Annotated in this window: 49 protein-coding genes and 3 pseudogenes; 12 read left to right on the top strand and 40 right to left on the bottom strand. The window is 62.8% G+C overall.

Annotated elements, in window-relative coordinates:
* Both JOZ06_RS10240 and JOZ06_RS10245 read left to right on the top strand, forming a co-directional pair.
* Window positions 1–394 (top strand): annotated as a pseudogene (locus tag JOZ06_RS10240) (phosphoketolase); the annotation flags it as partial.
* Between the two features lie 327 nt (window positions 395–721).
* The gene (locus tag JOZ06_RS10245; RefSeq protein WP_293232070.1) at window positions 722–1,030 is read left to right on the top strand and encodes a hypothetical protein; all 309 of its coding nucleotides are present in this window, start codon (window positions 722–724) and stop codon (window positions 1,028–1,030) included.
* A gap of 539 nt (window positions 1,031–1,569) precedes the next feature.
* Here the strand turns inward: JOZ06_RS10245 and JOZ06_RS10250 are convergent.
* From JOZ06_RS10250 to secA, 22 genes are all read right to left on the bottom strand, one after another.
* Window positions 1,570–3,591 carry an NADPH-dependent 2,4-dienoyl-CoA reductase gene (locus JOZ06_RS10250; RefSeq protein WP_293232072.1) on the bottom strand — a complete coding sequence of 674 codons (2,022 nt, stop codon included), beginning with the start codon at window positions 3,589–3,591 and terminating at the stop codon, window positions 1,570–1,572.
* A 200-nt stretch (window positions 3,592–3,791) separates the two neighbouring features.
* Window positions 3,792–4,112, bottom strand: a complete 321-nt coding sequence (locus JOZ06_RS10255; RefSeq protein WP_293232074.1) for a hypothetical protein — start codon at window positions 4,110–4,112, stop codon at window positions 3,792–3,794.
* Window positions 4,113–4,140: 28 nt separating this feature from the next.
* Window positions 4,141–5,106, bottom strand: coding sequence for an alpha/beta hydrolase (locus JOZ06_RS10260; RefSeq protein ID WP_293232076.1), 966 nt, complete (start codon window positions 5,104–5,106; stop codon window positions 4,141–4,143).
* 30 nt (window positions 5,107–5,136) lie between these two features.
* A complete protein-coding gene (locus tag JOZ06_RS10265) occupies window positions 5,137–5,712 on the bottom strand; it encodes a GNAT family N-acetyltransferase (RefSeq protein WP_293232078.1) in 576 nt (191 codons plus the stop codon).
* 65 nt (window positions 5,713–5,777) lie between these two features.
* Complete coding sequence (locus JOZ06_RS10270; RefSeq protein ID WP_293232080.1) at window positions 5,778–6,656, bottom strand: phosphoribosylaminoimidazolesuccinocarboxamide synthase; 879 nt, start codon at window positions 6,654–6,656, stop codon at window positions 5,778–5,780.
* 32 nt (window positions 6,657–6,688) lie between these two features.
* The gene (locus tag JOZ06_RS10275; RefSeq protein ID WP_293232082.1) at window positions 6,689–7,816 is read right to left on the bottom strand and encodes a 5-(carboxyamino)imidazole ribonucleotide synthase; all 1,128 of its coding nucleotides are present in this window, start codon (window positions 7,814–7,816) and stop codon (window positions 6,689–6,691) included.
* Window positions 7,817–7,819: 3 nt separating this feature from the next.
* Complete coding sequence (purE, locus tag JOZ06_RS10280; RefSeq protein ID WP_293232084.1) at window positions 7,820–8,308, bottom strand: 5-(carboxyamino)imidazole ribonucleotide mutase; 489 nt, start codon at window positions 8,306–8,308, stop codon at window positions 7,820–7,822.
* A 122-nt stretch (window positions 8,309–8,430) separates the two neighbouring features.
* On the bottom strand, window positions 8,431–9,180 hold the full coding sequence (gene ybgF / locus JOZ06_RS10285; RefSeq protein WP_293232086.1) for a tol-pal system protein YbgF: 750 nt from the start codon (window positions 9,178–9,180) through the stop codon (window positions 8,431–8,433).
* 79 nt (window positions 9,181–9,259) lie between these two features.
* Window positions 9,260–9,787 carry a peptidoglycan-associated lipoprotein Pal gene (gene pal / locus JOZ06_RS10290; RefSeq protein ID WP_293232088.1) on the bottom strand — a complete coding sequence of 176 codons (528 nt, stop codon included), beginning with the start codon at window positions 9,785–9,787 and terminating at the stop codon, window positions 9,260–9,262.
* A gap of 21 nt (window positions 9,788–9,808) precedes the next feature.
* On the bottom strand, window positions 9,809–11,101 hold the full coding sequence (tolB, locus tag JOZ06_RS10295; RefSeq protein WP_293232090.1) for a Tol-Pal system beta propeller repeat protein TolB: 1,293 nt from the start codon (window positions 11,099–11,101) through the stop codon (window positions 9,809–9,811).
* 41 nt (window positions 11,102–11,142) lie between these two features.
* Window positions 11,143–11,958 (bottom strand): cell envelope integrity protein TolA, encoded by an 816-nt coding sequence (gene tolA / locus JOZ06_RS10300; RefSeq protein WP_293232092.1) that lies wholly within the window; start codon window positions 11,956–11,958, stop codon window positions 11,143–11,145.
* Complete coding sequence (locus JOZ06_RS10305; protein WP_293232094.1) at window positions 11,955–12,359, bottom strand: biopolymer transporter ExbD; 405 nt, start codon at window positions 12,357–12,359, stop codon at window positions 11,955–11,957. Before JOZ06_RS10305 ends, tolA begins: the two co-directional genes overlap by 4 nt.
* Window positions 12,360–12,450: 91 nt before the next feature.
* Window positions 12,451–13,116: a class I SAM-dependent methyltransferase gene (locus JOZ06_RS10310; RefSeq protein ID WP_293232096.1), complete on the bottom strand. Its 666-nt coding sequence runs from the start codon at window positions 13,114–13,116 to the stop codon at window positions 12,451–12,453.
* A gap of 70 nt (window positions 13,117–13,186) precedes the next feature.
* Entirely contained in the window at window positions 13,187–13,366 is a 180-nt protein-coding gene (locus JOZ06_RS10315) for a DUF3460 family protein (RefSeq protein ID WP_293232097.1), read from the bottom strand.
* Window positions 13,367–13,434: 68 nt separating this feature from the next.
* Window positions 13,435–14,724 (bottom strand): GGDEF domain-containing protein, encoded by a 1,290-nt coding sequence (locus JOZ06_RS10320; protein WP_293232099.1) that lies wholly within the window; start codon window positions 14,722–14,724, stop codon window positions 13,435–13,437.
* Between the two features lie 141 nt (window positions 14,725–14,865).
* Complete coding sequence (locus JOZ06_RS10325) at window positions 14,866–16,590, bottom strand: tetratricopeptide repeat-containing response regulator (protein ID WP_293232101.1); 1,725 nt, start codon at window positions 16,588–16,590, stop codon at window positions 14,866–14,868.
* Window positions 16,591–16,615: 25 nt separating this feature from the next.
* Window positions 16,616–18,760, bottom strand: coding sequence for a UvrD-helicase domain-containing protein (locus JOZ06_RS10330; protein WP_293232103.1), 2,145 nt, complete (start codon window positions 18,758–18,760; stop codon window positions 16,616–16,618).
* Window positions 18,761–18,820: 60 nt separating this feature from the next.
* Window positions 18,821–19,603: a serine O-acetyltransferase gene (gene cysE, locus JOZ06_RS10335; RefSeq protein WP_293232104.1), complete on the bottom strand. Its 783-nt coding sequence runs from the start codon at window positions 19,601–19,603 to the stop codon at window positions 18,821–18,823.
* Window positions 19,604–19,651: 48 nt separating this feature from the next.
* The gene (gene rng, locus JOZ06_RS10340) at window positions 19,652–21,145 is read right to left on the bottom strand and encodes a ribonuclease G (protein ID WP_293232105.1); all 1,494 of its coding nucleotides are present in this window, start codon (window positions 21,143–21,145) and stop codon (window positions 19,652–19,654) included.
* Between the two features lie 11 nt (window positions 21,146–21,156).
* Entirely contained in the window at window positions 21,157–21,750 is a 594-nt protein-coding gene (locus JOZ06_RS10345; RefSeq protein WP_293232106.1) for a Maf family protein, read from the bottom strand.
* 105 nt (window positions 21,751–21,855) lie between these two features.
* Window positions 21,856–22,611 (bottom strand): M15 family metallopeptidase, encoded by a 756-nt coding sequence (locus JOZ06_RS10350; RefSeq protein WP_293232107.1) that lies wholly within the window; start codon window positions 22,609–22,611, stop codon window positions 21,856–21,858.
* A gap of 158 nt (window positions 22,612–22,769) precedes the next feature.
* Window positions 22,770–25,469: a preprotein translocase subunit SecA gene (secA, locus tag JOZ06_RS10355; protein ID WP_293232108.1), complete on the bottom strand. Its 2,700-nt coding sequence runs from the start codon at window positions 25,467–25,469 to the stop codon at window positions 22,770–22,772.
* A 180-nt stretch (window positions 25,470–25,649) separates the two neighbouring features.
* On the opposite strand from secA, the gene JOZ06_RS10360 reads away from it, so the two are divergent.
* A complete protein-coding gene (locus JOZ06_RS10360) occupies window positions 25,650–26,075 on the top strand; it encodes a DciA family protein (protein WP_293232110.1) in 426 nt (141 codons plus the stop codon).
* 13 nt (window positions 26,076–26,088) lie between these two features.
* Here the strand turns inward: JOZ06_RS10360 and JOZ06_RS10365 are convergent, their stop codons facing one another.
* The 6 genes from JOZ06_RS10365 to JOZ06_RS10390 all read right to left on the bottom strand — a co-directional run bounded on the left by JOZ06_RS10365 (window position 26,089) and on the right by JOZ06_RS10390 (window position 31,100).
* Complete coding sequence (locus JOZ06_RS10365; RefSeq protein WP_293232112.1) at window positions 26,089–27,153, bottom strand: sulfate ABC transporter ATP-binding protein; 1,065 nt, start codon at window positions 27,151–27,153, stop codon at window positions 26,089–26,091.
* Window positions 27,150–28,052, bottom strand: a complete 903-nt coding sequence (cysW, locus tag JOZ06_RS10370; protein ID WP_293232114.1) for a sulfate ABC transporter permease subunit CysW — start codon at window positions 28,050–28,052, stop codon at window positions 27,150–27,152. The genes JOZ06_RS10365 and cysW overlap by 4 nt, the downstream gene beginning before the upstream one ends.
* Window positions 28,053–28,061: 9 nt before the next feature.
* Window positions 28,062–28,901 carry a sulfate ABC transporter permease subunit CysT gene (gene cysT / locus JOZ06_RS10375; RefSeq protein WP_293232116.1) on the bottom strand — a complete coding sequence of 280 codons (840 nt, stop codon included), beginning with the start codon at window positions 28,899–28,901 and terminating at the stop codon, window positions 28,062–28,064.
* A 307-nt stretch (window positions 28,902–29,208) separates the two neighbouring features.
* Window positions 29,209–29,985, bottom strand: a complete 777-nt coding sequence (locus tag JOZ06_RS10380) for a DNA-binding domain-containing protein (protein ID WP_293232118.1) — start codon at window positions 29,983–29,985, stop codon at window positions 29,209–29,211.
* Complete coding sequence (locus JOZ06_RS10385; protein WP_293232120.1) at window positions 29,969–30,826, bottom strand: DUF692 domain-containing protein; 858 nt, start codon at window positions 30,824–30,826, stop codon at window positions 29,969–29,971. Before JOZ06_RS10385 ends, JOZ06_RS10380 begins: the two co-directional genes overlap by 17 nt.
* A 13-nt stretch (window positions 30,827–30,839) precedes the next feature.
* Complete coding sequence (locus JOZ06_RS10390) at window positions 30,840–31,100, bottom strand: DUF2282 domain-containing protein (protein ID WP_293232122.1); 261 nt, start codon at window positions 31,098–31,100, stop codon at window positions 30,840–30,842.
* A 221-nt stretch (window positions 31,101–31,321) separates the two neighbouring features.
* On the opposite strand from JOZ06_RS10390, the gene JOZ06_RS10395 reads away from it, so the two are divergent.
* Window positions 31,322–32,581: a glutamate-5-semialdehyde dehydrogenase gene (locus JOZ06_RS10395; RefSeq protein ID WP_293232124.1), complete on the top strand. Its 1,260-nt coding sequence runs from the start codon at window positions 31,322–31,324 to the stop codon at window positions 32,579–32,581.
* Between the two features lie 300 nt (window positions 32,582–32,881).
* Window positions 32,882–33,370, top strand: coding sequence for a universal stress protein (locus JOZ06_RS10400; protein WP_293232126.1), 489 nt, complete (start codon window positions 32,882–32,884; stop codon window positions 33,368–33,370).
* Window positions 33,371–33,383: 13 nt separating this feature from the next.
* Here JOZ06_RS10400 and JOZ06_RS10405 read toward each other — a convergent pair whose 3' ends face one another.
* Window positions 33,384–34,148, bottom strand: coding sequence for a TlyA family RNA methyltransferase (locus JOZ06_RS10405; protein ID WP_293232128.1), 765 nt, complete (start codon window positions 34,146–34,148; stop codon window positions 33,384–33,386).
* A gap of 116 nt (window positions 34,149–34,264) precedes the next feature.
* Here JOZ06_RS10405 and JOZ06_RS10410 point away from each other — a divergent pair, with 116 nt between their 5' ends.
* On the top strand, window positions 34,265–34,891 hold the full coding sequence (locus JOZ06_RS10410; protein ID WP_293232130.1) for a YceH family protein: 627 nt from the start codon (window positions 34,265–34,267) through the stop codon (window positions 34,889–34,891).
* A gap of 26 nt (window positions 34,892–34,917) precedes the next feature.
* Here the strand turns inward: JOZ06_RS10410 and JOZ06_RS10415 are convergent, their stop codons facing one another.
* From JOZ06_RS10415 to JOZ06_RS10425, 3 genes are all read right to left on the bottom strand, one after another.
* On the bottom strand, window positions 34,918–36,933 hold the full coding sequence (locus tag JOZ06_RS10415) for a prolyl oligopeptidase family serine peptidase (protein ID WP_293232132.1): 2,016 nt from the start codon (window positions 36,931–36,933) through the stop codon (window positions 34,918–34,920).
* 54 nt (window positions 36,934–36,987) lie between these two features.
* Window positions 36,988–38,019: a low-specificity L-threonine aldolase gene (ltaE, locus tag JOZ06_RS10420; protein ID WP_293232134.1), complete on the bottom strand. Its 1,032-nt coding sequence runs from the start codon at window positions 38,017–38,019 to the stop codon at window positions 36,988–36,990.
* 107 nt (window positions 38,020–38,126) lie between these two features.
* Window positions 38,127–38,351, bottom strand: coding sequence for a hypothetical protein (locus JOZ06_RS10425; protein WP_293232135.1), 225 nt, complete (start codon window positions 38,349–38,351; stop codon window positions 38,127–38,129).
* Between the two features lie 297 nt (window positions 38,352–38,648).
* Here JOZ06_RS10425 and JOZ06_RS10430 point away from each other — a divergent pair, with 297 nt between their 5' ends.
* From JOZ06_RS10430 to JOZ06_RS10445, 4 genes and pseudogenes are all read left to right on the top strand, one after another.
* The gene (locus tag JOZ06_RS10430) at window positions 38,649–39,419 is read left to right on the top strand and encodes a tRNA threonylcarbamoyladenosine dehydratase (RefSeq protein ID WP_293232137.1); all 771 of its coding nucleotides are present in this window, start codon (window positions 38,649–38,651) and stop codon (window positions 39,417–39,419) included.
* Between the two features lie 257 nt (window positions 39,420–39,676).
* Window positions 39,677–40,717, top strand: a pseudogene (locus JOZ06_RS10435) (FIST N-terminal domain-containing protein); the annotation flags it as partial.
* A gap of 273 nt (window positions 40,718–40,990) precedes the next feature.
* A pseudogene (locus tag JOZ06_RS10440) lies at window positions 40,991–41,530 on the top strand (methyl-accepting chemotaxis protein); the annotation flags it as partial.
* 128 nt (window positions 41,531–41,658) lie between these two features.
* Window positions 41,659–42,192 (top strand): hypothetical protein, encoded by a 534-nt coding sequence (locus tag JOZ06_RS10445; protein WP_293232139.1) that lies wholly within the window; start codon window positions 41,659–41,661, stop codon window positions 42,190–42,192.
* Window positions 42,193–42,278: 86 nt separating this feature from the next.
* On the opposite strand, the gene oppF is transcribed toward JOZ06_RS10445, so the two are convergent.
* The 8 genes from oppF to JOZ06_RS10485 form a co-directional block, all read right to left on the bottom strand.
* Window positions 42,279–43,271, bottom strand: coding sequence for a murein tripeptide/oligopeptide ABC transporter ATP binding protein OppF (oppF, locus tag JOZ06_RS10450; protein ID WP_293232141.1), 993 nt, complete (start codon window positions 43,269–43,271; stop codon window positions 42,279–42,281).
* A complete protein-coding gene (locus tag JOZ06_RS10455) occupies window positions 43,264–44,271 on the bottom strand; it encodes an oligopeptide/dipeptide ABC transporter ATP-binding protein (protein WP_293232143.1) in 1,008 nt (335 codons plus the stop codon). The genes oppF and JOZ06_RS10455 overlap by 8 nt, the downstream gene beginning before the upstream one ends.
* A 12-nt stretch (window positions 44,272–44,283) precedes the next feature.
* The gene (locus JOZ06_RS10460) at window positions 44,284–45,204 is read right to left on the bottom strand and encodes an ABC transporter permease subunit (RefSeq protein ID WP_293232145.1); all 921 of its coding nucleotides are present in this window, start codon (window positions 45,202–45,204) and stop codon (window positions 44,284–44,286) included.
* Window positions 45,205–45,220: 16 nt separating this feature from the next.
* Complete coding sequence (locus JOZ06_RS10465) at window positions 45,221–46,138, bottom strand: ABC transporter permease subunit (RefSeq protein WP_293232147.1); 918 nt, start codon at window positions 46,136–46,138, stop codon at window positions 45,221–45,223.
* A gap of 120 nt (window positions 46,139–46,258) precedes the next feature.
* Window positions 46,259–47,869 (bottom strand): peptide ABC transporter substrate-binding protein, encoded by a 1,611-nt coding sequence (locus tag JOZ06_RS10470; protein ID WP_293232149.1) that lies wholly within the window; start codon window positions 47,867–47,869, stop codon window positions 46,259–46,261.
* Window positions 47,870–48,382: 513 nt separating this feature from the next.
* Window positions 48,383–49,801, bottom strand: coding sequence for a pyruvate kinase (gene pyk, locus JOZ06_RS10475; protein ID WP_293232150.1), 1,419 nt, complete (start codon window positions 49,799–49,801; stop codon window positions 48,383–48,385).
* 8 nt (window positions 49,802–49,809) lie between these two features.
* On the bottom strand, window positions 49,810–50,865 hold the full coding sequence (gene pyrC / locus JOZ06_RS10480; RefSeq protein WP_293232152.1) for a dihydroorotase: 1,056 nt from the start codon (window positions 50,863–50,865) through the stop codon (window positions 49,810–49,812).
* A gap of 20 nt (window positions 50,866–50,885) precedes the next feature.
* The gene (locus JOZ06_RS10485) at window positions 50,886–51,116 is read right to left on the bottom strand and encodes a sulfurtransferase TusA family protein (RefSeq protein ID WP_293232154.1); all 231 of its coding nucleotides are present in this window, start codon (window positions 51,114–51,116) and stop codon (window positions 50,886–50,888) included.
* Between the two features lie 124 nt (window positions 51,117–51,240).
* On the opposite strand from JOZ06_RS10485, the gene JOZ06_RS10490 reads away from it, so the two are divergent.
* Window positions 51,241–52,017, top strand: coding sequence for an NRDE family protein (locus JOZ06_RS10490; protein WP_293232156.1), 777 nt, complete (start codon window positions 51,241–51,243; stop codon window positions 52,015–52,017).
* Window positions 52,018–52,027: 10 nt separating this feature from the next.
* Entirely contained in the window at window positions 52,028–52,561 is a 534-nt protein-coding gene (locus JOZ06_RS10495) for a CNP1-like family protein (protein ID WP_293232158.1), read from the top strand.
* The last annotated feature ends 419 nt before the right edge of the window (window positions 52,562–52,980 follow it).

The following is a 52,980-nucleotide window of genomic DNA, read 5'->3' on the forward strand; positions in this document are numbered from 1 at the left end:
GATGACGCTGCAACCGAAGAGCGAGCACCCGCACGGCCTGGACGACCACGAGTACGAGTCGATCTTCACCACCGACAAGCCGGTGGTGTTCGCCTTCCACGGCTACCCGTGGCTGATCCATCGCCTGACCTATCGCCGCCGCGGCCAAGAGAACATGCACGTGCGCGGCTACGTCGAGGAAGGCACCACCACCACGCCGTTCGACATGGTGGTGATGAACCGGGTCGACCGCTATACGCTGGCCATGGACGTCATCGACCGGGTGGAAAAGCTGACCCGCACCGGCGCCCACGTGCGCCAGGCGTTCGAGGACAAGCTGATCGAACACAAGTCGTACATCCATACCCATGGCGACGACATGCCGGAGATCAAGAACTGGGCGTGGCCGTACTGAGCGGCAAGCAATCGCAGGTAAACGAACGGCAACCCGAGGGTTGCCGTTTTTTACATCAGGATCGCCAATCCTAGCTATGCGAACATGGTGGAATACCCCAACCGCGCAAGTTGGACGATCATGGTGCGCGCCCTTAGGCTGACGATTCCTTTGAATCTACACAGTGACGTCCCCGGGCCAAGCACAGCTTGGCCGCGCGGCTGTTTTCACCGGGGGCTGCGAGGAATCCGCAAGGCCCTCGGACGCTTTTTCTCGTCACTGTGTAGAGCGTAAGGACAGCCCCCGCCCCTGCTTGGGCGGAAATCTCGATCTTGTTAGGAGATTCAGATGGCTTCCGAGCTCTACACCCTCCCGCTTGCCACCGTCCGTGCCCGTTTCGCACGCATGCGCCAATACAGTCCGGAGTTGCTGTTCGCCAGCGGCATCGACGAACTATTGCCGCTACTCGACCACTTGACCGACACCTTGCCGCCGCTGACGCGAGAATTGATGCGCGCCGAACGCAGTTTGCGGCTGATCCAGGCGCGGCTCAACAATCGCGGCGAGTCGCCGCCGGCCGCGCAGCTCTACGCCGAGTTGGACACGCCGCGTCTACGGGTGCAGGGCCAGACGGAGCGGCTGATCAGCCTGCTGTAACCGCCACGCGCAAAGCAAAACGGCAACCCGCGGGTTGCCGTTTCTGATCGTTGATAAAGTCTTTGGGGAAGGTTCGTCGTTGTCGCTTAAACGGCTTGCCGAATTCGCCGCCGCTCTTGCAAGGGAGAAGGTGTTGCCCGTGGCCGACGCCTTGCGGCAGCTCGAAGGAGGACACGGGTAACGCCTTCTCCCCGCTACGGAGGCCTGCTCCGATGCTCGGGCGACAGTCATACGGTCAGGTTCATCAACAGTGTTTCCAGACCATCAATGATAGGAAAAGCCTTTCATCCTTATCGATGGCACGAAGGTGGTTCAATATCAGCGCCGGCCTCCAATATCCGCAGCCAGTTATCCGTTTCTTCAAGCGTCAGATGTAAACCCGTGAACAGATAATCTTGCCAAGCTCTCTGCACATCGCCCCATACGCACGACTTGCTTTGTGCGCCCCCTCGTTCGAACATAGCAGCCATAGTGCTCCACCACTCAAGGAAAACCGGCCGATTCTAGTCTGCCCCCTGTGGTAGTGCGAGGTAACGCGGTTAGATCGCCGCCGCCAACAGCGTGCCCTGCTCGATGGCGCGGCGCGCGTCGAGCTCGGCGGCGACGTCGGCGCCGCCGATCACATGCACTGGCTTACCCAGCGCTTCGAGCGGCGCTTGCAGCTCGCGCAACGACTCCTGGCCGGCGCAGATCACCACGTTGTCGACCGGCAGCACTTGCGCCTGGCCCTTGATGGTGACGTGCAAACCCTCGTCGTCGATGCGCTCGTACTGCACGCCGCCCAACATTTCCACTTGCTTCATCTTCAGGCTCGCGCGGTGGATCCAGCCGGTGGTTTTGCCCAGCCCCTCGCCCGGCTTGGCCGGCTTGCGCTGCAACAACCAGATTTGGCGCGGGCTCGGTTCCGGGTGCGGGCCGGACGGTTTCAACCCGCCCGGCTCGGCCACCGTCATGTCCACGCCCCACTCGCGCATGAAGGCGGCAACGTCGAGCGACGGCGACGTGCCTTGGTGCGCCAAGTATTCGGCGACATCGAAGCCGATGCCGCCGGCGCCGATGATCGCCACGCGCGCGCCGACCGGCTTCTTGTCGCGCAGCACGTCAAGGTAGCTCAGTACCTTGGGATGATCGATACCGGCAATCGGCGGCTTGCGCGGGCTGATGCCGGTGGCCAGCACCACTTCGTCGAAGCCAGCCAGGTCGCCAGCCGCGACTCGTTGGCCCAAACGCAGCGTCACGCCGGTGGTTTGCAACCGGTGGCGGTAGTAACGCAAGGTCTCGTGGAACTCTTCCTTGCCGGGAATCTGCTTGGCGACGTTGAACTGGCCGCCGATCTCGCCCGCCGCATCGAACAGCGTTACCGCGTGGCCGCGCGCGGCGGCTTCGGTGGCGAAGGCAAGACCAGCCGGGCCGGCGCCGACCACCGCCAGCTTCTTGGTCTTTTGCGCCGGCTGGAACACCAGCTCGGTTTCGCGGCAGGCGCGCGGGTTGACCAGGCAGGAGGTCAGTTTGCCCTGGAAAATCTGGTCCAGGCAGGCCTGGTTGCAGCCGATACAGGTATTGATCTCGTCGCGGCGGCCAGCGGCGGCCTTGTTGACGAACTCGGCGTCCGCCAGGAACGGACGCGCCATCGACACCATGTCGGCGCAGCCGTCAGCCAGCACTTGCTCGGCCACTTCCGGCATATTGATGCGGTTGGTGGTAATCAGCGGAATCTTCACCTGCCCCATCAGTTTCTTGGTCACCCAGGCGAAGCCGGCGCGCGGCACCATGGTGGCAATGGTGGGGATGCGCGCCTCGTGCCAGCCGATACCGGTGTTGATGATCGTGGCGCCGGCCGCCTCGACTTCCTTGGCCAACGCCACCACTTCCTCCCAGCGGCTGCCCTCGTTGACCAAGTCGAGCATCGACAGCCGATAGATGATGATGAAGTTCGGCCCGACCGCCTGGCGTACCGCCTTGATCACTTCCAGCGGGAAGCGGATGCGGTTGGCGAAACTGCCTCCCCAGCCGTCGGTGCGCTTGTTGGTGGCGGCGGCAATGAACTGGTTGATCAAGTAGCCTTCCGACCCCATGATCTCGGCGCCATCATAGCCGGCTTGCTGTGCCAAGCGCGCGCAACGGGCAAAATCGCCGATGGTGCGCCAGATATCTTCCTCGGACAGTGCCTTCGGCTGGTAGAAATTGATCGGCGCCGTCAACGCCGACGGCGCCACGCAGCCCTCCTGAAAGCTGTAGCGGCCGCTATGCAGAATCTGCAGACAAATTTTGCCGCCGGCGGCATGCACCGCCTCGGTCACCACGCGGTGGTGCGCGGCCTCCTCGTCATTGGTCAGCTTGGCCGCGCCTTCGCCAACGCAGCCCTCGGCGTTCGGTCCGACGCCGCCGGTGACGATCAGGCCGACACCGCCGGCGGCGCGTTCGGCATAAAACGCAGCCATGCGCGCAAAGCCCCCCGGCGTTTCTTCCAATCCGGTATGCATCGAACCCATCAGGACACGGTTTTTCAGCGTGGTGAAGCCCAAATCGAGCGGGGCGAGCAGGTGCGGATAGGCAGTCATGTCATGGCCTCGGTGTGATCGGTTGGCGGGCGGGTATTGCCCAAATGTCATGGCAAAACACCATACTGACTAGTAAGTAAGTTGTCAATGGCATAGCATGCCAGCGTACAACCTTACCAGTCAGACTAAGCGGTGAATACGGAAGGGGGAGAGGCATCGCGCCGGGGCCACGGCGCGAACGGGCGTTCAAGAAGAGACGGCTAGTTGGCCAGCTTAAGCACCAGCCCTGTGATCAGCGCCATTTGCAAGACGCCGACAGACACGACCCAACGGACCAACTCGGACTTCACTTCGGCCGCGGCCTTGTCGACCTTGGCATCGATGGTTTTCAATTCGGCGCGCAAGCCAACCAGCTCGAGGCCGACATCGGCCTTGCCCGCATGGCGCTCGACCGAGCGCAGCGCCTCGGCGGCAATCACCTCGGCCAGCACAGCCGCCTGCACCCGCGCCTGCTCGGCCGGCATACCCGCTTGTTCAAGGCGGGCCACCACCTTTAGCGTATCGAAGGGAATCGACGTCATGCCCGTCTCCATGGTTGGCCTTGAGCCGTCAGTATGGCAGCAGCGGCGTCCTCGCCGCCAGGTCCGGCGGCACGGACAGCAAAGCGCCATGCGCTTCCAGCCACTGGAGCAACTCTGCCATGTAGGCATCGCGGTTGGTTTCGTTATGCATTTCGTGGCGGCCGCCCCGATAGACACGAACGTCGACCATCTCGAGTCCGGCGGCGCGATAACGTGCCGAGAGCTGGTTGAGACCGAAATAGCCTAGGCTGACGGGGTCTCGGCTGCCGGCAACGAGTAGCACCGGGCAATCGCGCGGCAGGTTGTTCGTCCGCCTCTCGGCGCGCTCCATGGCGGCGACGCCGCCAAACAGGTCTTGCCACAGCCCTGCGGTGGGAAAACCGGCGCACAGCGGATCGGCCAGATAGCGGTCCACCTCGTCGGCATCGCGCGACAGCCAGTCTGCCGGCGTGCGTTTAGGCCAAAACGTCAGATTGAAGCCGCCGAAGATCAGCCTGGCCAGGAATCGGCTCGGCACCTGATCGCCGACGACTTTACCCCAGCCTTGCGCAACACGGCGCATCACCCTTGCCAGCCCCCCTTGGCGGTAGCCCGTGGCGGAGAGCACGAGCGCAGCAAGCCCGGCGCCGTGCCGCAGGAAATAGCAACGTGCGACGAACGACCCCATGCTGTGGCCGAACAGTGTCAGCGGCAGTCCGGGATGGCGGTCGTTCAGATAGCAACGCACCGTATGGACGCGGTCGAGAACGCGCTGCCAGCCGTCGTGGGCCGCAAAGTAGCCAGGGATCTCGGCGAGCGGCCCATGGCCAGGGTGATCGAGCGCATAGACCACAAAGCCCGCCAATGCCAGCGCTCGCGCCATGCGGTCATAGCGTTGCCCATGTTCGGATAGACCGTGAGAAATCAGCATGACCCCTCGCGGCGAGCCCGCCGGTTGCCAGCAGTAGAGGGGGATCGCGGCGCCGTCGGGCGCGGTAAGCGGTAAAATATCCATGAACCTCCCGGCCTGCACGTTGCGCTGGCGCTAAAGCATGTTGGCGTCGTTGAAATGCGGATTGGTCAACGACGTCATGACGTGGTCACGCCATGCGCCGTTGAGAAACAGGTATTGATCGGCACGGCCCTCGATAACGAAGCCCAACCGCGCCAACAACGCGGCACTACGTTGGTTGTCAGGCTGATAGTTGGCCTGGAGCCGGTGCAGCCTCAAGCCATCGAAGGCGAATGCCACCACGGCCCGCAACGCCTCGTACATCACGCCCTGCCCCTGATACGCTTTGTCCAAGCCGTACCCCAGCATCGCATACTGTCCGACGCCACGCTGAATCTGCGACAGGGTCGCGGTGCCGATCACCAGCTGCGGCACCTGCTTGTCGGTAAGCAAAAAAGCGGCGCCACGGCCCTCTTGCCAATCCAGCGCGCGCTGCTTGCCGCGGCCGATCCAAAACGGCAAGGTGAAGAACTGCGGGCCAGGGGTGGGATCCCAGGGCGCCAAGTGCGCGCGGTTGCGGAGTTGATAATCCAGCATCGCTTGAGCGTGGGCCGGGCTCACCGGCACCACACGCAAGCGTGGCGTTTCAAGCGTCGGTTGCGACTGCATCGTTGTCATCCATGAAAAAGGCGCAATGCCCGCCGCATTGCGCCTCGATCGGATCGTCGTTCCGCTTAAGCCGTCAGACGGGTCAACGCCTCACGGTACTTGTCCGCGGTTTTCTGACGCACATCGAGCGGCACGGCGGGCGCCGGCGGGCGCTTGTTCCACCCGCTCGCCTCCAGCCAATCGCGCACGAACTGCTTGTCGAAGCTGGGCGGATTGCTGCCGGGGCGATATTGATCGGCCGGCCAGAAACGGCTGGAATCCGGGGTCAACACCTCATCCATCAACGTCAGCGTGCCGTTCTGATCGAGTCCAAATTCGAATTTGGTATCGCATATGATGATCCCACGACTTAATGCATATTGGCTAGCCGCGCGATACAGCGCGATGGCCGTGGCGCGCACCCGCTCCGCCAAATCTGTGCCGATCAGCTCGGCGCATTGGGCAAAGCTGATGCTCTCATCATGATCGCCGACGGCGGCCTTGGTCGACGGCGTGAAGATCGGCTCGGGCAATTGCTGCGCCTCCACGAGCCCGGCCGGCAGCGCGATACCGCTGACCTGGCCGGTCTTTTGGTAGTCTTTCCAGCCCGAACCGGCCAGATAGCCGCGCACGATGGCCTCGATCGGCACGGGCTTCAACCGCTTGACCACCACCGCGCGGCCTTCCACCTGGGGTAAATCCTCGGCGTCGACCACGTCCTCGACGCGATCGCCGGTGAAATGATTGGGCACCACGTCGGCGAGCTGCGCGAACCAGAAATTGGAAATCGCCGTCAGGATCTGCCCCTTGGCGGGAATCGGATCATCCAGGATGACGTCGAAAGCGGATAGGCGGTCGGTGGCCACCATCAGCATGCGCTGGTCGTCGATGGCGTACAGATCGCGGACCTTGCCGGAATAGATTTTCTGCAGACTTTTCAGATTGGTGGTGCTGATAACGCTCATCACTCGCTACCCTTGACTGGTAAATTCGGTTGCTACAGCGTGTCGTACAGCGCTTGCGCCTGGGCCAGGGCCTCGTCGGCGCTCACGTTCAACACGTTGAAGTGGCCCATCTTGCGCCCGGGGCGCGCCTCGGCCTTGCCGTACAGATGCAGGTGCGCATTGGGCGCCTCCATGAGCACGTCCCAGTTCGGCGTGCCGTCCTGGGGCCACAGATCGCCCAGCAAATTGACCATCGCCACCGGCGAGAGCAAGTCGGGCTTGCCCGGCAGCAGACCGCATAGCGTGCGGACTTGTTGCTGGAACTGGTCGGTAACGCAGGCATCCAGCGTGTAGTGGCCGGAGTTGTGCGGCCGCGGCGCGATCTCGTTGACCACCAGCGAGTCGTCCTCCAGCACAAAAAACTCCACCGCCATCACGCCGACGTAGTCGAGCGCGTCAGCCAGGCGACGCGCCATGTCGCGCGCGCTGTCCGCCAGCGTTGGCGCGATACGCGCCGGCACCAGGCTGATGTCGAGAATGCCGTCTTTGTGGCTATTCTCGGCGATTGGGAAGACGGCGGCCTGCGCTTGGCTCGTGCGCGCCACGATGGCCGACACCTCCAGCTTGAGCGCCAGCATTTTCTCCAGCACGCAGGCCTGCCCGCCAAGATCCGCGAATGCGGCGCGCGCCTCCTCGGCCGTGCGTACCCGCGCCTGCCCCTTGCCGTCGTAGCCGAGACGCGCGGTTTTCAAGATGCCCGGCAAATAAGGGGATAAGTCTGCCGCCAAATCCGAGGCGGCGGTGACCGCCAGCCATGCGGCGGTGGGCAGCCCCGCCTGGTTGATCCAGCGCTTTTCCGTCAGCCGATCCTGGGCGATCGCCACGCAGTCCCCAGAAGGCGCCACGCGCGTCAGTCTTGCCAGATGCCGCATCGATTCGGCATCCACGTTTTCGAATTCGGTGGTGATGGCGGCGCAGGTCTGGCCCATGCGCGTCAGCGCGTCGGCATCGTCGAACGGCGCACACAGATGGACATCCGCAAACGCAGCGGCCGGCGCCAAGGGGTCGGGGTCAAGCACGGTCACGCGATAGCCCATGGTGCGGGCGGCGGCGGCGAACATGCGGCCGAGTTGGCCGCCTCCCAGTATTCCCAGCATCGACGGCGGAAGAATCGCTTTCATTGCTTATTCCACCTTGGGCAACGTCATCGCCAACACGGTGTCGCGTTGACGGGCGCGAAACACGGCAAGCTCGGCCAAAAACGCGGGATGATCCGCCGCCAGCATGGCGATGGCGAACAACGCGGCATTGGCCGCACCCGCCTCGCCGATGGCGAACGTCGCCACCGGCACGCCCTTGGGCATTTGCACGATGGACAGCAACGAGTCTTCGCCGCGCAGGTATTTGGACGGCACCGGCACGCCGAGCACCGGCACCGTGGTCTTGGCGGCCAGCATGCCCGGCAGGTGGGCCGCGCCGCCGGCACCGGCGATAATCGCGCGCAGGCCACGCGGTCCCGCGGTTTCGGCATACTCGAACAGCAGATCCGGCGTGCGGTGCGCCGACACCACGCGCGTCTCGTAGCGGACACCGAAGTCATGCAGCACTTGCGCCGCATGTTGCATGATATCCCAATCACTGTTGCTGCCCATCACGATGCCGACTTCAATCATGTGTTTTCGCTGCTCGTTGCGTGGAAAAACAGGATTTTACCCGAGGAAGGCACAGGCCCGGCGAGTGTCTTTATCTGGAACGAATAAAACGGCGGGGCCGGCAGTCTCGGCCCCGCGTCCCACTAGAGCTTTTTAAGCATCAATTTGGCTTTGGCGGCGGCGGCGCTCTTCGGATACAACTTGATCAGTCGTTTGAGCGTGACCTTGGCCTCGTCGTTCTGCGACAGCTCGATCTGACAGCTGGCGATATTGCGCAACGCGTCCGGCGCCTTGGGGTGATTCGGATACTGATCGGCGAACTGGCGATGAATGGCGATCGCCGCGTCGTATTGCTTGAGCGCCGTATGCGCCACACCTTGCCAGAACAAGGCGTCGGCGGCCTGCGGATCCTTGGGGTTTTGTTTGACGTATTGATCGAGCGCGGTGATCGCCGCGGCAAAATCGCGCTGACGCAGCAAATTGAGCGCGCGATCGAAATCGGGCACGGCCTGCGCGCTGCCGCTGGCCGCCGGGCTGCTGGCCGCTGGCGCGCTGCTGGCCGTCGGCGCGTTGCCTGGCCCGCCTTCCAGCTTGGCCAAGCGCGCGTCCAGATCGGCGTACAAGTCGTTCTGCCGCTTCTGCGCGCTCTGCAGATTGTAGTTCAGCACCTCGACCTCGCCCGAAAGCTTATCCACTTTGGCGCGCAATTCATCGAGCTGGCTCACCATGTCCAGCAGCTTGTCGTTGGACAGTTTCGTCTCGATCTGCGTCAGACGCGCGCTCGCCTGCTGGTTGACCTGATCGATCTGCTGCCGTGTGTTTTCCAGATCGGCATTGGTGGCACAACCGGACACCAGCGCAAGAAGGGCACAGCCCATGGCAAGGCGTTTCATCGGGGGCTCCGTAAAAGGAAACAGCCGGATATCTTAGCGATACCCGGCCGGACTGTCATGACCGGCTTACACCCCGGTCTTATTGGCCATCATAGACGATATCGGCGCGGCGGTTCTGCGCATAATCGGCATCGCTGGTACCGGTAGCCTTAGGCTTTTCCTTGCCGAAGCTGACGGCTTCCAGCTGTTTATCGGGCACGCCCAGCACTTCCATCGACTTCTTCACGCTCTCGGCACGACGCTGGCCCAGCGCCAGGTTGTATTCGCGGCTGCCGCGCGCGTCGGTGTTGCCTTGGATCGTGATCTTGTGACTGTTGCCGTTGCTTGACTTCAAGAAGTCCGCATGCGCGCCGACCAGGCTCTTGTACTCGTCCTTCACCACCGACGAATCGAAATCGAAGTACACGCTGCGTTGTGCCAGCGGGCTGTTCGGATCGTGCAAGGGATCGAGCGCCGTTTGGTTCTGCTCGCCCGAGGAGACCGGTGCCACGGAAGTCGCGGCCGGCTGGCTCGCCGCCGGCGCGGCGGCCTCAGGCGGCTTGGTGCTCGAACACGCCGCCAGCAAAGAGGCCGCGGCGGTACCAATAAGCAGTTGTTTCCAGTTCATGTTTACTCCCTCTCTAACGGATCAATGGGTAAACGGCCCCCAGGCCGGATCCTGTACTTCACCATTCAATACGGCCAAACGCGCCTTGTTGCCGCCGTCCAGCGTGGCGGCATAGAGCACGCTCTGGCCGCCTTGCACACTGGCGTATAGCACCATTTGGCCATTGGGCGCGAAACTCGGGCGTTCATTGTAGGGATCGCTCGACAACACACGCACGTCACCGTTGGCGCGATCCTGCATCATCACGCGGAACGCTCCTGCCTGACGTTGGATAAACGCCAGCGTATTGCCGTCCGGCGACAGCCGCGGCGAGACGTTATAGCTGCCCTGCCAGGTCAACCGGGTGGCATCGCCCCCAGTGGCCGCCATGCTGTAAATCTGCGGTCCGCCCGCGCGATCGGAAACAAACACGATCTTCGCGCCGTCGGCCGACCAAGATGGCTCGGTGTCGATCGCATCGCTGTAGGTCAGGCGCCGCGCCGCGCCGCCGCCGGCCGCGTCGACCAGATAAATCTCCGAATTGCCGCTGAGGGTCAGCACCACCGCCAATTGTTTTCCATCCGGCGACCAGGCCGGACCGGAATTGCTGCCTTTGAAGTTAGCCGCCGCCCGCCGCCGGCCGGTAGCCAGATCCTGCACCCACACCACCGGCTTATGGGTTTCGAACGATACATAAGCCAAGTAACGGCCATCCGGCGACCAAGCGGGCGACATGATCGGCTCTTTGGAGCGCAAGATGGTCTGCGACCGGCCGCCATCCATATCCGCCACCTGCAATTGGTAGCTGGCCGCGCCCTGTTTGAGCACATAGACGATGCGCGTGCCGAAAATCCCCTGCTGCCCGGTAATCGCCTGATAGATCATGTCGGCGATCTTGTGCGCGACCTGACGCCCTTGGTCCGGCGACACGGTGAACTGCCCGCCGGTCAGCTGCTTCTTCTGCGCCGCATCCATGAGACTGAACGACACCGTCACCTGGCCGTTGCCGGCATCGCTCACCGTGCCGACCGCCACCGATTGCGCGCCGGCGCCTTGCCACTGGGCATAGTGGATCGAGGCTGGCGTAAAGGGCAGATCGCTCACCTTGCTCGTATCCAGCACACGGAACATGCCGGAGAGGTTCAAGTCGTTCTTCACCACCAGTGTCAGCGGGTCGGACAAGCGCGAGCTTTCGTCCTTGAACGGCACGACCGCGATGGCGTGTCGCGTCGAGCCGCCACCGACAATTTCAATTGTCATATCAGCTTTAGCTAAATTACAAGCAAAAGCTAAGACAATCAACATCATTCTGAACAGAGAGTTAGAGCTAAACATTAGTTCCCTCAGTCATACACTTTTTTGCAAATACGCTGCCCCTAGAAAGGCCGGAACTCCAGGGTCAGGCGCCGCACATCGTTAAACCGCGTGCCAGCCGGCAGCGCCGGGAAGGTGCCGGCTTCGCGAATCGCACGCTGTACCGCCTCGTCATACGCCGTATTGCCGCTCGATTGCAGCAACGTCACCCGCTGCACGTCCAATGTCGGAAGCAGCACCACCTGCACCACCGCCTTGGGATTGCCCTTCATCGCCGGTGGAACCTGTACCAATGGCAATATCTTGGCCCGCACCTTGGCGGCATAGTTGTCGCGCGCCTGCGCCGAACCATTCGGCACGCCACCGGCCACACCGCCCGGCGAACCGGCCTGATCGACGCGAGCGTTGGGCGCGCGCGTGGTGTTGCCGCTGCCGAGCTCGGCCAATAAGTCGTTGCTGTCGTCGTTGTAATGCTTAGCGGCCTGCTTGCCCTTGTTGGCGGGCTGAGGCAGCGGCTTAGGCTCGGCCTTGGCCTTCGCTTCCGGCTTGGGCTTCTCTTCAGCCTTCGGCTTGGCCTCCGGTTTGGGTTGAGAAGCCGCCTGCTTTTTCACTTCAGGCCTCTTACCCAGTTGGATATCCGCCTTGGGCACTTCCGGCGTGGGCGCCGGCTGGCTCTCGGGCTGTGGCGCGGGCGTGGCCGGCGCCGGCTTGACCGTCTCCGCCGGCGGTGGCGGCGCGGCGGACCACAGTTCCACCGAGACCGGCGCGGGCTCGGTCATCGCCGTCTGGCGCGCGGCGTAAAGCAACAACAGCAATAGCGCCACATGCAGCAGCATGGACAGCGCCATGCCGCGCCCAAACCGGGAGCGCCGACTCATCGGCTTTGCTTCACGGTCAACGCCACGCGTTGGATGCCGGCGCGGTGCAAGGCGTCGGCGACTTTGAGCACGTCTTCGTATTTCATGTCGCGCGCGGCGGAAATGGCGAACGGCCGGTCATGCTGCGGCAAGGAGGGGGCCGCGGCGGCCAATTCATCGACGTTGGCAAAGGTGCGCGTCGAGTCGGCGCTTTTCAGCGTGATCGCGCCGGACGCATCGAGCTCGACTTCCACCGGCTGGACATCCGGGGTCCGGGCTTGCGAGACGCTAGGCACGTCGATCACCCCGGGCGTGAACATCGGGGTGGTGATCATGAAAATCACCAGCAACACCAGCATGACGTCGATGTAGGGCACGACGTTCATCTGGTTGATCTGGCGTCGTGGGCGACGGGTCAACATAATCGGATCAATATCGAAAATCGGCGGTCATCATCATAGCATCTGCCATACCGCCTCTGGATGCCATCTGACATGCCCCCCTCGTGTTAGTTCACAATTTCATCGCTAATGTCATGCCATCCCCCATCGGCAACACGGAAAGCCGAATGCGAGGATCGGCGGCCAGGCCCGCGTTGAACGCATGCATCGTATGCACGCCGGGAGGATCGTTGTCTTGCGGCGCGATGACGCGCCCACCCAGGAAAATATTGTCTAGCACAATGACCCCGCCGGGCCGAACGAGCTGCAAGCAGGCTTCGAAATAAGCCGGCGTGCTGGGCTTGTCCGCATCGATAAAGGCCAGGTCGAAATCGTTGTGCCGGCCGGCGTCGAGCAGCGCCTGCAGCGTATAGAGCGCCGGCTGCAATGTCAGATGAATGCGCTCGGCCACGCCCGCCTTGTGCCAGTATTCACGCGCCACGCGGGTAAATTCGTCGCTAACGTCGCAGGCGACCACTTCGCCATCCTCGGGTAGCGCCAAGGCCACCGCCAGGGCGCTATAGCCGGTAAATACGCCAATTTCCAGATAGCGGCGCGCGCCGATCAGTCGCGCAAGCCACCCCATGAACTGCCCTTGCTCCGGCGCGATCTGCATCTTGGCCAGACGGTGGCCCGCGGTAAATTCGCGCAGCTCGCGCAGGACAGGATGCTCGGTAACGCCGATGGCGTGCAGATAGTCTGTCAGACTGTGATCAAGGGGAATCGATTGTCGGGTCATGGCGCGGCCTGCTAAAAAAACAAACAACGCCCCGCGGGGCGTTGCCTTGAAGAAACGACGGGAGGTGCCGTTAGTCCGGTTGGTAGACGTAGGGCTTTTGCGGAACGCGCGCGTCGCGCCAGCGGCGCTGGTCGTCCAGATCGACCTTGCGGTCCCACCAGGTCAGACGCAGCGCTTCGCGCTCGCCATCGACCTCTGGGTTCTGCTGCAGATACTCCCGCATGAATTGGGTAAATTCAGACTGATACATGCCAGCTCCTGAAACGGTATTTCTCAACATTGTACGGTAAATGAAAGTTGGCCGCATCCAGACCAGTGTCATACCGCCAATAACGGCTCGTTCTTCTCGCCATACATCTTGCGGTCGGCCACCGACAGCAACTCCTCGATCAACACCCCGTCTTCGGGATAATAGGCGACGCCGATGCTGACACCCAAGCGAATCGAATGTCCGTCCAGCTCATAGGCGCGCTCGATGGCGCGCTTGAGCCGTTCCACCACCAGGATGACTTCCTGCTTGGATTCGACCTCCTCGATCAGTACGGCGAATTCGTCGCCCCCTAGGCGCGCCACCGTATCCTCGGTGCGAAGCTCGGCTTTGAGCCGCGCGGCGATCACCTGCAGTACCCGATCCCCGGTGGCATGGCCGTAGGTATCGTTGACCGGTTTGAAGCGGTCCATATCAAGAAACAGCACGGCCAGGCTGCGGCCTTTCCGGTTCAAGCGCGAAATCGCGTGTTGCAGCCGGTCGTAGAACAAGTTGCGATTGGCCAGATTGGTCAGGCGGTCATGGTTGGCCAGGTAGAACAACCGCATCTCGCGTTCTTGGCTACCCTCCAGAAAACGGGCATAGCGGGCCAGGGCCAAAAACATGATCACGAACAGTCCGATAGAAATCACTGCGGCCAAGGCGCCATCGCGCAAGCGGACTTCAGGCCACCCCAGTTGCCACGACAATTGCAGCGTCATCGGCTGGGTCGTCCCGCCCAGCGGGTGCGTCGCGTTAAACGCGGGCAGCAACAATTGCTCCAGGAAATGGCGCGGTACGCTATGACGCTCCAGCAGCCGCTGATCCCCTTGTTCACCTTGCCAGAGCCATAAAGACCAGCCAGGCGGCATGGGTTGCTGCTCGGCCAGCAGCGCGGCCGCTTCGACCTGCATGACGACAATGCGGCGCATCGAGGGATCGATCGCGCGCGCCAGGAAAAAGCTTGGCGAGGAGGCGTGTCCGACATCGCGTTGCATGATGGTGCCGCCGTGTCGCGCGGCGACAGCCTGCTGCAACGTCATCAACCATGGGCGCTGCGCCATGTCGGCGGCATCAAAAGTAAACAAACGTTTGATTTGTTGATGATGCGCGACCAGATTATCGGCAAATGCCCGGGTTTCGGCATCCGTTCTGGCCGCCGATTGAAATGCCGCATAGCTATAGAGCACCACCTCGTTGGCTTCCAACTGCTGGCCGATCCGCTCCGCCAGGTGCTGCTCGAAAGCATCAAAATCCTCTTCCGCCCGCAATACCGAATGACTGACGAACGACAGCCCGATCAGGACGCTTATCACCAGCCACAGCAAAGTGCAGGTCAGGTAGACCAGTCTCATCCGCATGGCAATGCCATAATTCCGAGGAAAGAACAGAATATTGTAATTGAACTTGAGGGGAGTTTCAGCTCATTTAGATCGCAGAATGGCAGGAAAACCAACAAGCGTGACACATGAAACAACAATCCACCCGTACGGCCAGGTTTGTCATAAGCCCCAGTGTGGTTTTCCGAGCTTTTCCGTCAATAGACGCCACGATTGCAGCTGTTTCTGGAATTTATTGTTGGTAGGGGCGATGTCGCGCACTTTCATCAACAGCTCGCTAGCCCGCCGCATATAGCTTTCGTGCCAGCCATTGCGATGCACATACGCCATGGTGGCATTGACCAGGTTCAGCATGATCTGAATGTTGCTGGGCATTTCGGTCAACGCACGCGCGAAGCGCTCGATGGCGGCATCGTAGGCGCCGTTTTGCGCGTCCTTCACCGCCAAGTTGTTCATGTCGACCACCCCCTGCACGTTCTCGGCAATCAGCCGACGACCGACCTCGCCACGCCCCACTTCATCGAACAGATTGCCAAGCCGGATCAGCATGCGTTCGTCGTCGTGGTGGTTGCGCACCAGGCCGCGCATCACCTGATCGCCCAGATGGGTGTTGTGCTGGGTATAACAGGCGCGGGCGAATTCCATGTGTGCTTCCGGGTCCAGTTCACCTGCCAGTTGCTCGAAACGCTCCTGGGCATCCTTCAACACCTGTTCGGCGCGCATGCCATTGCCGCTATGCATCTGCACCTGGCTATCGATGACGTCGGCCATCCATTCGCCTCCCTGGTTATAGCGGAAGTCGCGTCGCAGCCGCCCCAGGGTGCGGCTCGCGTTGCCGGTTTCGCCCTGCGCCAGTTGCACGCGCGCCAGCATGGCGTAGTGGTTGGGGCTGCGGTGCCAGGTGTACTTGGCGATCTCCAAGGTTTCCGTACAGGCGGCCTCCGCCACCGCCAGGTCATTGTTCATGAAGGCGACCTCCGCCAGGTGTTTCTGGCGGCGGATCACCACCGGCGACAAGTCGGTGGCCTTTTGCAGCAATGCCTGCGCCTCGACGAGGTTGCCGCTGTCGCGATGGAGCCGCGCCAGCCAATCGTAGGCCTCCATGATACGGTCGTTATCGGCCAGCACTTCCTCGAAAAGCATGCGCGCCTGGTCATACGCCTTCAGACCGGTCAGCGCCTTCGCCAAGCCGAGCTTGGCCCAGGGCACGTCCTTGATGCGCAGCACATCCATGTAGAGGCTACGCGCCGTATCGAAGTCGCCGATGCGTAGCGACAACGTGCCCTTGATCTTCATGAAATCCAGCGTGAATTCGCCGCGCTCGGCGATCTTGCGGTTGCATATCTCGATGGCCGCCAAATACTCGTTGCGCATGATGGCCTCATCGATCGGCCGGAAGGCGGTGCGCTTGCGCACCGCCTTGGACAGGCGCTGCGACAGCTTTTCGCCGGAAAAGGGTTTGAGCAGGTAGTCGTCGGGCGCGAGTTCGGCGGCGGAAATCACCCGTTGCGCGCGCCGCTCGCCGGTCACGATCATGAACACGCAAGACTGTTTGATCAGGTTGCGCTCCTTGACCTCTTCAAACAGATACAAGCCATCGTAGCCATTGCCCAGGTCGTAGTCGCACAAGACGACGTCGAAGTCGTGGCGCCCCATCTTGGACAGCGCATCGCTCGCGCGATTGGCATATTCGACCTTTTCCGCGCCGAACGACGACAAGGTCATGCCCATGGCGCGCTGCATCTCCGGCACGCTGTCCACCACCAGAAACAGCCGGCCCTCGCCGAAGCTATTGCGATACGCTTCCTGGCGATTGCCGGGTTCGGTGGTGCCACCGAGCTGCGCAGGCTGAATCGCCGCCGTCCGGGATTCTGGATGGTCTACCATGGTTCGCTCACGTCCCCGTCAACGCTCAGGCCGGTTGCAGCTTTGCATAGCGCAAATCCAGCCATTTCATGCCATGTTCGGCAAAATTGATCTGCAGGCGCACATCGTTGCCGCCGCCTTCGGCATTCACCACCACGCCCAGGCCGAATTTAACGTGGCAGACCGATTGGCCGATGTGAAAACCGCCCGCCTGTTGCGCCGGCGGGCGATGGACCGCCACGCCAGGCCGTGCCGCCGCCATGCCCGGCGCGACGGACTGACTCTGGCTTGATAGCACGCGCACCAGCGGCGCCGGCACCTCATCGACGAAACGAGAGCGGATCGGATAACGACTTTGCCCATGCAACATGCGCGCCTGGGCACAGGTCATATACAACCGCTTGCGCGCTCGCGTGAGAGCAACGTACATCAGCCGCCGCTCTTCTTCCAGCCCCTTATCGTCATTTAGGCTATTTTCATGCGGAAAAAGCCCTTCCTCCAGGCCGGAAACAAAGACCGCGTCGAACTCCAGCCCCTTGGCGGCATGCACGGTCATCAGTTGCAGCGCGTCTTCGCCGGCCTCCGCTTGATGTTCGCCCGCCTCCAGCGCAGCCGAGGTCAGAAACTCGATCAGCGCCAGCGACGGCTCCTCGGCCACGAACGCGGCGGCGGCGTTGATCAGTTCGTCCAGGTTGGCCAGCCGCTCCTCGCTCTCTTTCTTGTCTTGCTCGTACATGGCGCGCAAGCCGCTGTCGTCGATCGCCAGACTGACCGTTTCCGCCAGCGTCAGCCCTTGCGCGCGTTCACGCATGGCATCGATCAACAGCACGAACTTGGCCAGACTCGCCGCGCTGCGGCCGCCACCGGCGCTACACGCGGCCTGCCATAGCGACACGCCCGCGGACAGGCTCGACGCTTGCAGATTCTCGATGCTGCGCGCGCCGATGCCGCGCGCGGGCAGATTGATCACCCGCAACAGCGCGTTGTCGTCGTCCGGGTTCGCCAACAGGCGCAGGTAGGCCAGCGCGTGTTTGATTTCCTGCCGTTCGAAAAAGCGCAGGCCGCCATACACGCGGTAGGGCAGGCGGCCATTGACCAGTGCGTGCTCCAGTGCGCGCGATTGCGCATTGGAGCGATACAGCACGGCGATATCAGACAGATTCAGGCCTTCACGCTTCAGCGCGCGCACTTCGTCGACGATGAATTCGGCCTCGTCGCCGTCAGACCAGGCCTCGTAGAAACGGATCGATTCGCCGTCGTCGGCCTCGGTCCATAGATTCTTGCCCAGCCGGCCATCGTTGTGCTCGATCAGCGCGTTGGCCGCCTTGAGAATGGTGCCCGCCGAGCGATAGTTTTGCTCCAGGCGGATGGCCTCGCCGATGCCGTAATCGCGCAACAGCGAACGCATGTTGCCCACTTCGGCGCCGCGGAAGGCATAGATCGACTGGTCATCGTCGCCGACGGCGAACAGCGCGTTGTCCGTACCGGCCAACAGGCGCAGCCAGGCATATTGCAAGCGGTTGGTATCCTGAAACTCGTCGACCAGAATGAAGCGGAAGCGGCTGCGGTAATGCAGGCACAACGCCTGATTGGCCGACAAGAGCTCAAAGCTTCGCAACAGCAGCTCGGCGAAATCCACGACGCCCTCTCGCCGGCACTGCGCGTCATAGGCCGCATACAGTTCGATCAGCTTCTGACCGTAGTAATCGTGCGCCGCCAGACGGTCGGCGCGGTTTCCCGCCTCTTTATTGCCATTGATGAAATGCTGCACCGACCGCGGCGGGAATTTTTCGTCCGACAGCTCCAGGCTTTTGAGCAAACGCTTGATGGCGGCCAGTTGATCTTGACTGTCGAGAATCTGAAAGGTCTGCGGCAAGCCGGCGTCACGGTAGTGCATGCGCAGCAGGCGATTGCACAGGCCGTGAAAGGTGCCGATCCACATGGCGCGCACGTTGACAGGAATCATGGCGCCGAGCCGGGCCTGCATCTCGCGCGACGCCTTGTTGGTAAAGGTGACCGCCAGCACGCCGGCCGGGCTGATTTGCCCGGTCTGGATCAACCAGGCGATACGCGTGGTCAGCACCCGGGTCTTGCCGCTGCCGGCGCCGGCCAGCACCAGCGCGCTTTGCGCCGGCCAGGTGACCGCACGCAACTGTTCCGGATTGAGTCCGGCCAGCAGATCTGACGACATGGGCATCTCGCAAACAGGAAAACGACGATTTTACACTAGCCGATGCCCGACCGGCGCCGGTTACACCCGCTGGTCCATCTCCAGCGCCGGCGTGCCGCCGATGCCTTGGCTGACCACCCGCGCCGGCACGCCGGCCACGGTACAGTGTGCCGGCACGTCGTCCAGCACCACGCTGCCCGCCCCCACCTTGGCGCATTCGCCGACGTGGATATTGCCCAGCACCGCGGCGCCGGCGCCCAGCATCACGCCATCGCCGATTTTCGGATGGCGGTCGCCTCGCTCCTTACCCGAGCCGCCCAGCGTCACGCCATGCAGAATCGAGACGTTGTTGCCGATCACCGCGGTCTCGCCCACCACCACACCGGTGCCATGATCGAGCAACAGCCCCTGCCCGAGCTGCGCCGCCGGATGAATGTCGGCGCCGGTGATCTCGGAAATACGGTTTTGCAGAAACAGCGCCAACGGCTGGCGGCCGTTCAGCCACAGCCAATGCGTGATGCGCTGGCACTGGATGGCATGAAACCCCTTGAAGTACAAAAGCGGCGTCGCGTAGCCGTCGCAGGCCGGATCGCGCTGAAAGCACGCCTCGATATCGGCGCGCACGCAGGCGATAATGCTCTCGTCGGCGGCAAACGCCTCGCGGAACAGCTCCATCAACGCGCGCGCGTCCATGACCGGACTGGCCAATTTACTCGACAGGTGAAACGCCAGCACATCCTGCAACGAACGGTGGCGCAGCACCGTCATGTGCAGAAAGCTCGCCAAGAGCGGCTCCGCTTCGGCAGCCGACTGCGTTTCCTGGACAATGGCCAGCCACAAATAATCGTCAGCTATCTCGGACATCGAAAAATTCTCGCATCTAATAGGGCGGACCGGCGCCGGCCCCGTGGGTTACAACAATACGACGTCAAACTGCTCCTGGGTATACGATCCCTCGACCGACAACGATACCGGTTTGCCGATGAAATCGACCAGCATCGCCAGGCTTTGCGACTCCTCGTCCAGGAACATATCGATGACCGGCTGCGCCGCCAGGATGCGGAAACCGCGCGCCTCGAACTGGCGCGCCTCGCGCACGATCTCGCGCTGGATCTCGTAGCACACGGTCTGCGCCGTCTTCACCTCGCCGCGCCCCTGACATTGCGGGCAGGTCTCGCAGAGCACATGCGCCAGGCTCTCGCGCGTGCGCTTGCGGGTAATTTCCACCAAACCCAGGCTGGTGAAGCCGTTGAGCGTCACGCGGGTCCGGTCGCGCGCCAGCGATTTGGCCAGCTCGTTGAGCACCGAGGTGCGGTGCTCTTCGTTATCCATATCGATGAAATCGACGATGATGATGCCGCCCAGATTGCGCAAGCGCAGTTGGCGTGCGATCGCCTGGGTCGCTTCCAGGTTCGTCTTGAAAATGGTTTCGTCGAAATTGCGGTTGCCGACGAAGCCCCCGGTATTGACGTCGATGGTGGTCATCGCCTCGGTCTGATCGATGATCAGATAGCCGCCGAACTTCAGATTGACCCGTCGCGCCAAGGCCTTGTCGATCTCGGCCTCGATGCCATGCAGCTCGAACAGCGGGCGCTCGCCGCTATAACGCTGAATCTTGTCCACCGCCAGCGTCACGTACTGCTCGGCAAACTCGGTCATCCGGCTGTAGTTCTCGGTCGAATCGACAATGACCTGCTCGGTCGAGTCGCTGACCATATCGCGCAGCACGCGCAGCGACAGAGGCAGATCCTCGTACAACAGGGATTGCGCCGGCAGGTTTTTCGACTTGTAGCGGATGTCCGACCACAGCTTGGACAGATAGGCGACGTCGGCGGCCAGCGCTTCGTCGTTGGCGGTTTCGGCACTGGTACGGATGATGAAGCCGTGCGGCATGTCCGCAGGCAACAGCTTCTCCAGCCGAGATTTCAGCGACAGCCGCTCCTCCTCGTTTTCGATCTTCTGCGAGATACCGATATGGGTTTCTTGCGGCAGATGCACCAAGAAGCGTCCGGCCAGGCTAATCTGCGTCGACAGGCGCGCGCCCTTGGTGCCGATCGGGTCCTTGATCACCTGAACCAGCACCGTCTGTCCTTCGAACAGCATCTTCTCGATGCGTTGCGGCTCGGTGGGGTGCTGGCGCTGCTCCAGCACGTCGGCGATATGGAGAAACGCCGCGCGCTCCAAACCGATCTCGATGAAGGCCGACTGCATGCCGGGCAGCACCCGTTTGACCTGGCCGAGGTAGATGTTGCCGACCAGACCGCGGCTCGCGGAGCGCTCGATGTGCAATTCCTGCACGATGGCGTCTTCCAAAACCGCGACACGCGTCTCTTGCGGCGTGATGTTGACGAGAATCTGCTCTTTCTGGCGGGGCAGATCGCGTGGCAAGGGGATCGTCTGATGCATCGCGCGCCCCCTCAAGGAAAAACAAAACCGAACTGCGATAGCAGCGCAGCGGTTTCGAACAAAGGCAGGCCGACCACACCGGTGAAGCTGCCGGCAATGTGTTCGACGAAGACCGCGGCCAGCCCTTGGATGCCGTAGGCGCCGGCCTTATCGGCGGCCTCTCCGCTGTCGAGATAGCGCTGAATGTCGTCCTCGCCGAGCGCGCGGAACGTCACGTCGGTCACTGATGTCGTCAATGCCACTTGATCGCCGCGGCGCACCGCCACCGCGGTAATCACCTGATGGGTGCGTCCGGAAAAAGCCAGCAGCATGCGCCGCGCATCGGCGGCATCGGCCGGTTTGCCGAAAATCTCGCCGTCCTGCACCACGGTCGTATCCGCGGCCAGCAATGCCCGCTGCGGCAAACCGCTGCGTTCCACCACCGCCCAACCGGCATCCGCCTTGGCGCGCGCCAGCCGTTCGGCGTAAGCGCGCGCCGCCTCTCCCGGCAAAACCGATTCGTCGATGTCGGCGTGGATCCGCTCGAAATGGAGACCGAGCTGCGTCAGCAGCTCACGCCGGCGCGGGCTGCCGGAGGCCAGATACAAAGTGTCGTTTTCAGTCATGTTGGCAAACACGGAGAATCATTTGCCGTAAGCCTACCAGACGATGACGGCAGCGGACTACCCGCTTTCTGACAAAATCAAGGCAGCCCCCCCATTACGGTCCTGTCATGGACGTACGGGGAAGTCAAAGTAAGAATCCGGGTAGGGCTCGTCTTTCAGGGTGAAGTGCCACCACTCGGTACTGAGTGGCGTGAATCCGGCCTGCATCATCAACTGCCGCAGCAGCAGCCGATTGGCCTTCACCTGCGGCGATAGGGCCTGGTAGTCGGGGTGCGAGACGGGGCTGAAACAATCATAGCCGGTGCCAAAGTCCAGACTGTTATCCGGTGCGCGCTCAGCCGCGGGGCCCGTACAATCGGCCTGCTGCAAGGCCGAAAAAGGGGGCGGCACCGCGCTGCCCAGCGGCACGATGGTCAGATCCACGGTACTGCCGCGGCTGTGGCCGGAACGGTGGGCGATATAACCGTCGCTGAACAGCCGCCGCTTATCCACCGTGGGATAAAACGCCGTGCGCATCGCGACATCGCCGGGGTCCTCGGCCCAGCGGGCGAAATGGTCGACTGCCCGTTGCGGACGGTAGCAATCGTAAACCTTCAACGCGAGCCCCATGGGCGCCAACTGCTGCGCCACCGCGTCAAGCGCGCCTGCGGCCCGGCGTGTCAGCAGGCACAACGGCGCGTCATAGCCGTCGATCTTTTTACCGACAAAATTAAAATCGGTCGCATAGCGCATATCGCGCTGCACATGAGGCATCGACTGCCCCAGGGAGATGAAGTCCGCCGGCCGCCGCGCGGCCGGTTGCCCGGCCGACGCCGTGGTTATCAACAACATCGCCAGGATAGAAACGTCACGCCACGCCATGGTCCCTCCTCCTTCGCTTTAGCCTCGGGCTCAAAAAGCCGAGTATGGCGAATGGCGCGGAGGGCAAGGGCCGGTGGCTTCCCAAGCGCTCAGTAAAAAAGCCCCGCGCGTTGAAGGACGCTTCAACGCGCGGGGCGGGTACGGCTCAGTAAAGCGGCTTACGCCAGCCTACCGTGGCATTGCTTGTATTTTTTGCCGCTGCCGCACGGGCAGGGATCGTTCCGGCCGATGCGCAGGCCGCGGTTGGCCAGCGCCTCCGGCGTCAGATCGTCATCGGACAAGCCAGCCGGATCGTCGTGCAACAGCGCGGTTTCGCGCGCCTCGCGCGCTTCCATCGCCTCGACTTCCTCGTGACTGCGGATCTGCACCGTCATCAACACGCCCACCACGCTGCGCTTGATCCGCTCCAGCATGTCGGCGAACAGTTCGAAAGCCTCGCGCTTATATTCCTGCTTCGGGTTCTTCTGCGCGTAACCGCGCAGGTGAATGCCTTGGCGCAGATGATCCATCGCCGACAGGTGCTCACGCCAATGGGTATCGAGCATCTGCAGCACGATCGAATGCTCGAACTTGCGCATGCCCTCGTCGCCCACCAGCTCGACCTTGGCCGCATAACTTTCCTCGGCCTGCTTCAAGATGCGTTCGCGAATGTCCGGTATATCCAGATTAGGCTCGCTTTGCAGCCATGCGCCCACGGGCGCCTCGAGCTGATACTCGCCGGCCAGCGCCTTCTCGAGCCCGGGCAGGTCCCACTGCTCGTCCATCGAACCCGGCGGAATATGCAGGTCGACCAGATCGCCCAACACCCCTTCGCGCATGTTGATCACCACGGCGCTGACATCCTCGTCCTCGAGGATTTCATTGCGCTGCTGGTAGATCACTTTACGCTGGTCATTGGCGACATCGTCATACTCAAGCAGTTGTTTGCGGATATCGAAGTTGCGTCCCTCGACCTTGCGTTGGGCGTTTTCGATCGAACGGCTGACCCAGGGATGCTCGATGGCCTCGCCGGCCGGCATCTTCAGGCGCTCCATGATCGCGGCGACGCGGTCGGAAGCGAAGATGCGCAACAGCGGATCCTCCAGCGACAAATAGAAGCGGGACGAGCCCGGGTCGCCCTGACGACCGGAACGGCCGCGCAGCTGGTTGTCGATCCGTCGCGATTCGTGGCGCTCGGTGCCGACGATGTGCAACCCGCCGGCTTCCAGCACGGCGTCGTGACGCTGCTGCCATTCGGCGCGCAAGGTTTCCACGCGCTGGCGCTTCTCGTCATCGCTCAGGCTGTCGTCGCCCTCGACGGCGAGAATATCGTTTTCCGGGTTGCCGCCGAGCACGATGTCGGTACCGCGGCCGGCCATGTTGGTCGCCACGGTGATCACGCCTGGCCGGCCCGCCTGCACGACGATATCCGCCTCGCGCGCGTGCTCCTTGGCGTTGAGCACGTTATGCGGCAGCTTGGCGCGGGTCAGGAGTTCGGAGATCAGCTCGGAGTTCTCGATCGAGGTGGTCCCCACCAGCGCCGGCTGACCACGCCGGTGGCAGTCGGTGATATCGTCGACGATCGCCTGGTATTTCTCGGCCGCGGTACGGTACACCTTGTCCTGCGCGTCCTTGCGGATCATCGGACGGTTGGTCGGAATCACCACGGTTTCCAGACCGTAAATTTCCTGGAATTCGTAGGCTTCGGTATCGGCGGTGCCGGTCATCCCGGACAGTTTGCCGTAAAGACGGAAGTAATTCTGGAAGGTGATCGAGGCCAGCGTCTGGTTCTCGCGGTTGATCTCGACGCGCTCCTTCGCTTCGACCGCCTGGTGCAGACCGTCGGACCAACGGCGGCCCGGCATCAGCCGGCCGGTGAATTCGTCGACGATGATCACCTCGCCGTCCTGCACCACATAATGCTGGTCGCGCAGAAACAGCGAATGGGCCTTGAGCGCCGCCATCAGGTGATGCATCAGCGAGATGTTGGTGGCCGAGTAGAGGCTGTCGCCCTCGCGCAGCATGCCCATCTTGGCCAACAACTGCTCGCAGCGCTCGTGGCCGGCTTCGGACAGCATCACGGTGTGGCCCTTCTCGTCCACCCAGTAATCGCCCTCGCCGTCTTCCTTGTCCTGACGGCGCAACTGGCCGGGGATCGCGTCCATGCGCGTATAGAGGTCGAGATTGTCCTCGGCCGGGCCGGAAATGATCAACGGCGTGCGCGCCTCGTCGATCAGAATCGAGTCCACTTCGTCGACCACGGCGAAAGACAGCAGACGCTGCACTTTTTCGCCCAGGCTGAACACCATGTTGTCGCGCAGATAATCGAAGCCGAACTCGTTGTTGGTGCCGTAAGTGATGTCGGAGGCATAGGCGGACTGTTTGGCGGTGTGATCCATTTGGCTCAGATTCACGCCGACAGACAGGCCGAGGAAGTTGTACAGGCGGCCCATGGTGCGGGCGTCGCGGCTGGCCAGATAGTCGTTGACCGTCACGACATGCACCCCCTTGCCGCTGAGCGCATTCAGGTAAACCGCCAGCGTAGCGACCAGCGTCTTGCCTTCGCCCGTACGCATTTCCGCGATTTTGCCGTCATGCAGCACCATGCCGCCAATCAGCTGCACGTCGAAATGGCGCATGCCCAGCACGCGGCGAGACGCTTCGCGGCACACGGCAAAGGCTTCGGGCAGCAGATCGTCGAGCGCGGCGCCACCGGCCAGACGCGAGCGGAATTCGGCGGTTTTGCCGGCCAGCGCTTCGTCCGACAGCGCGCGCATTCCTTCTTCAAGGGCATTGATGCGGACCACCACTTGACGGTACTGCTTCAGCAGCCGCTCGTTACGGCTGCCGAACACTTTCTTGAGTAACGAGGAAATCATCTATCGAATCCAGGGGGGAGCCTGCAAGGCCAAAAATGACGAAGAGTTTAGCACATTCAATGCACTGGATATCAGGGTATGATTGCTTTGCATCAAGAGCCGGCACGCAAAAACCCTGATGACGGGCCGCCGCGCGCGCCGCGCCATGCACTAAAATCCAGATAAACCTAAGGCCTGTCGATGAAAAGCCGTACCCCCTATCAGATCGCCAGCCGCGACCCGCGGCTCACGCAATTGACCGCCGAGGCACGGGCGCTCCTGAAAATGGACAAACAGTTCCGCCGGCTACTGCCGGACGCCGTCGCCGCCGGCTGCCAAGCCGTGCGCATCGAGGGAGGGGAATTGCTGCTGTTTGCCGATAACGGCTTGATTGCCGCCCGGTTGCGCCTGATCGCCCCCGGGCTGTTGCCGCGCCTGGCGGCGTTAGGCTACCCGGCCGATCGGGTCAAGGTGCGCGTCAGTCCGCGCCTGCCGCCGGTCAAGCGGCAAAAGCAATCGAACATCAGTGAAAAGGCGCTCGACGGCATCGAGGCAGCCGCCGACACCGTCAAGGATCCGCTGGTCGCCGACGCGCTGGCCAAGCTGATTGCACATCACCGCAGATGACCGCGGCGGGCCTTCAGATCGCATAGTCGGCACCGCCGGGAAACACGGCGAGTTTGCGCGGCTTGACGTACACCACATCGCCAGGCGTGATGCCCAGCTCACGATAGCGCTCCTTCGGCAGCGCCACTTCGATGGCCGCGCCGTCATCGCGCTGCAACTCCAGCCGCACCAGCGGACCGACCGCGTGAATGTGCGCCACCCGGCCTTGCGCCAGTGCGCCGTCCGCGACCCAGGTGATATCCAGATCGTGGGGACGCACATAGGCGACCGCGCGTTCGGCGTCGTCCAGACCATGGACCGCGTGGGCAAACGGACCGATGGTCAAGCTGCCGGCCTCGACGCGGCCGTGAAACAAATTCACGTCGCCGAGGAAGTGGGTGACGAACGGCGAGGCGGGGTTTTCATAAATGTCGTCCGGCGCGCCCACCTGTTCGATGCGGCCATGGTTCATCACCACCACGCGGTCGGACACCTCGAGCGCCTCCTCCTGGTCGTGCGTGACGAACACGCTGGTCAGATGGATCTGGTCGTGCAAATCGCGCAACCACCGGCGCAGGTCCTTGCGCACCTTGGCATCCAACGCGCCGAACGGCTCGTCCAGCAACAACACTTTCGGCTCCACCGCCAGCGAACGCGCCAAGGCGACGCGCTGGCGCTGACCGCCGGATAGTTGGGCCGGATAGGCGCCGGCCAGCCAATCCAGCTGCACCAATTTGAGCAGGCTCATCACCCGATCGCGGATTTCCGCCTTACCGGGACGCGTGGCGCGCGGCTTGACCGACAGCCCGAACGCCACGTTGTCGAACACGGTCATATGCCGGAACAACGCGTAGTGCTGGAAAACGAATCCCACCTGACGCTCGCTCACATGGCGCGTGGTGGCGTCTTGACCCGCGAACAGAATCTGCCCGGCATCAGGGCGGTCGAGCCCGGCAATCATGCGCAGCAACGTGGTCTTGCCGCACCCCGACGGGCCGAGCAGCGCCAACAGTTCGCCATCGTCCACCCGCAAATCGACCTGGTCGAGCGCGACAAAATCGCCGAAACGTTTGCTCAATTGACGGACTTCGATACTCATGCGGATTCCTGGTTCAGGTGGATCATGGCTTGGGTGCGGCGGTCTTGTGTCTCGTGGAGCGCGCGCGCCGCCGCGCGCGCCTGACGCCATTCGACCAGGGTTTTGGCCACCAGCGTCAAAAGCGCGAGCAGGGTCAACAACGACGCGCAGGCGAAGGCGCCGACGAAGTTGTATTCGTTGTAGAGAATTTCGATATGCAGCGGCAGGGTGATGGTTTCACCGCGGATATGGCCGGACACCACGCTGACCGCGCCGAACTCGCCCATGGCGCGCGCGTTGGTCAGGATCACGCCGTAGAGCAGCCCCCACTTGACGTTGGGCAGCGTCACGCGGAGGAAGGTCTGCCAGCCGGAAGCCCCAAGCACCAGCGCCGCCTGCTCTTCTTCCGCCCCCTGCGATTGCATCAGCGGAATCAGCTCGCGCGCCACGAACGGGAAGGTGACGAACACCGACGCCAGCACGATCCCCGACACCGCGAACACCACTTTCACGCCATGCGCCTCAAGCCAGCCGCCCAGCGGCGAGTGCACGCCGAACAACAGCACATACATCAGCCCGGCCACCACCGGCGACACGGAAAACGGCAGATCAATGAGCGTGCTCAACAGGCTCTTGCCGCGGAATTCGAAGCGGGCGATGCACCACGCGGCACAGACGCCGAACACCAAGTTCAGCGGAAGCGCTACCGCGGTGGCCAACAGCGTCAGCTTGATGGCATCGAGCGCGTCGTTGTCGGCCAGCGCCGCCCAGTACAAGCCGAGCCCCTGAGCGAGCGCCTGTTGAAACACGACGAACAGGGGCAGCAGCAGAAACAGCGTCAGAAACAGCACGGCAACGGCGGTCAGCAGCCAACGCGTGGCGCGGCCTTCGGCGGTCGGGGGGAGCGAAAATGCGCGCATGCCGTCTCCTTAGCGTCCAGCGCCCTGACGCCGGGCCACGCGCCATTGCAGCCCATTGATCAGCAACAGGCAGATAAAGGAAATGCCCAGCATCACCACCGCCACCGCCGTGGCGCCATGCAGATCATACTGGTCGAGCTTGGCCACGATGATCAGCGGCGCGATCTCCGACACGCGCGGAATATTGCCGGCAATGAAGATCACCGAGCCGTATTCGCCCGCGCCGCGGGCAAACGCCAGCGCGACGCCGGTCAAGAGCGATGGTAAAAGCGCCGGCAGGACCACGCGGAAAACGATCTGCCAGCGCGACGCGCCCAGGCAGCTTGCCGCCTCCTCCAGCTCGCGCTCCAAGCCCTGCAGCACCGGTTCGACGGTGCGCACGACAAAGGGTAAACCGATGAAGGTGAGCGCCACCACGATGCCCAACGGCGCGAACGCCACCTTGACGCCCAGCGGGTCAAGCCACTGCCCGATCAGCCCGGAAGGCGCATAGAGGCTCGTCAACGCGATGCCGGCGACCGCCGTGGGCAGCGCAAACGGCAAATCGATCATGGCATCGAACAGCCGCCGACCGGGAAAGGGATAGCGCACCAGCACCCAAGCCACCAACAGGCCGAAAGCGGCATTGATCAACGCGGCATAGAACGACGAGGCAAAAGACAGACGGATCGACGCCAGCACGCGACTATCCGCCAGCGTATGCGCGAAAGCGGTGAACCCCATGCCGGCGGTGGAGACGATCAGCGCGGCAAACGGCAGAATCACGATCAGCCCGAGCCAGAACAAGCTGACGCCGAAGGCCAGCCCGAAGCCGGGCAACATGCTGTATTGTCGGTTGAAGAGGCTCATGGTCCCGGCGCGTTGGAATGCAAATCAGCAAGATAAGAAACTATACCGTCCGATTTTTATTACCATAAATAATATTGAGAAATACCGTTAGCCGGTGCGGTTATAACCCATTGCGGCGCGAACGAAGATAACCCTCAAGCGACCAGCGGCCCGGACCATGCAAAGCCAGCACCACCCGCAACGTTCCCCAGAAGAGATGATCCTGCCGGCCCAATTCGGGCAACACCGGCAAGGACAAAGCTGTCCGCCAAATCGGTCGCGAACAGCCCCGCGGCGGCGCGACGATAGCATTGCGACAGCAAGGCGCTCATCTCGCCCCCTCGCGCCAAACGCGCACGATCAACCCCTGCCCGATCAATAGCGTCAACAGCCGCTGCAGATCCAAGCCCGCCGCGTCTGGCACGGTAGACACCGCGTCGAGCAAGGTTCGGCCGGCGCCGAGCGCGGCCACTACCGCCGCGTCGCCCGGCGACAATACCGTCACGGCCATGCCGGACGGCCCCCGGCTCACTAGCGCGCATTGCTGGCGGCGAAAATTCACGCGACGCGAGCCGCGGTGATTCGCTTGATTGACATGCCAAATATCGTACAGCGGCCATGACGATGCCAGGACGGCATGGGCCGGCGCCAACGTCAAGCAAAGCGCCCCCCAGTGCGCCGGATCTGTCGCGGCAAGCAACGACAAATCCGCCGGCGGCGCGTCGGCGGCCGCGCCTACCTGATGGATGGCCCACTCCAACCGGGCGACATCGGGGAGGTAGGGCAATGTGGCGGCGGGGGCGAAGCAGCCGAGAAAATCGGCGAAATCGCCGCCGTAATCATTCAGATCGCCACTACGGCTCGGCCGCTCCTGCGCGTAACGCCGTGCCGCGGCGTGCAGGAACGGCGCGCCGACAATACGCTCGATGACCGGATACGTGCTGGAGAGCGCGCGGCTCAGATTGGACAACACGCTGTCGCGATAGACGCGAAAGGCCCGCTCGGCGCGCGCCGGATCTCCCGCGCACCCGGCCAAGAACGGCGTCGGGTCTTGCCCGAACACCGCCGCGGCGAACGCGGTCTGCAATTCACGCAACGAAGGCATGGCGCACCTCCTTGCCGTCGCGGAGCAGGGCGTCGGCGCGAGCGGCCTCTTGCTGCAATGTTGCCAGCGGCGGCAAGTCCTGATCCCACTCGATCAACGTCGGCTGCGGTCCAAAGCGCGCCAGCGCTTCGCGGTACAGCCGCCACACCGGTTCGCTCACCGGCCGGGAATGCGTGTCGATCAAGAAGCCGTCCACTTCCTCGTACCCGGCCAGGTGGATCTCGGCCACCGCCTCGCCCGGCATGGCGGCCAGGTAATCCAGGGCGTCATAGCCGTGGTTGACGGCGCTGACGTACACATTGTTGATGTCGAGCAGCAACAAACACCCCGTGCGGCGCGTCACCTCGGCGACAAATTCCCATTCCGGCCAATCCTCCGGCAAGAAGCGCAGGTAACTGGACACGTTCTCCACCAATAGCCGCCGGCCCAGCGCCAGCTGCACCGCGTCGACATGGTCGCACACCCGTGCCAGCGCCTCCCTGGTGTAGGGCAGCGGCAACAGGTCATTGAGCCAACGTCCGCCGATGGCGGACCAGCACAGATGTTCGGAAATGGCGGCGGGCTCGATGCGCGCCGCCAGAGCGGCCAGGCGGCGCAGGTGCCCTTCATCGAGCGCATCCCCGCCGAGCGACATGCCGACCCCGTGCAAGCTCACCGGATAGCGCGAGCGCACCGCTTCCAGCCGGGACAACGCGGGACCGCCCGCCTGAAAAAAATTCTCGCTATGGACCTCTACCCATCCCAAGCGGGGCGAGCCTGCCAGAACCGCTTCTTCATGCGGCGCACGCAGCCCGATGCCGGCACTCAGCGGCAACGAAACATCAGAACGGACGGTCACCATACGTGCCCCCGCCTTATTGACCGCCTGCCGGCTTCAGCTTGCCGCCCATCGACTGGCAACTGCCGGACGGCACCAGTTTGAAGTCGTTCGGGTCGTTGTCGACTTTCGACTGGCCGGCGCAGGAATGCTTGCTGTATTGGCTCGCGCAGTCGTTTTTGCCGGCCTTGGCGATGCCGTAGCATTGTTCGGTACTGGCCGCCGTGGCGGCGGCCGACAGTCCAAGGACCAATAGGCCCAGCGCGGCGGCCTGAATCGTTTTTTGTGCATGCTGCATGGTTTTCTCCTTAACGTCGTCATGACGCCGGCGCGGCGCCGGAAACCCGAACGCGGGCCTTCCACGCTGTTCGTCGCGGATCGAACGGATTTCTTACAGGTACTGTAGATTCTTTTTTGCGTGGCGGTGGGTGCCGCCAGGAACGGGGCGGCACTTGCCGCACCGCATCATGTCGGTTACGCTCGATCGCATCGGAACGCACTTTAGAGCCAAGGGACAGCATGGACATCACAGACTATATGCAACAGGTCGGCCGCGCGGCTCGGGCCGCCAGCCGCGTGTTGGCGCGCGCGGACAGCGGCTGCAAAAATCAAGCGCTGTTGGCCATGGCCGACGCGATCGAACGTGACCGTGCCAAGCTCGCCGCCGCCAACCGTCAAGACGTGGACGCGGCGCGCGCCGCCGGCCTGGACGCGGCGCTGCTCGACCGTCTGACCGTATCGGATGCCGGCATCACCGCCATGGCCGAAGGCCTGCGCCAAGTGGCGGCGCTGCCCGATCCGGTGGGCGAGATGAGCGACTTCACCTACCGCCCTTCCGGCATTCAACTGGGCAAAATGCGCGTACCGCTCGGCGTGGTGGGCATTATTTACGAAGCCCGCCCCAACGTGACCGCAGACGCGGCGGCGCTGTGCCTGAAATCCGGCAACGCGGCCATTTTGCGCGGCGGCTCGGAAGCCTTTCACAGCAATCAGGCCATCGCCGCCTGTGTGCACGAGGGATTGCGCGCCGCCGGCTTGCCGGCCGAAGCGGTACAAGTACTCGAAACCACCGACCGCAGCGCGGTCGGCGCGCTGATCACCATGACCGAGTATGTCGACGTGCTGGTGCCGCGCGGCGGCAAGGGACTGATCGCGCGTATCAGCGCCGAGGCGCGTGTGCCGGTCATCAAGCATCTCGACGGCAACTGCCACGTCTATATCGACGAGCGGGCCAACCCCGCCCACGCCCACGCAATCGCCATCAACGCCAAAACGCAGCGCTACGGCACGTGCAACACCATGGAGACGTTATTGGTCCATCACGCCGTGGCGGCCGATATCCTGCCGCGTCTGGCGGCGGCCTACGGCGAAAAGGGTGTGGCGCTGCGCGGCTGCGAGCGCACGCGCGCGCTCTTGGGCGCCGGGGTCAGCGCGGCGTCGGAAGAGGACTGGTTCACCGAATACTTGGCGCCGATTCTGGCGATCCGCATCGTCGACGATCTCGACCAAGCCATCGAGCACATCAACCATTACGGCAGCCACCATACCGATGCCATCGTCACCGAGGATTACAGTCGCGCGCGCCGATTCCTGCGCGAAGTCGACTCGTCGAGCGTGATGGTCAACGCCAGCACCCGTTTCGCCGATGGCTTCGAGTATGGCTTGGGCGCGGAAATCGGCATTTCCACCGACAAGATCCACGCACGCGGCCCGGTTGGCCTCGTCGGATTGACCAGTCAAAAATGGGTGGTGCTTGGCGACGGACAAGTGCGTCAGTGAGGCGAAAGAGGCGGAAAAACAGTAAAAATGTGAACAACTTGTGCACAAGCTGTTCACAAGTTGTGGGAATCATTCTCAACTCCTAAGTACTACCACTTAAATGCCAGTTTTCTTTTGGCAAACCGCCGTCATTTTTTATAAAACTGCAAATGAGTCTCCTGGTTACAGGGCTCATTGGCCCCCCGCAGCCATTTCCGCCCACCCTCTCAGGGTGGGCATTTTTCTTTGCGGCGGACTATCTTCCCACCGGGGATCCCGCTAAGCTGGATGTCACCCCATGACAATAGGGTAAGCGCTCGCATGTACCAGCACATCATCGCTGCCGTGGATGGCAGCACCCATGCCGATAAAGCCCTGCTGCAGGCTGGCTTGCTGGCCCGCCAGGTCGGTGCGCGGCTTACCGTGGCGCATATCGTCAATCTGCAAAACCTGGCCCGCGCCGACAGCGAGCTGGTCCCCACCACGGAAGGGCTCGCACAAGCGCAAGCGCGTGGCCGCGCCATCCTAGAGCAGGCGCGCCAGCGCCTGGCCGACGCCTATGACCTCCCGGCGGAACTGCATCTGGGCGACAGCTGGCATGGCAAGCGCGATATGGCGCAAGTGCTGGCACGGTTCGCCAAGGAGGTCGACGCCGATCTGCTGGTGCTGGCCACCCATGGCCGAACCGGTTTGCGTCACATGCTGATGGGAAGTTTTATCGAGAACGTGATGCGCGCGGCGCCATGCCCGCTGCTGGTCGTGCAAAGCCGGCTCAACGCCGCCGGCTCGGGAGCCCGCTTGGCCGCGTAACGGTGGCGGCCGGTTATCCGCCCTTGCGGGCGAAAACGAAAAATTCGCGATTGCCGTCGCCGCCGGTAATCGGGCTGTCGAACCACCGCAGCATCGTCAGCCCCTCGGCGGCCACCGCGTCGCCGACCTTCCGCCGCACGCCATCATAAAGCCGCACGTCGCGCACGATGCCTCCGCGGCCAATGCCTTCCCGTCCCACCTCGAATTGCGGCTTGACCAGCGACAGCAGATGACCGCCAGGCCTAAGCAGCGCCAAGGCAGAGGGCAGCACCAACGTCAACGAGATGAACGACACGTCGCAAACGATGAGGTCGAAAGGCTGGTCCGCGTTAGCCGCCAACAGCGTGGCGCCGTCCAACGCGCGCGCGTTCACCCCTTCGAAATAGCGCACACGCGCGTCTTGGCGCAGACGAGCCGCCAACTGGTCGTGGCCGACGTCCACGCCGACAACCCGGCTAGCGCCCGATTGCAGCAGGCAATCGGTAAAACCGCCTGTCGACTGGCCAACATCCAGCACCGTCAGACCGGTCGCCGCCAGGTCGACGGCGGCCAGCGCGCCGGCCATCTTCAAACCGCCGCGCGACACGTAACGGTCGGCTGGATCGGGCGTGATGTGAAATGCGGCGAAATCCTCGGCGAACTTCTGCCCGGACTTGGTGAGCGGCACGCGTTTGCCGCCGATGTCCACGCTGACTCGCCCGGCATCGATCAGATGTTGGGCATTGGTACGGGACGGGGCCAGGCCCAGCGTCACGAGCAGCAAGTCGGCACGGATCATAAGACAGCTCGGTATCGGAAAGCCGACAGCGTGGCGACAGCCGTGGCCGCTGTCAACTGCCCCACGCCTGGCCGATGCTAGAATGGCATTTTCATCTCTCGGGGGACATACGGCTCATGGACGGCTACCAACTCAATCCGGTCGAAGTACGGGTGCTGGGCGCTTTGATTGAAAAACAAGCGTTGACGCCGGATACCTACCCCCTGACGCTGAATGCCCTGACAGCTGCCTGCAATCAGTTGACCAGCCGCGAACCGGTGATGCAGCTCACCGACAGCGACATCCTTGCCACCCTGGATAGCTTGGCCGCGCAAAAACTGATCGCCGAGCGCACGCCGGCCGGCAGCCGCGTGGCCAAATACGAGCACCGCCTCAATTATGAATGGCATCTCGATGGCGCGCGTCTTGCGGCGCTGGCCATCCTCATGCTGCGCGGCGCGCAGACGGCGGCGGAGATTCGCGCCCGCAGCGGCCGACTCCATGCCTTCTCGAGCGGCGAGGAAGTGGAAACCGCCTTGTCGGCGCTCGCCGACAAATATCCGCCGATGGTGGTGAAACTCGCGCGCCAGCCCGGCGCGCGCGAGGCGCGCTGGGCCCACCTGCTCAGCGGCGAGCCGCAGCAAATCGTCGAGGAATGCCGCGAAATCGATATCGGCCTCGCCGGCCGCGTCGCCGCGCTGGAAGCGCAAGTCGAGGCGCTCAAAACGCGTCTAGTCGCGCTCGAAACGCGCTTGGACGAATGACCTTAGGGTCTGTTTGCAGACAGGCCCTAGTCGAACAGACGCTGGTACAGATACACCAGCACCCGCGCCAGATCGCTTGCCGTTTGCTCCTGGCCGGCACTGCCGGTATGGCCGCCGCTGTCCGTTTCAAAAAACAGCGGCTGATGGCCGAGTTCGTTCAATCGCGCCACCATCTTGCGCGCATGCGCTGGATGCACGCGGTCGTCACGGCGGCTGGTGGTGAATAGCGCCTGTGGATAGGCCACTTCGGAACGAAGCTGGTGATAGGGCGAATAAGCCGCCAGATAGGGGCGGTCCTCGGCGTTGTCCGGGTCGCCGTACTCGTCGATCCAGCTTGCGCCGGCCAAGAGGCCGGTGTAACGCAGCATATCGAGCAGCGGCACTTCGCACACCACCGCCTGGAACAGTTCCGGACGCCGCACCATGGCCGCGCCGACCAAGAGCCCCCCGTTGCTGCCGCCTTCGATGGCCAAGTGACGGGGATCGGTGACGCCTCGCGCGATCAGATCCTCGGCCACGGCGATGAAATCGTCAAAGCTGACCGCGCGATGCACGCCCTGGGCGGCTTGATGCCAGGCCGGCCCAAACTCTCCGCCCCCGCGAATATTGGCCACCACGTACACCCCGCCCTTTTCCAGCCACTGCGGGCCAAAGTTGTCCATGTAATACGGCAACATCGGCACTTCGAAACCGCCATAGCCATACAACAACGTCGGGGCATGCCCGTTAAACGGCAAATCGCGCGAACGCACGATGAAATACGGGATCGCCATGCCGTCCGGCGCACACGCGCGCCACTGTTCGGCGACGAAACGGCTGGCGTCGAACGCCGCCGGTTGCGCGCGCAGGCATTCCGGCGTACCGCTTGGCAACTCGATTCGGTACAGACCGGTCGGCGTCAGAAAATCGCTATAGCTGTAGTACAGACAATCGGTATTCCACGGCTGGTCGACAAATTCGATCACCCCTTGTGCCGGCACCGGCAACGGGTATTCGCACCAGCTTCCGCGCTCTTTGCCGAAGGCAAGCAGGCGGCTTTGCACATTTTCCAGCAAATTGACCAGGATGAAGTCGCGACTGCACTCGACCGACTCGACCGAAGCCTGCGATCCCGGATTCACCAGCAGCGCCGCCTCGCCACTGGCCAGGGTGTACGCCACGAGCGCCCCCGCCGGCCACAGCCGTCCGCCATGCGCCCAATCCTGCGCGAGCTTGACCACCAGATCGCCGTGAAGCCAAGCCAAGACTTCCGCCTCCTTAGGCAGCGGCAGGGCCGTGGTGCGGCGATCCTCGTCGAGCACATAGTAGGTTTTGCGGTAGAAGCTGTCGGCGGCCTCGATCATGTCCAGCGCGCCGCCGTCGCACGCTAGAAAGCGCCAAGCGCTGACCATCATGGCATCCCGCGGCACGGCGAACAGCCGTTCGGCCTGCGCCCAATCCGCGCCCCGCGGCAGCAGCCACACCTCGCGCGGATAACCGGCCCGGGAGCGCTGCCGCGCCTCCCAGGCCGGGCAGACGAACAGACTGTCCTGATCGCGCCAGGCAACGTGATTCTTGCCGATGGGCAGGCGGAAGCCGCCCGCGACGAAATCGCCCGCCGCCAGATCGTACTCGCGCGTCTCGGCGGCATCGCTACCGCCCAGGCTCAATGTCAGCAGACAACGCTCAGGCGCCAACGTGTAATGCGCGACACTGTCCAAGTACCAGTCCCGCCCTTCCGCCTCGGCCAACCGGTCGACGTCGAGCACCACCTGCCAATCGCTCGCGCCGGCGCGATAGGCCGCAAGCGAGGTGCGCCGATACACGCCCCGTGGATGCTCGGCGCTTTGGTGAAAGTTGTACAACCAATCGCCATGCTGGCTGAAGAACGGGATTTGCCGAGTATCGCGCAGGTTCTGCAGAACCTCGTCTCTGATCGACTCGAAGCGGGGATCGGCATCGAGAACGGCGCGGGTCAGGGTGTTTTGCGCCTCGACCCAGCGCACGGCCTCGTCGCTGTCGAGCGGCTCCAGCCACAGGTAAGGATCGGCATGGGTGGTCATATCGTCACCGGTCGGTCTTTAAAGTCGCCAGAGAGTAGCACAAACGCCGGGTTGTCAGGCAGCCAGCACCGGGCGCATGACCTCGATGATGCGGTCGATCTCGGCGCGGCCGACCTGCCAATGGGTCACGAGCCGCATGCGGCCGGCCTCGGGCGGGTTGGCCTTGATGCCGGCGGCCTCGAAAGCGGCCATCAGCCGGTCGACCGGCAGCGCATCGGGCACCGAGAACCACACCAGGTTGATATCCACCGACGCGGGATCGATCCCCACCCCCGGCAAACCCGCCAGCCGCTCAGCCAAATAGCGGGCATTGGCATGGTCTTCGTCAAGCCGCTGGCTCATGTCGTTCAACGCGATCAGCCCCGGCGCGGCCAACACGCCGGCTTGGCGCATGCCGCCGCCCAGCAGCTTGCGCTTGCGCCGCGCCTGCGCGATGAAATCGGCGCGGCCGACCAGCATCGAGCCCACCGGCGCGGCCAACCCCTTGGACAGGCAGAACATCACGCTGTCGGCCTCGGCGGCGAGCACGCTCGCGTCAACCCCCAGGCGCGTGGCGGCATTGAACAATCGGGCGCCGTCAAGATGCACCGGCACCTGATGCGCGCGCGCGATGGCGCGAATCTCGCGCATATACGCCAGCGGCAGCACGCGGCCGCCCGAATGCGCGTTCTCAAGACAGATCAAGCCGGTCTTCGGGAAATGAATGTCGTCGCCCACGCGAATGCGCCGCGCCACGTCGGCGGGCGGCATCATGCCGTCACAGCTGTCCACGGTGCGCAGCTGCACGCCGGCGATCACCGCGGCGGCGCCCGCCTCATGCCAGACGATATGACAGTCGTCGGCGGCGATCACCTCGTTGCCGCGCTGGCAATGGGTAAAAATCGCCAGTTGGTTGCCCATGGTGCCGCTCGGCACGAAAAGCGCCGCTTCCATGCCCAGCTTTTCCGCCGCTTGCGTCTCCAGCGCACAAACGGTCGGATCGTCGCCATAGACGTCGTCGCCGACCAGCGCGTGTTGCATCACCTCCCGCATCGCCAACGTCGGCTGCGTCACGGTATCGCTGCGCACATCAATCCACTGCATCATCATCCCTTTCCAGATAACGCAACGGCGACCGAGGTCGCCGTTGCTTTCAGACGTGACGTCTGACATCTGCCGGCCGTACCGGCTAATTAGCTACGACAATTATGTCGTTATACACGATAAGATTGCTTAATCTTACTGACTCGTTCCTGCGCTTTGAGAATGGCGTGCGGCGTCAGACCAATCTGTGTGCCGCAGCGGCATCGAACGGGGACATCGGGCGACAGGGATTTCAAGTCGACCCGGCTTTCATGCCCGCAAACATCGCAGGCGATCACCACGGTAGCGTTATAGTGCTTGTCGAGGTCGATATCGAATCTCGGCGACTGCTTCATGGGACTCTCCCTTGCAGAAACGACGAAAAGCCTCGCGGCAAAACGAACGGAACCTCGGCGAAACTACGGTGCCAGCCGTTGGAATCCGACCGTGACGCACGCAAGACTCTATCTGTACGATAGCGAGCGGGCGGCCAACTCTCCAGCAATTTTTCACCCGGCGCGGGAAATCTCGTCTTGGCGTTGCGCAGGCGCCAATCGCGCCGGCCGAGTGTTGCGCTTCCGCCTCAAGGGTGGCCAGCACCGGTCCTTTGCAGTATGCTTTCGCCGCTTCGCCAGAGACGCAGGAATCACCACATGGACCAACCTTCCGCCAACCTAGAACGCCGTTTCGGCGGCATCGGCCGTTTATACGGCGCGGACGCGCTGGCGCGGTTCACGCGCGCGCACGTTTGCGTCGTCGGCGTGGGCGGCGTGGGTTCCTGGGCGGTCGAAGCGCTGGCGCGTAGCGCTATTGGAAATCTGACAATGATAGATCTTGACAATGTCGCCGAATCCAACGTCAACCGCCAATTGCCGGCGCTCGACCCCTACTTCGGCATGGCCAAGGTCACTGCACTCTCAGAGCGCATTCACGCCATCAATCCCCGTTGCCAGGTCACCGAAATCGAGGATTTCGTCACGCTGGACAATTTGGACGACATGCTTGGCCGCGGCTACGATTTCGTGCTCGATTGTATCGACGACCTGCGCGTCAAAACCGCCATCGCCGCCTGGTGCGTCAGGCACCGTCAGCGTTTCATCGTCAGCGGCGGCGCCGGCGGTCAAATGGACCCGACGCAAATCCGCACCGGCGACTTGGCGGAGGCGCGCTACGATCCACTGTTGTCCAAATTGCGTTATAACCTGCGCCGCCATCATGGCTTCCCGCGCGAAGGGCGCATGCGTGTGCCCTGTGTCTACTCGACCGAGCAGCTGACCTATCCGCAGGCGGCCTGTGACGCCCCCTCGCCCGCGGGCGCACCGCAAGGACTGTCCTGCGCCGGTTTCGGCGCCAGCATGACCGTCACCGCCAGTTTCGGCTTGATCGCCGCGGCGCAGGCGCTCAAGGCCATTGCACCAAACTGAGACACTCGGCGCGCAATTTGCGCGTAAATCCCGCCATACGCACTCCTGCAAGCTACACTCGGTAAGCTGGGGCGTCTCCTAACTGGTGCCGATGCCTGAATGCCGGACCACGGTGACGTCTCCGTCTTGATACCAATAAGCAGGGGGGAGATATGTGGCCATTCAAAACAGCAACGTCCGCCATGGATAACACGCCGCGGGCCCAGGACAGCCGACCACAAAGCGGCTTGCTCGATTGCCAATCGCTGCCGACCGCCATGTCAGCGCTCGGCTTGCCCGACCAGCCGGGGCTCTTGTTCTGCTTCATCCCGCCGGAAGCCGATTTTCCCCAGTGCCATTCCCGATTGCAAACGCTCGGCGCCCCCAAACGTTCGGTTTTCACGCTGTCGTCCAGCGGCGCGCTATGCAGCCGGCCCGACGCCTCCGCCTATTGCGACGGCGCCGGCCAAAAGGGCAGCTGGTTATGGTTGCCCGACACGCTGATCGTGCGTCACGAGCCCCATACGGTCGATCTTCATAGCGGGGGCGGCGCCAATGCGGCACAGCGCGTCGCCGCCATTCGCGGCGAACTCGCCCGCGTCACCCCGAGCCTGCCGCTATCGCCGGAGCGGACTTTCGCGCTGGTGTTCTGTGACGGCCTCTCCGCGTCGGAAGGCTTTCTCATGCACGCCTGGTACGACAGCGGGCGCTTTCCCTGTTTGGCCATCGGCGGCTCGGCCGGCGGCAAACTGGATTTCAGCGCTACCTATATCGGCACCAGCAAGGAGATCCTCAAAGGCAAAGCCCTGCTGATTTTCTGCCAGATTGCCGAGGGGAAATCCTTCGCGCCGTTCAAAAGTCAAAACTTCGAACCGACCTCGCACAGCTGGCTGGTCGCCGAGGCGGACCCGGTCGCGCGTACCGTGCGCACGGTCTTCTCCAAAGAGGGACAGACGCAACCGCTCATCGAGGTGCTGTGCCAGCACTTCCACTGCTCGCCAGAGCAGCTGCCGCAGCAGATGCAGGACAAAACCTTTGCCGTGCAGGTGGGGGACGAGTATTTCATCCGCTCGGTGGCCGCCTTCAATCCGGACAACGTGGCATTCTTCTGCGACTTGACCTTCGGCGACCGACTGCACCTGATGGCGGCGTCCGATTTCCTCGCCGCCACCGATCGCGATTGGCGGCAATTCACCCAGCATTACGGCACGCCTTCGTCCATGCTTCTCAACGATTGCGTGCTGCGCCGCCTCAACAATGCGCGCCAGCTGCCGCAGGCCCGGTTCTTCAGCGACATCGGCGCCGCCGGTTTCTCCACCTTCGGTGAAATCCTCGGCGTACCCATCAATCAAACCTTGTCGGCCTTGGCGTTCTTCGACACAAAAACCGACGCCATGGCCAATTTCCCCGTCGATTACGCCGCCTACGCCGGCCATTACGCTCAGCGCGAACTGCAGTGCTGGAAAGCGCTGCACGGCATTCAGTCGCAGGTCGTGGCGCAGGTCATCGACTACCAGCAGTCGGTCTCGCCCCTGCTTGCCGGCTTGCCGCAGTTGGTCCAAGCGACGATGCATCAGGCCGATACCTTATCTCTGGCCCAAGAGAGCATCCGCACCATCAGTCATGCAGCCGGACAGACCAACGAGGCGCAGCAACGGCTGGAAACCGGGCTGAACGAATTGGAACGCATCTCGACCGGCATCAGCCAAATCACCGGTGGCATCAGTGCCATTGCCGACCAAACCAACCTTTTGGCGTTGAACGCCGCGATCGAGGCGGCGCGGGCCGGCGAAGCCGGCCGTGGTTTCGCCGTCGTGGCCGATGAGGTGCGCAAGCTGGCGCAGCAGGCGAAAACCCAAGCGGAAGCCACCAACCGCGACATCTCGGCCGCGGTCGACACCATCGCGCGTATCCGCACCGTGGCCGACGAAACGGTGAAAAATACCCAGCAGATGTCAACGACCAGCCTCACCGCCGCCGACCAGATCGCCAATATGAGCGCGAGTTCGCTGCAGGAACGGCAGAGTCTGATGGACAACCTCAACCGGCTCGAGGAGTTGGCCCAAGGCGTCGGCGCCATGCAGAAGGCCGTCGGGCAATTGACAACGTTGCAGGCACTGGCGTCCAAATAGCGATGGTCCCAGCCTAGTGGCGGACGCGAACCGTCCGCCGCCGGCACTTCAAACCATTCAAATACTTTATTTATAACGATAATGACAATAAAATTGTCCGCTTCATCAACCTTCGTTTGGAAATCACAATGAAAAAATATCTGTTGGCCGGCGCGGCCGCCCTGCTGCTGGCGCCTGCCTGTTTCGCCGGCGGCGCCGTGCTGGAAACGCCGGTGGCGTACACGCCGGACGCCACGGTGGTGGATGCGGTCAAGGCCGAATGCAAGGTCGAGGACATGCTGGCGCAAGACGTAGGGGGAGCGCTCGCCAAGGACAACGACGGCGCGGGCACCATTGACGCCAAGGCTGACGCCAGCGGCAAAACCGTCTTGCGCCTGCGCATCTCCTTCGTCATGGGCGTACTCGGCGGCGGCTGGACCGGGCCGAAAGCCATCACCGTCAAACCTCAGTTGTTCGAGAACGGCAAGATGACGCGCGAGGGCAAATTGACGCGCTGGTCGACCGGCGGCGCCTTTGCCGCCTTCAAGGGCACCTGCGACATCCTCAAACGCTGCAGCAAACAAATCGCCGACGATATGGTCGAGTGGGTCAAGGACCCGACTTACGAGTTGGATGACCAAGACCCGCCCAAGGATACCTCGGCGCCGGTTGCCGCCAAATAATTAACCCGGGGAGTGGGGAGTGGGGAGTGGGGAGTGGGATCCTACGTGCAACTGACGACTCCCGACTCCCCTTTCTCCTTTTCACATCAGGTCAACAAGCACGAGCACTGCGTGTCGCCGCTCACCGCATGCAGCTTCGGCAGTTCCTCGGCGCAACGCGCCTCGGCCCGAGGGCAGCGCGTGCGGAACACGCAGCCGGACGGAGGATTGATCGGCGAGGGCAGATCGCCCGACAGCAGCTGAATGGTCTTCGACCGCTCGCGCGCCGGGTCGGGGAACGGAATCGCCGACAACAGCGCCTGGGTGTACGGATGCGTGGGCGTATCGTACAGCGCGCGCTTGTTGGCCAGCTCCATTTCGCGCCCCAGGTACATCACCAGAATGCGGTCGGAGATATGCTTGACCACGGCCAGATCGTGGGCGATGAAGATCAGCGCCAGGCCCATCTCGCGCTGCAGCTCCTTCAGCAGGTTGATGATCTGCGCCTGAATCGACACGTCGAGCGCCGATACCGGCTCGTCGCAGATGATCAGCTTGGGTTCCAGGATCAGCGCGCGGGCGATGCCGATACGCTGGCACTGGCCGCCGGAGAACTCGTGCGGATAGCGGTTGATTTGCTGCTCGGTCAGGCCGACGCGCCGCATCATCTGGCGCACGCGCGCCATCACTTCCTTATTGCCGAGTTCGGGCCGATGCGTGCGCAGCGGCTCGGCGATGATCTGCGCCACGGTCATGCGCGGATCCAGTGACGCCAGCGGATCTTGGAAGATCATCTGGATGTCGCGCCGGACGCGATGCCAGTCGCGGCTACCGCCTTTGCGCAGATCCTTGCCCATCCAGACGATCTCGCCGTCGGTGGCCGGAATCAGGTTGAGAATGGCGCGCGACAGCGTCGACTTGCCGCAGCCGGACTCGCCGACCACGCCAAGCGTTTCGCCGGGATAAAGATCGAACGATATGCCATCGACCGCCTTGAGCGTTTTCTTTGCCGTCCAAGGCAAGACGGACTCGCCGCTCGCCACCTGGAAATGCACTTTGACGTTACGGACCGACAACAGCGGCTGTTGAGTTTCAGACATGCAGAGCCTCCTTGTCCTGCCCTTGGATCGACAGCTGAGTCACCGGCACATGGCAGGCGCGTAGCACCTGGCTGCGCTCGCCGGTCGCCTCGAGCGGCGGGATGGTATCGGCGCACACGTCCAGCGCATGGCCGCAGCGCTCATAGAACGGGCAGCCCTTGGGCATGTTGGCCAGGTTGGGCGGATTGCCGGGGATGCTCGTCAACGCCTCGCCGGCGTCATCCATGCGCGGCAGCGCGCCCAATAGACCGATGGTGTACGGATGGCTCGGCTGGTAGAAGATGTGATCGGCGTCGGCGTATTCCATCACCCGGCCGCCATACATCACCATCACTTGGTCGCACAGGCCGGCCACCACCCCCAAATCATGGGTGATCATGATGATGGCGGTGCCGAAATCGCGCTGCAGGTCCTTCAGCAAACTCAGAATCTGCGCCTGCACGGTCACGTCGAGCGCGGTGGTCGGCTCGTCGGCGATCAAAATTTCCGGCTCGCACAAGAGCGCCATGGCGATCATCACCCGTTGGCGCATGCCGCCGGAAAACTCGTGCGGATACATGTCGACGCGGCGCTTGGCATCCGGAATGCGCACCGCGTCCAAAAGCTCGATCGCGCGTTTCTTGGCGCTCTTGCGGTCCATGCCCTTGTGCAGTTCCAGCACTTCGGTCATCTGACGCTCGATCGTCAGGTAGGGATTGAGCGAGGTCATCGGATCCTGGAAGATCATCGACAGCCGGTTGCCGCGAATGCGATTGAGCTCATGCGCGGGCATGGTCAGCAGGTTTTTGTCCTGATACAGCGCCTCGCCCGAGGTGTTGCCGTTCCTCGCCAACAACCCCATCATCGCCAGCACCGACTGGCTCTTGCCCGAGCCGGACTCGCCGACGATACCCAGCGTCTGGCCGCGGTCGAGATTGAAACTCACACCGTTGACGGCGTGGACCATGCCATCGTGGGTGGAGAAGCGCACCCCGAGGTCTTTCACTTGTAACAACGTCATGTCGTCCTCCGCTCAGCGGTCTTTCGGGTCGAGCGCATCGCGCAGACCGTCGCCAACATAGTTGGCGCAATACAGGGTCACCATCAGGAACGCGGCCGGGAACAGCAGCATCCAGACGGCTACGTCCATGTGCTGAGCGCCGTTTTCCACCAGCACGCCCCAGCTGGTCATCGGCTCTTGCACGCCCAAGCCCAGGAAGGACAGCACCGACTCGGTCAGAATCACGTTCGGGATGGTCACCGTGGCGTAGACCACCACCACGCCCAGCAGGTTGGGCACGATGTGACGGAAGATAATGCTCAGACGCGACACGCCGATGGCGTGCGCCGCCTCGATGAACTCCTTCGACTTGAGCGACAGCGTCTGCCCGCGCACGATGCGCGCCATGTCGAGCCAGGACAAGAGTCCCAGGGCGATGAACATCTGGAACAGGTCGCGGCCGAAGAACGTCATCAGCAAAATGGCGAACAGCATGAACGGCAGCGCGTACATGACGTCGACGAAGCGCATCATCAGCGCGTCGACCTTGCCGCCCATGAAGCCGGCAATGGCGCCCCAAGAGACGCCGATCACCACGGCGACGAACGAACCGACGATGCCGACCAGGAAGGTAATGCGCCCTCCCATCAGCACGCGCACCAACAGGTCGCGCATCTGGTCGTCGGTGCCGAACAAGTGCCACCCCGCCATCGTCGGGCCATAAGGCTGGCCGGCCGACCAGTCTTGATCGTCAAACGTGTTGGGCAGCAACCACGGTCCCACCACCACCAGCAAGCCGATCAACGCCAACAGCACCAGACTGATGACGGCGGCGCGGTTGCGCTTGAAACGAATGCGAGCGTCCTTCCACGGGCTGCGGCCTTCCACCACCGCCGCTTCCAGCGTACCGCCCAGGTTTTGCGCCATTTCCTGGCGCTTTGCTTTGCTAAACATGTCTTGTCTCCCGATCTCAGTAACGGATGCGCGGATCGAGCGTCGCGTAAATGATGTCGACGATCAGGTTGAACAAGACCGTCATCACCGCCACCAGCACCACCAGTCCCAGCACCAGCGTGTAATCGCGGTTGATGGCGCCATTCACCAGCAGCCGGCCGACGCCGGGAATGGCGAACATGGTTTCGGTTACCACCGCTTGCGCCACCGACGACACGGCCAGCGGACCGAGCACGGTCACCACCGGCAACAGCGCCGGCTTGAGCGCGTGGCGCAGCACGATGACCCGCAGCGGCAAGCCCTTGGCCTTGGCGGTACGGATGAAATTACTGTGCATGACCTCGATCAGACTGCCGCGCATCATGCGTCCGAGCGTGGCCACGTTGATCAACGTCAGCAACGCCACCGGCAAGATCAGATAGGCCGGGGTCAAGGAAAATTCGCCGAAAGGCAGCGCTTTGGCCCAGATGCAGAACACCAGAATCATGACCGGACCGATGATGAACGACGGCACGGCACTGCCGAAGTTGCCCAGGAACATGACGAAATAGTCGACGAGGCTGTTTTGCTTCAGCGCGGCGGTAATGCCGAGCAGCACGCCGATGACGATCGACAACAACATCGCGGTGCCGCCCACGGTCAACGAATACGGCAACGCGTTGGCCACCAGCGAGTTCACCGACCAGTCCGCATAGCGGAACGAGGCGCCGAGGTCGCCGTGCAGCAGATTGTTCAGGTAAAAGCCGAACTGCTTATACACCGGTTCGTTGAGATGGTATTTGGCTTGCAGGTTGGCAAGCACTTCCGGCGACACCTTACGTTCACGGTCGAACGGTCCGCCCGGGGTCAGCTGCAGCATGACGAAACAGACGGTGATGACCACGAACACCGTCGGGATCGCCCCCAGAATGCGCTTGAGGGTGTAAGACAACATGGATCGATACTCCAGACACAGATCCGCTCACGCGCGTTTGAAACGCCGAGGCCTTCGGCGCGCGTGGCAAAACCCCGCCCGGGGCAACCCCGGGCGGGAGGTACAAGCGAGCGGACTCGCTTAATGCTGTACGATAGACAGGAATTGCGTCTTGTAGTGATCCATCGGGTTCGGCACGTTCCAGCCGCGTACCCACGGTTTCACCATGCGCGGGTAGGTGTATTGGAACAGCGGAATCATCGGATAGTCTTCCATCGCCAGTTTGGCGGCGGAAGTCATGAAGCCGGCGCGCTTGGCCGGGTTGATGGTTTGATCGCCTTGGCTGATCAGAGCATCGACCTTCTTGTTGCAGTACTTCAGGTCGTTCTGGTCGCTGCCGCAACGCACCAGATCCAGGAACGAGGTGGCGTCGTTGTAGTCGACCGACCAGCCGTTACGCGCGATCTGGTAGTTGCCGTCGTGACGGGTCTTGAGGAATACCTTGAACTCCTGGTTTTCCATCGAGCCGCTCACGCCCAACTTGCTCTTCCACTCGGACAGCAGGAAGAGGCTAACCTTCTTGTGCAGGTCGGAAGTGTTGTAGGACAGCTTGATGGCGAGCGGATGGCCAGCGTTGTAGCCGGCCTGCGCCAGCAGCGCCTTGGCGGCGGCCACGCGCTTGGCCATCGGCCACTTGCTCCAGTCGTAGGAGGATACGGCGGCGCCGGCGGTGCCCGGCACGATCAGGCCGTACATCGGCACTTGACCCTCGCCCAATACCTTCTGGGTCAGGATGTCGCGGTCGATGACCATCGACAGCGCTTGACGCACGCGCTTGTCTTTCATCACCGCGTCTTGATTGTTCAGGCTGAAGTAGTACAGACCGAGAATGCGGTTGTTATGCATTTCCTTCGGCGAATCGCTCACCAGCTTCTGGTACATCCCCGGCGGCGTGCGGTCGACCGAGTCCAGCTGGCCGGCCTGATACATCTTCAGCACCGACTCTTCGCTCTCGGTCGGGTTGTAGACGACCTTGGCGATTTGCACGTTCTTGGCATTCCAGTAGTACGGGTTCTTTTCCAGCACCAGGCGCGAGTTCACCACCCATTCCTTCAGGCGGTAGGCGCCGTTGGACACCAGGTTGCCCGGCTTGGTGTAGTCCTTGCCGAACTTCTCGAACGATGCCTTATGCAGCGGCGCCATTTGCGGGTTGGCCAGCATGTCCGGCAGGAAGGCGGTCGGGGTCTCGGTGGTGATTTCCAGCGTATGCGCGTCGACGGCCTTGATGCCCAGATCGGTCACCGGCTGCTTGCCGCCCATGATGGCCTTACCGTTCTTGACGAACTCGAAGAAGATCCCGTATTGGGTCGCGGTCTTCGGATCGACGGTGCGTTGCCAGGAGAAGACGAAATCGGCAGCGGTGATCGCATCGCCGTTGGACCACTTGGCATCCTTGCGCAGATGGAATACCCAGGTGGTCGGGCCGGTTTGCTTCCAGCTTTCGGCCACGCCCGGCAGGATGCGGCTATGCGTGTCGCGGGTGGTCAGACCTTCATACAGGTCGTCGCCCACGTTGATGGCCGGCTGCGATTCGATCTGGGAAATGTCGAGCGATTCGACTTCGGCGCCGTTGCCGCGCACCAACGTGGCGTTGGCGGCCATTTTTTCACCGGCGGCGGCCTGGGTGGCCGGGAGGGCAAGCGCCAGGGCGACAGAGGCCGCGAGCACGCTCAGCATACGCTGCTGTTTCATTTCGTCTATTCTCCTGTAATTCTTGAGTGCTACGGATGGGTAGCTTTTTAGGTTTTTGCCGAACGATTTTTTGGATCACCCGGTTGTAGCCTATTATGCTCTCGCATTTTTTATGTCATCAAGCATTGATCAGCATGATATTTTAAAAAAATAGAAACAATGACAATTTCCCCGACACACACCATGCCATTAGCCTCTCACTAGGCCGTTGGCATTAAATATCACAACCAGCCTCACCATTCAAACAGCATAGCGTAAATACAACGCATTCCCCCAGAACATCGCGGTAAATGGCTCACAGACGACACGCCTGCGCGAGTGCCGTATCGATTCTGTCCATTATGCTGGCGACAGGAAATTTATCGTTATAGTCGATAACGTAATATTTTATGTCCACACCTGTTTTTCGTCAGAATATCGATCATTCGGATTGCCATACAATCCAACACAAGGCGCGTTGCGCAAAAAACGAAAAAACCCGCCGAAGCGGGTTTCGCGATGGCCTGGGCGGCCTTAACCGGGAACGGTGGCGATGCGCAGCAAATTGGTGGCGCCGGGCGTGCCGAAGGGCAAGCCGGCAGCGATCGCCAGCATCTGCCCCGGCTCGGCGAACCCATGCGACTTCGCCAGCAAGCAGGCGGCATCGGTCATTTCGTCCACCGATTCGGCATCCTTGGTCACCACGGCATGCACCCCCCACACCAGCGTCAGCTGGCGCGCGGTCGTGGCGCGCGGCGTGACGCATAGCACCGGCGCCTCCGGCCGCTCGCGCGCCACGCGGCAGGCGGTGTGGCCCGAGGTACTGTAGGTCACCATGACCGGCAGCGCCAGAATATGCGCCACTTGGCGCAAGGCCACGCTGATCGCATCCGGCGCGGTGCCGCGCGGCTCGCTGTGCGAGGCATCGAGCATCGCCTGATGCAACGGATCGCGCTCCACTTGCGAGATGATCCGGTCCATCATCGACACCGCTTCCACCGGATACTGGCCCGATGCCGATTCGGCCGACAGCATGACCGCGTCGGTGCCGTCGTAAACGGCGGTCGCCACGTCCGAGGCCTCCGCGCGCGTCGGCACCGGCGCGTGCACCATCGAATCCAGCATTTGCGTGGCCACGATCACCGGCGTGCCCTTGGCGCGGCAAACGCGCAAGATGCGGCGCTGCGTCGGCGGCACCAGCTCCGGCGGCATTTCCACCCCCAGGTCGCCCCGCGCCACCATGATGCCGTCGGCCTGATCGACGATCGACTCCAGCCGCTCGATGGCGGCCGGCTTTTCCAGCTTGGCCATCACCAGCGCGCGGCCGGCGACCAGCGCCTTCAGTTCCTCAATGTCTTCCGGACGCTGCACGAAGGACAGCGCCACCCAATCGACGCCTAGCGTCATGCCGAAATCCAGGTCCTGTCGGTCCTTGGTGGTCAGCGGCGATAACGGCAGTACCACGCCAGGTACATTCACGCCCTTGCGATCAGACAGATCGCCGGCGGTCCGGACCACGGTTTCGGCTTCGGTGGGCGTACAGCTCACCACCTCCAGTTTGACCCGGCCATCGTCAAGCAAGAGTTCGCTGCCCGGCTTCAAGGCGGCGAAGATCTCCGGGTGCGGCAAACCGACGCGCGCGTCCGTGCCCGGCTCCAGCGACTGGTCGAGGCGGAAGGTTTGCCCCACGGCCAGATGCACGCTGCCTGCGGCAAAGGTGGCAATGCGCAGCTTCGGCCCCTGCAGGTCTAGCAACACGCCGATGGGACGCCCCAACTCGGCTTCGACGCTACGGATGACCGCCATGCGTTCGGCGTGCTGCTCATGCGTGCCGTGGCTGAAGTTGAGCCGGAAGACGTCGGCGCCGGCGCTGGCCAGAGCCATAATGGTGTCGCGGTCGGAACTTGCCGGTCCCAACGTGGCGACGATTTTGGCTTTTCGATGTCTGCGCATCTGTTCACCTATTGTGTGCGGTGCGGTTCGGAGTGCACCAAGGTCCAGGGAAGAGACTCGCCGGCCGAGAACGGCACCAGTTCCTCGTCGCCGAAAGCCAGCGAGGACGGCACGGTCTGCGGGGTCCGCGCCAGGGTGATCTGGTCGGTATTGCGCGGCAAGCGGTAAAAATCCGGGCCGTTGAAACTGGCGAACGCCTCGAGCTTGTCGAGCGCGTTCACGCTGTCGAATGCCTGCGCATAGAGCTCGATGGCGTTGCGCGCGGTATACATACCGGCGCAGCCGCAAGCGCTCTCCTTGGCGTGCCGCGCATGCGGCGCGCTGTCGGTGCCCAGAAAGAACCGCTTCGACCCGGAAGTGGCCGCCCGCAACAGTGCCTGGCGGTGCGCTTCGCGCTTGAGGACCGGCAGACAGTAATGATGCGGACGGATGCCGCCGACGAACAGCGCATTGCGATTCATCAGCAGATGGTGGGCCGTCAGGGTGGCGGCCAGGTTATCGCCGCCCTCGGCCACGAATTCGGCCGCCTCGCGCGTGGTGATGTGCTCGAAAACGACGCGCAGCGTCGGCAGGCGCCGCATCAACGGCGCGAGTACGCGATCGATGAATACCGCCTCGCGGTCGAACACGTCGACCGCCGGGTCGGTGACCTCGCCATGCACCAGGAGCGGCAGCCCCTGGGCGGCCATGGCCTCCAGCGCGGGCATCACGCGCTCGATCGCGGTCACTCCCGCATCGGCATTGGTCGTAGCGCCGGCCGGGTACAGCTTGACGCCATGCACAAAGCCGGACTCGCGCGCGCGGCGGATTTCGTCCGGGGAGGTCGCGTCGGTCAGATACAGCGTCATCAGCGGCTCGAAGCGGCTGCCGGCCGGACAGGCGGCCAAGATGCGCTCGCGGTATTGGCGCGCTGCCTCGACCGTGGTCACCGGCGGCTTGAGATTCGGCATGATGATGGCGCGCCCCATTTGCCGGCAGGTGTCGCGCAACACGTCGGCCAGCACGGCGCCGTCGCGCACGTGCAGGTGCCAATCGTCGGGGCGGGTCAGGGTCAAAGCATGCATGCGGGTCGTTCCAGGAAGCGTTATTTACGTTGCAAAACCAGCTTGAATTTACCTTCGACGGTGGCGGCCGATTCAAGCAGGGTATTACCGGTTTGACGGCAGAATGCGGCAAAGTCTCCCGGCGCGCCGGGATCGGTGGCGATCACCTCCAGGACGGTACCGCTTTCCATGTCGGCCAGCGCCTTCTTGGCGCGCAGGATGGGCAGGGGGCAATTCAAGCCGGACAAGTCCAGCGAGCGGTCGATTTGCATCTTGGGTATTCCATATTCATTCGCGGTACAATGTAAACATTAGTGCCTGCCGATAATCTTGCGCAGGATCTAATAGTGTACGCTGAGTGCGTATGACTCCCAACTTTAGTTGTGGTGACTATTCATGTGTGTTCTCGCCTTCGCCTACAAAATGCCAGGCCTAGGACAATTGGTGCTGCTGGGCAATCGCGACGAGCTCTATGCCCGGCCCGCCGAAGCACTGGATTTTTGGCCGGACCGGCCGGATGTGCTGGGCGGCCGCGACCTGCAAGCCGGCGGCAGCTGGCTCGCCATCCGCAACGACGGCCGCTTTGCCGCCGTCACCCATATCCGCGAGGGTTTTGCCGCGGCAGCAGAGCGCTCGCGCGGCGAACTGGTCAGCCAGTTCGTGCTGGGCGACGAACCGCCGCTCGACTATGCCGCCCGCTTGGCTGACCTGCGCGCGCATTACGCGCCGTTCAATCTGCTGTTTGGCAGCACCGACGACCTCTATCATTTTCATAGCCGCAGCGGCCAGCTAGCCCGCGTCACGCCGGGCCTGCATACACTGTCGAACGCCACGCTCGATACCCCTTGGTTCAAGACCAAGCGGCTTGCCGATCGCCTCAGCGGCCTGCGCGCCGCGCCGCGCGAGGAAGACGCCTACGCCTGGCTGGAGGACGCCACGCCCGCCGGGCCTGGCCAATTGCCGAATACCGGTATCGGCTCGGCGCTGGAACGGGTACTATCCCCTATCTTCGTCGTGGGGCGCGACTACGGCACGCGCGCCTCCACCTTGCTGATCGTCAGCAGCCGTGGCGACATCGCCATGTCGGAGCGCAGTTTCGGATTGGCCGGCAAAGAGCTTGGCCGCCGGCGCTATACTTTGCGGCCGGGCATCAGACAGCCCAGCCAACGTTAACGGAGAACGCATGCGATTCAAGCTTCTTGTCCCCGCGCTGGTCTGCGCCGTGACCGCGCACGCCGCGCTGGCGGGGCCCGACTCGAAACCCTATAAGCCGATCAACAATGGACAATATGCTTTCGAGGATCTCGGCCCGTGGAAGGAAGGCGACTACACGGTACCAGCCTACCCCGACAAGCCGGATTGGGTCGGCTTCTATGTGCCGCTCAAGCAAGACTATAAATTTTTCATCGACAGCAAAACGCTCAGCATCGGTCAGGATGACGTGGTGCGCTACGTCCTGCGCGTGGTGAGCACATCGGGCGCGGAGAACGTGAGCTACGAGGGCATTCACTGCCAAGGCAAGGAGATCCGTGCCTACGCGTTCGGCGACCCCGATGCCAAGAAATGGTACGAGTCGACCCGCGCACAATGGAAGCGGCTCTCGGGCGACGATGTGTCGCACCTGCGCCTGGCGGAGAATTTCTGTAGCGATGATTGGCGAACGCCAAAGGATGTGACCGAGGCGCTGGCCCGGCTGAAAAAAGCGCCTTGGCTGTAAAAGCGGGGGTAGCGACAGCGTCCCGGCTTTTACTCCCGCCGTTAAGGTTTTGCTTCTACTCCCGCCGTTTCACTTGCGCGGTCTTCCACTGCGGGAGTAACGGCAACACCTTGAAAGCGGGAGTGGCAACAGCGTCCCGGCTTTTACTCCCGCCGTTAAGGTTTTGCTTTTACTCCCGCCTTACTCGCTTTTTTACTTTCAGAATTTACGGACAAGCTGCCCAATTGCCGTTTCCCGGCGAACTGGATAGGGTAAGGGGGCTTTGGGCGGAACATTGCCAAAGGCGCGGGCCCGGGGTGTTTGCACCACCGCCGAGCCCGCTAACCACAACTCACTTACTCGGAGTAAGCCATGGCTATCCATGATGTTAATGCACTTCCTTCCACCCCGACAAACCGCCGTCTGCGTCAGCAGCAGTT

Origin of the sequence: Paludibacterium sp. (genome assembly GCF_019232825.1) — a bacterium.
Taxonomy (GTDB): Bacteria; Pseudomonadota; Gammaproteobacteria; order Burkholderiales; family Chromobacteriaceae; genus Paludibacterium.

Excerpts from the sequence above, each read along its gene's own strand:
- JOZ06_RS10245 (WP_293232070.1), top strand. The coding sequence starts at position 722 with ATGGCTTCCGAGCTCTACACCCTCCCGCTTGCCACCGTCCGTGCCCGT.
- JOZ06_RS10250 (WP_293232072.1), bottom strand. The coding sequence starts at position 3,591 with ATGACTGCCTATCCGCACCTGCTCGCCCCGCTCGATTTGGGCTTCACC.
- JOZ06_RS10255 (WP_293232074.1), bottom strand. The coding sequence starts at position 4,112 with ATGACGTCGATTCCCTTCGATACGCTAAAGGTGGTGGCCCGCCTTGAA.
- JOZ06_RS10260 (WP_293232076.1), bottom strand. The coding sequence starts at position 5,106 with ATGGATATTTTACCGCTTACCGCGCCCGACGGCGCCGCGATCCCCCTC.
- JOZ06_RS10265 (WP_293232078.1), bottom strand. The coding sequence starts at position 5,712 with ATGCAGTCGCAACCGACGCTTGAAACGCCACGCTTGCGTGTGGTGCCG.
- JOZ06_RS10270 (WP_293232080.1), bottom strand. The coding sequence starts at position 6,656 with ATGAGCGTTATCAGCACCACCAATCTGAAAAGTCTGCAGAAAATCTAT.
- JOZ06_RS10275 (WP_293232082.1), bottom strand. The coding sequence starts at position 7,816 with ATGAAAGCGATTCTTCCGCCGTCGATGCTGGGAATACTGGGAGGCGGC.
- purE (WP_293232084.1), bottom strand. The coding sequence starts at position 8,308 with ATGATTGAAGTCGGCATCGTGATGGGCAGCAACAGTGATTGGGATATC.
- ybgF (WP_293232086.1), bottom strand. The coding sequence starts at position 9,180 with ATGAAACGCCTTGCCATGGGCTGTGCCCTTCTTGCGCTGGTGTCCGGT.
- pal (WP_293232088.1), bottom strand. The coding sequence starts at position 9,787 with ATGAACTGGAAACAACTGCTTATTGGTACCGCCGCGGCCTCTTTGCTG.
- tolB (WP_293232090.1), bottom strand. The coding sequence starts at position 11,101 with ATGTTTAGCTCTAACTCTCTGTTCAGAATGATGTTGATTGTCTTAGCT.
- tolA (WP_293232092.1), bottom strand. The coding sequence starts at position 11,958 with ATGAGTCGGCGCTCCCGGTTTGGGCGCGGCATGGCGCTGTCCATGCTG.
- JOZ06_RS10305 (WP_293232094.1), bottom strand. The coding sequence starts at position 12,359 with ATGTTGACCCGTCGCCCACGACGCCAGATCAACCAGATGAACGTCGTG.
- JOZ06_RS10310 (WP_293232096.1), bottom strand. The coding sequence starts at position 13,116 with ATGACCCGACAATCGATTCCCCTTGATCACAGTCTGACAGACTATCTG.
- JOZ06_RS10315 (WP_293232097.1), bottom strand. The coding sequence starts at position 13,366 with ATGTATCAGTCTGAATTTACCCAATTCATGCGGGAGTATCTGCAGCAG.
- JOZ06_RS10320 (WP_293232099.1), bottom strand. The coding sequence starts at position 14,724 with ATGCGGATGAGACTGGTCTACCTGACCTGCACTTTGCTGTGGCTGGTG.
- JOZ06_RS10325 (WP_293232101.1), bottom strand. The coding sequence starts at position 16,590 with ATGGTAGACCATCCAGAATCCCGGACGGCGGCGATTCAGCCTGCGCAG.
- JOZ06_RS10330 (WP_293232103.1), bottom strand. The coding sequence starts at position 18,760 with ATGTCGTCAGATCTGCTGGCCGGACTCAATCCGGAACAGTTGCGTGCG.
- cysE (WP_293232104.1), bottom strand. The coding sequence starts at position 19,603 with ATGTCCGAGATAGCTGACGATTATTTGTGGCTGGCCATTGTCCAGGAA.
- rng (WP_293232105.1), bottom strand. The coding sequence starts at position 21,145 with ATGCATCAGACGATCCCCTTGCCACGCGATCTGCCCCGCCAGAAAGAG.
- JOZ06_RS10345 (WP_293232106.1), bottom strand. The coding sequence starts at position 21,750 with ATGACTGAAAACGACACTTTGTATCTGGCCTCCGGCAGCCCGCGCCGG.
- JOZ06_RS10350 (WP_293232107.1), bottom strand. The coding sequence starts at position 22,611 with ATGGCGTGGCGTGACGTTTCTATCCTGGCGATGTTGTTGATAACCACG.
- secA (WP_293232108.1), bottom strand. The coding sequence starts at position 25,469 with ATGATTTCCTCGTTACTCAAGAAAGTGTTCGGCAGCCGTAACGAGCGG.
- JOZ06_RS10360 (WP_293232110.1), top strand. The coding sequence starts at position 25,650 with ATGAAAAGCCGTACCCCCTATCAGATCGCCAGCCGCGACCCGCGGCTC.
- JOZ06_RS10365 (WP_293232112.1), bottom strand. The coding sequence starts at position 27,153 with ATGAGTATCGAAGTCCGTCAATTGAGCAAACGTTTCGGCGATTTTGTC.
- cysW (WP_293232114.1), bottom strand. The coding sequence starts at position 28,052 with ATGCGCGCATTTTCGCTCCCCCCGACCGCCGAAGGCCGCGCCACGCGT.
- cysT (WP_293232116.1), bottom strand. The coding sequence starts at position 28,901 with ATGAGCCTCTTCAACCGACAATACAGCATGTTGCCCGGCTTCGGGCTG.
- JOZ06_RS10380 (WP_293232118.1), bottom strand. The coding sequence starts at position 29,985 with ATGCCTTCGTTGCGTGAATTGCAGACCGCGTTCGCCGCGGCGGTGTTC.
- JOZ06_RS10385 (WP_293232120.1), bottom strand. The coding sequence starts at position 30,826 with ATGGTGACCGTCCGTTCTGATGTTTCGTTGCCGCTGAGTGCCGGCATC.
- JOZ06_RS10390 (WP_293232122.1), bottom strand. The coding sequence starts at position 31,100 with ATGCAGCATGCACAAAAAACGATTCAGGCCGCCGCGCTGGGCCTATTG.
- JOZ06_RS10395 (WP_293232124.1), top strand. The coding sequence starts at position 31,322 with ATGGACATCACAGACTATATGCAACAGGTCGGCCGCGCGGCTCGGGCC.
- JOZ06_RS10400 (WP_293232126.1), top strand. The coding sequence starts at position 32,882 with ATGTACCAGCACATCATCGCTGCCGTGGATGGCAGCACCCATGCCGAT.
- JOZ06_RS10405 (WP_293232128.1), bottom strand. The coding sequence starts at position 34,148 with ATGATCCGTGCCGACTTGCTGCTCGTGACGCTGGGCCTGGCCCCGTCC.
- JOZ06_RS10410 (WP_293232130.1), top strand. The coding sequence starts at position 34,265 with ATGGACGGCTACCAACTCAATCCGGTCGAAGTACGGGTGCTGGGCGCT.
- JOZ06_RS10415 (WP_293232132.1), bottom strand. The coding sequence starts at position 36,933 with ATGACCACCCATGCCGATCCTTACCTGTGGCTGGAGCCGCTCGACAGC.
- ltaE (WP_293232134.1), bottom strand. The coding sequence starts at position 38,019 with ATGATGCAGTGGATTGATGTGCGCAGCGATACCGTGACGCAGCCGACG.
- JOZ06_RS10425 (WP_293232135.1), bottom strand. The coding sequence starts at position 38,351 with ATGAAGCAGTCGCCGAGATTCGATATCGACCTCGACAAGCACTATAAC.
- JOZ06_RS10430 (WP_293232137.1), top strand. The coding sequence starts at position 38,649 with ATGGACCAACCTTCCGCCAACCTAGAACGCCGTTTCGGCGGCATCGGC.
- JOZ06_RS10445 (WP_293232139.1), top strand. The coding sequence starts at position 41,659 with ATGAAAAAATATCTGTTGGCCGGCGCGGCCGCCCTGCTGCTGGCGCCT.
- oppF (WP_293232141.1), bottom strand. The coding sequence starts at position 43,271 with ATGTCTGAAACTCAACAGCCGCTGTTGTCGGTCCGTAACGTCAAAGTG.
- JOZ06_RS10455 (WP_293232143.1), bottom strand. The coding sequence starts at position 44,271 with ATGACGTTGTTACAAGTGAAAGACCTCGGGGTGCGCTTCTCCACCCAC.
- JOZ06_RS10460 (WP_293232145.1), bottom strand. The coding sequence starts at position 45,204 with ATGTTTAGCAAAGCAAAGCGCCAGGAAATGGCGCAAAACCTGGGCGGT.
- JOZ06_RS10465 (WP_293232147.1), bottom strand. The coding sequence starts at position 46,138 with ATGTTGTCTTACACCCTCAAGCGCATTCTGGGGGCGATCCCGACGGTG.
- JOZ06_RS10470 (WP_293232149.1), bottom strand. The coding sequence starts at position 47,869 with ATGAAACAGCAGCGTATGCTGAGCGTGCTCGCGGCCTCTGTCGCCCTG.
- pyk (WP_293232150.1), bottom strand. The coding sequence starts at position 49,801 with ATGCGCAGACATCGAAAAGCCAAAATCGTCGCCACGTTGGGACCGGCA.
- pyrC (WP_293232152.1), bottom strand. The coding sequence starts at position 50,865 with ATGCATGCTTTGACCCTGACCCGCCCCGACGATTGGCACCTGCACGTG.
- JOZ06_RS10485 (WP_293232154.1), bottom strand. The coding sequence starts at position 51,116 with ATGCAAATCGACCGCTCGCTGGACTTGTCCGGCTTGAATTGCCCCCTG.
- JOZ06_RS10490 (WP_293232156.1), top strand. The coding sequence starts at position 51,241 with ATGTGTGTTCTCGCCTTCGCCTACAAAATGCCAGGCCTAGGACAATTG.
- JOZ06_RS10495 (WP_293232158.1), top strand. The coding sequence starts at position 52,028 with ATGCGATTCAAGCTTCTTGTCCCCGCGCTGGTCTGCGCCGTGACCGCG.